Raw genomic sequence first — 53,038 nt, forward strand, 5'->3', positions numbered from 1 at the left:
GCCACGTCCTCGTCGCAGATGGCCGCGGCCTCCTGCCAGGCCGCCTCGCGCCGCGCCGCCGGCGGCAGCGGGGCCAGTTTCTGCTGCATGCGCTCCAGCGCCCAGCGCAGATTCACCGCCGTGGGCCGGGTGGCGAGCAGGCGGGCGCAGGCGATTTCCAAATGGGTTTCCGAGGCATCCTCCCCCAGGGCGAGCGCCACGCCGTAAGCCGCGGTGGCCCCGATCAGGGGCGCGCCCCGCACGCGCATGACCGAGATCGCCTCCGCGGCATCATCCAGCGTGCGCAGGATGCGAAATTCCAGACGGTGGGGAAGCACAGTCTGGTCGATGATGCGCACCCCGCTGCCATCCCCGAGGGGCGCGATGGTGCGGGTCGGTTGGCCGTCGATCTTCATGGCCGGGATTATCGCAGAACTGCCCGCCGCCCGCAGTTCTGCGGCCGGTTCCCTTCTGGTAGAATCCGCGTTTTTCCTGCGCTTCTGCGCGTGGGCACGCGCCAAAGCGCCGGGGCGCGCAGTGGAAGACACCGCAGCGGTGCACATACCACGAACGGTTCCAACAGGAGAGATGGCTGAGTGGTCGACAACGGGCGCAGCCCGTTGGGTGGAGGCTAACCCGGCGCAAGCCGGGTTAAGCGCGCAGCGCGGGCCGGAGCCAAAGCGCCGGGGAGAGGCGCGGGGTTAAAGACATCCCGGCGGTTCAGACATAACGAACGGTTCAAACAGGAGAGATGGCTGAGTGGTCGACAACGGGCGCAGCCCGTTGGGTGGAGGCTAACCCGGCGCAAGCCGGGTTAAGCGCGCAGCGCGGGCCGGAGCCAAAGCGCCGGGGAGAGGCGCGGGGTTAAAGACATCCCGGCGGTTCAGACATGAGGAACGGTTCAAACAGGAGAGATGGCTGAGTGGTCGACAACGGGCGCAGCCCGTTGGGTGGAGGCTAACCCGGCGCAAGCCGGGTTAAGCGCGCAGCGCGGGCCGGAGCCAAAGCGCCGGGGAGAGGCGCGGGGTTAAAGACATCCCGGCGGTTCAGACATAACGAACGGTTCAAACAGGAGAGATGGCTGAGTGGTCGACAACGGGGGCAGCCCGTTGGGTGGAGGCTAACCCGGCGCAAGCCGGGTTAAGCGCGCAGCGCGGGCCGGAGCCAAAGCGCCGGGGAGAGGCGCGGGGTTAAAGACATCCCGGCGGTTCAGACATAACGAACGGTTCAAACAGGAGAGATGGCTGAGTGGTCGACAACGGGGGCAGCCCGTTGGGTGGAGGCTAACCCGGCGCAAGCCGGGTTAAGCGCGCAGCGCGGGCCGGAGCCAAAGCGCCGGGGAGAGGCGCGGGGTTAAAGACATCCCGGCGGTTCAGACATGACGAACGGTTCAAACAGGAGAGATGGCTGAGTGGTCGAAAGCGCCGGACTCGAAATCCGGTATGGGCCTCGTGCTCATCGTGGGTTCGAATCCCACTCTCTCCGCCATGCTTCATTCCCAGCAGCCCTGAAAGAGCGGGCGTCCTGATCGAGGTCATCCAACGGCCCTGACGGGGATCTGACCTCACGGGCGCGGTCTGCGCCGCTTTTCCCGACCAGCAGCATAGGGTGCGCTTTCTCGGCCGGGCGCCAAAAAAACCGGCTCTCTCGACCCTGGCCATCTCGCTGACCAGAATGCGGGAGGTGTCGCCCGCACCATCCAGGCAGGGCCGGACGGGCTGCTGTCAGAGAGGCCGTTTCCACCCGCACTCCCATGGGGCCGATCGCTTCCTGTCAATGTAGCGGCGTCATATGCCACCAGCGGGGCCAAAACAAATTTGGCGAACGAGGAGATTCAACGGGGTTGCTCCGGGAGCGGCGTGGGCGGAGACTGACAGCTTGACTATAAAGTAAAGACCTGACCCCAGCCCATGTGCAGCTCCACCCCTGCGGGAAGTGCTTTGGCCCTGTGGGAGGCGCTTTAGCGGCGACCCCTGGATTTTCACCCCCTCCCCCTCGACGGGGGAGGGCCGGGCCGGGGGTGAGCATGGGGTAACTGCCGCGACCGGTGGCTTGACTATAAAGTAAAGACCTGACCCCAGCACCGTGACAGTGGCTTGACTATAAAGTAAAGACCTGACCCCAGCACCGTGACACAGGGGACGTGTCATGGTGTCAATCTAGCCGCGAGGCGCTATAAAGTAAAGACCTGACCCCAATACTTTACATGACCCCAATACTTTACAATACTTTACGCGGGTCATGCCCCTATTTGTCCCTGCACCATCTGCTCGTACGCGTGTTCGAGATTGCGGCAAAATTGCTCCACAAGACAAAGCGGTGAGGTACGCATCCGCTCTCGCAAGCTGAAACGAAGCTCCTGCAGACGCTTAACGTCGCCAGCAAGTTCTGCCGCAGTCCGCACATATGCGGAGCAGTCCTGCGCGATCCACTCATCCAAGCCCAAAGCGTGCAAGAACCCGGCGCTTTGCCTACCGATCATGCTGTCACCTTTCATGGTTACCACCGGCACGCCCATCCACAGCGCTTCGAGCGTCGTCAGGCCGCCGGTAAATGGAAAGGTATCGAGGGCCACATCGACGCAGCCATACTCAGCCAGCATTGCCGGGTGATCCGAATGGCCGAGAAGAATGAGTCGGTCCCCTGTCACGCCATGTCTGGCAAACTGTTCACGCCAGTAGGACTGGGCGCTGGCGTCGTCGAATACCTTTGCCTTGAGCAGCAGGCGGCTCTTGGGCACCGTGCCAAGAATCCCTGCCCACACCTCGATAACCCCCGCGTTGACCTTCTCCATTCGATTGAAACTACCAAAGGTGATCTGGCCAGCATCCGCGGCCGGGGGCCCTTTAGGCGCAGGCGCATAGTCTGGCGGTAGATAGCAGAAGCGAACATCCGGCAGGCGCCACAGCTTCTCTACGAAAAACACATCATCCTCCGGAGGCGTGCAATAAGGATCGCCAATCACGTAATCCACTGTGGCAAGTCCGGTGGTATCGAAATAACCCAACCACGAAACTTGAATAGGCGCCGCTCTCCGGGCAAAAATTCCCAGGCGATTGCCAGCGGTATGGCCCGACAGATCGACCAGGATATCAATCCCGTCGCTCTGAATGAGCCGACACGCCTCAGAGTCGTCCAGTCCCACGATGTCACGCCACACGCATCGCCTATGGATGCGGCGGGTGACCTCATCCGTTTCTTCGCCATTCGAATAGCAAAACACGTCGAAGCGTTGCCGGTCGTGGCTGGCCAACACTGGCTCAAACAGAAAGGCAACTGCATGCTGGCGGAAATCTGCGGAGACATAGCCCACCCGCAGCGGTCGGTGAGGAAAAACCGGATGGCCTGGCACAGCGGGCGCCGGGCCGAGCACGCGCAGACCCCAACTACGATGCGCTTCGAACAGGTCGGCAGGAGTCATTGCTGGATCGTAGTGCAAGGCATGCAGCAGGTTGGATTGCGCCACGGCATTGGCGGGGTCGAGTTCAGTGGCCGTTCGATAGGCGGCGATAGCCTCCGTCGGACGACCCAGGCGCATCAACGCGTTACCAAGATTCGAGGCGGCAGCTGCGCCACCCACGCCCAGCTGTAACGTCTCGGCGAACAGTTTAGCGGCCTCGGTATAGGCATGGCGCTGCATCAGGGTGTTGCCAAGACCAAGCCGCGCCAGCGGATTCGTTGGGCTGAGCGCGTAGGCCCGACGGTAAACAGCCTCCGCAGCCTCGAACTCTCCCTGCAGCCGCAACACCAGCCCAAGGTTGCAAAGCGCCCGCGTGTCGTCGGGACGGATCGCCAGCGCCTCTTCATACTCAGCTCTCGCCGCGGCATGGGCGCGCCGGGAAAGATACAGGTTGCCCAGATTGATTCGGGCGTCGGTAAAGCCGGGGGCTAATTCCAGCGCCTGCCGATAGGCGCGCTCAGCCTCCTCCGGCTGGCGGGCGGCCACCAGCGTGTCCGCCAGGTTGTACCAAGCTCCCGCAAAGGCCGGACTCGCGGCCACCGCCTTACGCAGCCAATTGAGCGCCTCGGGCAGGTTACCCTCCTCCCGCCACGCGAGGCCGAGCAAGTGCATGGCATCGGCGTTTAGCGGATCGGCGGCAAGCACGGCATAACAGGCAGCCTTGCACTTTCGGGTATCCCCCTTGGTCAGGGCGCGAAGCGCGCGTTCCAGCTGGCGTTCGATTGGATTTGTCATGAATTGCGAGCGAGTACCCGTGGGTTAACAGGCCGTTGAAAAAATCCCTACCGAAGCGGCCACCTGCCCGTTGGCGTTGTCCCGAAGCCGGCGCAAGGCAGTTTTCTCGGCCCCGACAACCGCTTCGGCCCCTCTTTTGGGGGCTGCCCGCCCATTTTGGGCGCAATGACCCCCTGATTTACACATGATGCGCATCCCACCAGCCACTGAGGGAGCCCATGCGCACGAGGTTGTACGCAGCAAAGCACAGCAGCGCCTGGCCCGTGAGCTTCGCATGCCCGATGAGCTTGGTCTTGGCCAGACCCCCCACGGTCTTGATCCAGCCAAACGCTTCCTCGATGCGTTTGCGCACCTTGAGGCTCACCCTGTAGCCTTCGTGCCGCCGGGTGCGGGCATCAATGGCCGAGTGCCTGGCTTTGGCCGCCACGTGCGGGGTCATGCCCAGCTGGCGGCAGCCCTGGACAAAGGCGCGGCAGTCATAGCCCTTGTCCGCCCCGACGGTGATCCGGCGGGCTTTGCGCTTTTGGCGCGCAAGCATCCTGAGTGCGGCCTCGCGCTCTGCCGTGCCGCTGGCATGGGTGATCTCGACATCCACGATCAGGCCGTGGCGGTTGTCCATGAGGATGTGCCCCATGTGACACAGGCGGGACTTGTCGCCCGGGGCTTTCTTGTACAGCCGCGCATCGGCATCGGTCGTGCTGGCGTGGGTGTCGTTGCTGCGGCGCTCACCTTTGAAGTCGACCTCGGCGTTGCGCCCCCCAGTCGGTGTGTGGTCGTCGTCTTTGCGCCTGAAGCTCGTGTGCGAGGCCCAGGCCTCGATGAGTGTGCCGTCGACGCTGAAGTGCTCATCACCGATCAGCTTCGCCCACTGCGCACTGCCTTTGACCCGCTCGAAGAACACGCGGGCGAGCTCTTCGTTGAACAGGCGCTCGCGGTTGGCGCTGAAGGTGGAGTGATCCCACACCTTGTCGTCGATGTTCAGACCCACGAACCAGCGGTAGAGCAGGTTGTAGTCGATGGCCTCCACCAGCAGCCGCTCGCTGCGGATGGAAAAGAGAATCTGCAGCAGCAGTGCCTTGAGCAGCATTTCGGGTGGCACCGAAGGGCGGCCGCGGCGGGCATAGACCGCCTCGAACTCTGCGCTCACGCTGGCCAGCAAGCCACCGACCAGCACGCGCAGCTTGCGCAGCGGATGCTTGGCCGGAACCCGCTCTTCAAGGCTGATGTAGCTGAACATCGCTCCCTGGAAGTTCTGAGTGTCCCTCATCTTCGCTATGTCCTGTCTCGTCGTCGCCGTGGCTCACATGCTACCGTCAGCACGGGCGGTCTCGGGAGGTTTTTTCAACGGCCTGTTAGGACACGGCCTGGCGCGCCTCATGGTAGGGGAGGTAGTGGATGGCACGCTGGCAGACAAGGACATCAATGGCGCCAATGAGGGTGGCGGCAGGTGGGCGCGCAGGCTGCGCATGTCGGCCCGGTGGAACACGACGCGCTCGCGTACGCCCCGCCGTTGGGCCAGGGCCAGGGTCTCCCGTTCGTAGTCGGCGATATCCGCGTTCACGGCGAGTTGCGCCCCTGCCTCGGCCATTCTGACAGCCTGACCACCCTGTCCCCCTGCCACGTCCAGCGCGCGCACCGGGCTGCCGCGTCCCACCAGCAGGCCGATGCGTTCCAGCGCGCGCCGGTCCAGATCGTCGGCACGCTGGACGGCGATGTCCACACCGAAGCCGCCTTTGGCAGCAAGGCGCCGGTCTCCGTAGGGATTGAAGGGGGGGGCGCATCCGCGGTTGCACCTGGAACGGCCGTCTCACCCGTGCGAAGCGCCGGCAAGGGTGAGGGCCAGTGCCCGGCGCAGGTCCAGCAGGGCATGTCGGTCGATGACAGCGATGCGCATTTGTTGCGCACGCGCCTTCACCGGGCCGGAAACCGTTTCCGTGCTGACGAAGATGCCCCGGCCGCGGAGGCCGCCCAACCGGTCCACGAGCTGGGCGAGCTTGTAGATGGCGTCCGCTGCCGCGCGCCCGCGGCCTGCCTGGCCTGTTTTGCATTCGACGATGTGCAGGGTGTTGTCCCGCAGGATGGCGACATCGATTTCGTTCCTTATACAGTCGTCATCGTGGGCGGCGTTGTGGATCACGATCTGGCGGGCGACGTCCTGCAGTTTGCCATCCTGGGCGCCCAGCGCCAGGACTTCGGCAAATACCAGTTCCTCGAGCCATTGGCCTCCCTCGCTGATGTGCCGCGCCCTCGCGCGGGCCAGGGTGTGCGCCGTCCGGCGCGCTGCCGCCACACGATCGGGTTGGGGTGGCGCCCGGCCGGCGGGCTGCTGGGGGTCAATGCGCAGGCCATGGGCGATGACATAGGTTTCCAGCCTGATGCGGTCGGCAACGGGCTGCCCAGGGCCCTCCGGCCGCAGCCATCGGATGCTGTCATGCCGGATATCGACATAGTAGAGGCGGTCACCCGGGCGGTCGAAGACCTCCCACGCGGCCAGGGCCATTGGCTTGGTGCCGCCGGTGATGTTGGCAATCACCCCCTGCGGGTGACGGTCCGCCAGCGCCTGCATTTCCCTGCGCAGGCTGGACAAATCGTAGCCGTCGCTCAAGCGCGTGTATTTCACCGACAGGCCCTCCGTGCGGAGGGCTGCGGCCAGCCAGCCGGCGTGGGCCGTGCGCTCGGGCGCGTGCACCAGCATCACCTCGCGCACGGCAAGCGCCGGATCCAGCAAAGGTGTAAGGCTGGGCACAGGCTGGTCGGAGACAAAACAGATATGGCGCTGCATGGTCCTTTATCCACTTGACTGGCGGTTGGGTTCATCAATCCGCCAAGGTTATCCCGAGGGAGGCCACGGGCCGCACAGCGGGCAGCATCGGCCACGGGCAACGCCGGAGCGCCACCGACCTCCGGATGGCGGCTTGCCCTGCAAGCCCGCGTGGGGCTCGCACGACCGGCCGGTTCACAACCTGCCTGTCAGCATGTCCAGGATCGATTCGACCAGACCCTTGCGGATGCTGATCAAGGCAGCCTCGACCCCGAAGACCCCGTCGGCGGTGGCCGCCTCCATGCGGGCATCCAGTGTCCTGCGCGCTTCGTGGGTCCACTTGACCCACGCCTCCCGAGAGTCGCTGCCCGGAAGCAGCAAGTCTTCCCCGAGGAGATCCTGGAGCCAGAACCGTTCCTCAGGGGCCATGAAAACCCTGCCTTCGTAAACCATCAGCATTTTCTGTTCTCTGTCAATCGACCCGCCGGGACGGCAGCACGTCTTTGCTGGCAGACGGGAACGTCCGGCGCGGTCAGAACACGTCACGGAACCTGGGGGCGGTGTTCCAGGCCACGCCTCCCGGCGCGATGTAAACCACCGCCTTGCCCCTGAAGAGGCCGTTGCGGCGCCGGCCCTCCTGGGAGAGATATTCCTTCCAGGCCACCACGCGGCTGCGCGCATCGAGCACGGGCAGCCATTCGTTGCCGAATGCATCCTGCCAGCCGCCGTTGGGGCCCACCGGCGGGGCGGCGTCGGAAGGCTGCCCGTCGGGCCAGGCGAAGCGGTACAGCCCGCGCGCGGGAAGCTGGCGGTAGTACTCGCCGGCCGCGGATACGGCGGCGGGTGGAGATTCGCCGGCGGGTTTCTTCCCGGTCTTCCTGCGCGCCGGCATCGTGGTTTCGAAGGGTTGCCGGGGTTCGGCCGGCTGCAGCACCTGTTTGGGCAGGGGACGGCGCGCAATGTCGCGCACGAGCTCCGTGGACAGGGGGATCAGCAGGGCCATCAAAAACAGACTGAACAGGCCACGGACCAGGTTCACAGCGCCATTTCCTTTCTGGCTTTGAGGACGTCATCGAGGCTCAGGGACATGGGCGTGTCCCGCAGCACGCTGCGCGCAGCCTCGGAGTTGAGGGCCGTCTCGAGGATGTTTTCCACGACGCTCTGCGCCAGCCCCTGGAGCGCATCGGCCACGCGGGCGGCCCATTCCTCCGGCGGTGCGTCGAGCTTGCGCGCGTGGCGCTCGGCCCAGGCCTGGATGAAGCGGCGCAGGGTCTCGCCGCTCGGCAGATCGAGGCGGATCTTGACCGGAAAACGCCGGAACACCGCCGGATCGAGGGCGTCCAGATGGTTGGTCGCGAGTATCCAGCACACGTCGGGCAGGGGCTCGCCGGCACCGTCGATGATGCGCAGGAGGTCGTTGGTGTGCAGCTTCAGCCCGGAGTAGCTGCGGTCACCCAGGATGTCGTCGGCTTCGTCGATGAAGACGATGGCGGGCCTCAGATCGGAGGCGCGGCGCCGGATGTCCCGGAGCCGCTCCCAGTCGCTGGCGATCTCCTTGCCACTGGTGGAGATGAAAGTCCAGCCGGCCGCCTTGGCCAGCGCCATGGCCATGCTGGTCTTGCCCGTGCCCGGGGGGCCGTAGAAGATGATGCCCTTGGGCACCGTGCCGCCGCGCAGTTCCACTTCGTCCACATGGGCGAAGGTGGCGGCGAGTTCTTCCAGACGCTCCTTCACTTCGTCGTCGAAGTAGAGGTCCCGGAAATCGGGCGCGCTCTCCGGTGGCCCGGCGCGGTTGCCCTGGACATCCCGCAGCGCGCGCATGAACTCCCGCATGCGCACACGCTCGTTGGCCGCGATGCGTGCCGCCCGCCCGGTGGCTTCGAGGATGCGCGGCACGTTGAATCCCGCCCAGCGTCGGGCCAGCCTCTCCAGCACCGCCGGATCCACACTGCGGCCGGCCTTGTTCAGCGCGGCGAGAATGAGTCCCTTGCGGGCCTCCTGGTCGGGCAGGGGCACCTCGATGTGAAAGTCGAAGCGGCCCTCGCGGATGGCAGCGGGATCGACGCGGTCCCTGTAGTTCGTCGCCGCAATGAGCAGCACGCGCCCGCGCCGGATTTTCTCCACGGCGGAGAGAAAAGTGCCGATGATCTTGCCTTCCTCGGAATTGCTGGTGTTCATCTTGGTGCGGTCCGGGAAGACGGAATCGATCTCGTCCAGAAAGAGCACGCAGGGCGCCTGATGCAGGGCCGATTCCAGCAGGTCGTTGAGTTGCTCGGTGGTCTGGTTGACCCAGCGGGAGGCGATGGAACCCACGTTCGCCTTGATGATGCGCAGCTTCAGCTCCCCGGCCAGGGCCTCCGCAAAGGCCGTTTTGCCGGTGCCCGGCTCGCCGTAGAGGAAGATGCCGTTCTTGCCGTTTTTCTGTCCGCCGTTGTCCCACTCGCGGGCTGCGGCGAGAAGCTTGTCCTTGAGCGCCTGGTTGCCCCACAGGGAGGCAAAGGTGAGCTGGGGCCGTAGCGCCACGGTATCGCGGGTGGCCAGCGGCGGTTCCTGCCCGCTGCCGGACGCGGGGGGCGACCAGGCAGCCGCAGACCGCTGGCGGATACCGAACAGGCGCTGCCAGAAGCGCAGCAGAAGAGCCGGCTCGGTCTCTGCGGCCAGGGCAGCGGTGGCGCCGCGCAGGGCGTCCTGCCGCCAGTAGCGCAGGCAGTTGACCACCAGGAATGCCGCGGGCAGCCAGATCAAGGCCGCGAGCAGGTAGTAGCCCGCCATGCCGATGGGCCACCAGGCGGCGGGGTGTGCCGGATCGTAGCGGGCGAGCAGGCCGCCGTTGTGCTTCATGCCCATGTCATGGGGCAGCGCCTCGCGGAAGTAGGGATAGAGGTCCACGGTCAGCCAGACGCCGCACCCGGCCATGACGATCCACACCAGCCGGAGGAAGAAACCCGAGCCGCGGCCGATGTAGATCTGGGTGCCCACCAGTCCCAGCAAAATGGCCGCCGGCACCGCCAGGGCCCCCACCACGCCGCGCACGGTGAAGAGCAGGAATTCCGGCAGACGCACAAGGTGGATGAGCAGGAGCAAGGCCAGGATCCATACCGGCAGGTGGGCGCGGATGCGGCGCGCGAGTTCCGGGTCCTGCATGGTTGGTCACCAGGTGGCGGCGCAGACGAGCAGGGCCAGGATGGGCAGGAGCAACCCTCCTCCCAGCAGCACGGCCCACTCCTCACTCTGCTGCGGACCGAGGATGAACAGGGAAAGGATTTCGGTCAGGGCGATGGCGAACACCACCACCGCCGCAACGACCTTGATCCACGCGCCCAGCGTGCCGGGCTGGGTGAACAGGGCGGCCGGCGCGCCCAGAAAGGCACCCTCGCGGTCCACCGGATCCGAATCCTTTGAAGCGTTCTCCATGTCTGGCCTCCCGCAACCCTCGCGCTCACAGCACCTCGTTCACCGCGAGCTGGAAGAACAGGACCAGATAGCTCACGGGCCAGAAGAAAAACATCTTGAGCTTGCCGCCCACCACGTTGTCCAGCGTGGCGTACATGGGATGCCACTCGATGAGGCGGCGCAGCACCACCCGGTTGAGATAGACGCCGGCGGCAAAATAGCCCAGGATTGCCAGACTGATGAATCCCTCCGAATCGATCACGCCGCCCAGCCAGCCGACCCCGAACACCCCCCCAAGCCAGGCCAGATAGTGCATGACCGCCTCGCCGAGCGGCATCACCTGCTGGCGCGACTGCTGTTCACCGTCCATGTTTGCCTCCCTCGACCCTTTTTTGCATTGACAGAAACCCCCGCGCGCAATGCAAGCAGCGTGCCACTGCGCCTCATTGCGCGCGCCGGGATTCTAGCAGTGCCGCGGCGCCGGAACAGCCATGCAAGCTTGCGGGTGCCCGCCGTCAGACTTCCGACGCTTCTGCCGGATCGCCGACACCGGCGCCCCGCGCACCAGCGGTTCGCCTGCGGCGGCAGGCGCCGTCCGGACGCGGCCGCTGGCCTGGCACACGCCTTGCTGGGCCGGCGCCCGTTGACGGCTCAGGGATCCGGCGTCAGCAGTGACGATGCGGGGAGTGTTACAGGCCAGAACCGGGTCGCGGTTTGCGCAAGTCCTGCGCCCGTCGTATAAATGGCCGCCATCCCGGGCGGCGCGGGCCGCCCGGTCCTGGCACCGGCCCCTGGCCCGGTGGACCCCACAGAAGAAAAACGCTACGGGGAGGAAACATGCCTTGTCTGTCTCTGATAGAGACTTCTGGCAACCAGGCCTATATCTTCGGCACCAACAAGCTGCGCGAGCAGATCGGCGCCTCGGAACTCACCTACCGCGTCGGCACGCGCTGGCTGGGCGCGGCGCTGGGGCTGCGCGCAGCCCATGACAACCCTGTCGAGTGGCGCCGGACCCTGAGGGAAGGCAACGGCCGCCTCGCCGACGGGGTGGAAATCGTGGTAGCCACCTCGGGCAAGGCCATACTCCTGTGCGACGCGCGGGAGCAGGCCGAGAAGCTGATCAGCGACATCACCCGGCGCGCGCTCACCGAAGCGCCGGGGCTTTCGGTCTGTGGCGCCATCGTCGATGTCGCCTCGCGCACGCGGCACGCGGCGAGCGAGGCGATGAAGGCGCTCCATGCCCGCTTCAATGAGCACCGGCAGGCGCTGGGGGTGCAGCTCACTCGCCTGCCCATGCTGCCCCTCGCCGCCACCTGCGCCACGAGCGGGCTGCCGGCCAGCGATTTTGCCAGGGACGAGCTGCTGTCGGCGGCAAGCCTCGCCAAGGTCAAGGCGGGCCCGGACTGGTCCGCGCGGGTCAGGGAGCTGCTGCGTGCGCACGGCGTCCAAACACGCCTGTCCTACAGTCCGGACGACCTCGAAAAACGCTTCGACGAAAGCTATCTGGCGGTGATCCAGGCCGACGGCAACGGCCTGGGGCAGATCGTCCTCGCCTTCGACCAGTGGCTCGACGCGGGCGAGGACTATTTCGCCACGCTGCGCGCCTTCTCCCTGGAGCTGGAAGAGGCGACGGAAAAGGCCTTCGTCGCCGGCATCGGGGCCGCCGCAAAGGCTGCGGCCGAAGAAAGGCATGGGATCACGCCCATCGTGCCGCTCCTATTAGGGGGCGATGATTTGACCGTCGTTGCCGGCGCAAGCGCCGCCCTGCCTTTTCTCACCGCGTTTCTTGCCGCCTTCGAACAGGAGACGGCTGCGCGCCCCACGCTCGCGCGCATCGCCGGCAAGGCGCTGGGTGCCCCGCGTCTGGGCATCTCGGCCGGGGTGGCCTTCGTCAGGAGCCACTTCCCCTTCGCCCTGGCGCACCGGCTTGCGGAAGCGCTCATGCAGTCGGCCAAGAGCGTCAAGGGCAAGCTCAAGAATCCCGCCAACGGCCACCCCTACCCCTGTTCGTCCTTCGATTTCCACGTCCTGATGGATGCCAGCGGCGGCGAGCTCGAGGCGATCCGCCGCCGACGCGTGGGCAACGACGGCTGCCGGCTCTGGGGCGGGCCCTATGTCAGGACAGACCGCGAGCAGCTCGCCGTGTTGGACGAGGGGGCGCGTGACTGGGCGGATCGCCATCATTGGGACCGTCTTCGGTACGCCATCGACGCCATCACCGGCGGGCAGCACAGTGAAGAAGGGGTTCCCCGCAGCCAGCTGCACTGGCTGCGGGAGACGCTGAGCGAGGGTGTCCAGCGGGCCGAGGAGGTGTTCGCCCTCATCGCCAGCCGCTACCGCCCGGCGCGGGAACTTGCCTTCGATGGGAAGGCCCTCTTCGATTGCCGCGACACGCCCCGCACCCTGCTGCTCGACGCCATGTCCCTGGCCGGCCTCAGTCTCGCCATGCCCGAAGAGAGCGCAACATGACGACCTACACCCTCACCGTCACCTTTCTGAGCGACTGGCATGTGGGCGAGGGGGCCGGCAGCCAGGGCTACATCGACCGCATCATCCGGCGCGACCCGCAGGATGGTCTGCCCTACGTGCCCGCGAAGACCCTCACGGGCATGCTGCGCGACGGCTGCGAACGGCTGGCCCAGGCGCTGGACGGCGGGCCATCGGGCCCCTGGGGCCGCTTCGTGCAGGAACTCTTCGGTGGCGAAAGCCGGGGCACGGCAACCGTCGGCCAGACCACACCGGCGCGGCTGTGGCTCACCCCGGCCCGGCTGCCGGCGGCGCTGCGCAGCGCGCTTGCCCGGAAAGAAAACGCCCCGCTCGCCCGGGCCCTGGTAAGCCTGCGCCCCGGCGTGCGCATCGACGACAACGGCACTGCCGCACATGACATGCTGCGCATCGAGGAAGTCGCCTGCGCCGGGGCGGTGCTTGGCGCCGAGCTCACGCTGGATGACAGCCTCGATGGCGACGCCCGCTGCGCCGCGGAGGCGCTGCTCGCCGGCGGCGCGCGCCTCACCGAGCGGCTGGGCGGCAAGCGCCGGCGCGGTCACGGGCGCTGCCGCATCACCCTCGACCACGTCGCGCTGGACAGGGAGCGCCTGCTTACGCCGCCGCCGGCACTGCGGCCACCGGCACCCGGGGCCCTGCGGCTTGCCGGCGCGCACGCCGCGGGTGGGGCGCGGTGGCTGCGGCACCGCCTGCGCCTTGAGCTGCTCGAGCCGCTGCAGATTCCCCTGCGGACGCTGGGCAACTTCGTCCCCACCCGGGACCATGTGCCGGGCAGCCTGCTGCTGGCTGCGCTCGATCCCCTGTTGCGCGCCGCGCTCGGCGCCCATGCCGCGAATCTCACCGCCTGGCTGGCTCAGGGCGCGCTGCGCGTCTCTTTCGCCTATCCCGAGGTGAATGGCGCGCGGGGGTTGCCGGTCCCCCTGTGCCTGGAGCAGGGCAAGCTCGACAAGAAAGACGTGCGCAACCTGCTCGCAGGCCCCGCCCATGACCAGGTGCAGCGCAAGCCCCTGCGCGCCGGCTATACCAGCCCCGGGGCCCTGCCGGAACTGGCTGGCGAGCCGCAGCTTGTGCAGGCCGGGCGGGTGAGCCTCACCCACGCCACCATTGACGATGCCTGCCAGCGGCCCAGCGAAACCGTGGGCGGCGTGTTCACCTACGAGGCCATCGCACCGGGGCAGACGCTGCAGGCGGAAATCCTGCTCGATGCCGCACGCGTGCCGCTGGAGAATCTGGCCTTCCTGAACGGGCGCGAGGTGCGCCTGGGCCGCTCGAAGAAGGACGACTACGGCCGGGTGCGCATCGTCTGTCTGGGGGCCGAGCCCGTGACGGTGCCGGCCGTGGCCGGCGAGCAGGTCACCCTGTGGTTGACTGCGCCTGCCATCCTTCGCGACACGCTGCTCGAGCCCGTGACCGATGCCGAGGGACTGGCGCGCCATGTGGCCCGCCTCTGCGGTGTCGAGGTCAGCCTCAAGGCGGCCTACTACCGCCTGCAGCGCGAGGAGGGCTGGCGCAGCCGCTGGCGCGAACCCTTCCCGACCCAGACGGCGTTTGCCCCCGGCGGCGTCTTCGTGCTGGGCGGTGCATGGACGCCGGAGGCCGTGGCGCGATTGACCGAAGGCCTGGGCGAGCGGCGCGGCGAGGGCTATGGCGAGGTGCTGATCGAACCCGCGCTGCTCAGGCAGGAAAAGCCTCCCACGCAACCCCTTGGCGACGCCGAGGCCGGGAAGCGCACGGACGATGCGTCCTGCCCCGTCTCCGGATGGACGCAGGCGCTCCACCGCCGCGCCTGGCTGGATGCGGTGCGCCAGGCCGCCCTGCGAGACTTCGACATTTGGCGCGAGACGCTTGGCTGGAGCGATGGCTCGCCCGGCAACGCCCAGCTCGGGGCGCTGCGGGAACAGATGCTGCACTACGACCCCGGGCGGTTTGGCCAGTGGCTCGATCACCTGGAAGAAACCGACAGCCGGCGCGACAGGTGGCCGAAGAAAAGTCGTGAGGAACTCGCCCGCTGGAAAACACCGGCGCGGGTCTGGCAGGCCGGAGCAAAGACCAATGCCCTGCCGCTTTTGCCCGGTCACGACCGGGCTGCGCTGCAGAAGAAATTCGAACGGGAAGCGACGCGGCTTTTCTGGCTCACCCTCATTGGGCTGGAGCTCGACCGCCGCGAGCAGGCCGAGGGCGTGCGCGCCGACCTTACAGCCACGGAGACCTCGTCATGAGCCGGAACCTGACCCATCTGCTGCGCCTCACCGGAGAACTGGTCTGCGACAGCCCCATCTGCGTTGGCGGCCTGGATGCCCTTGCGGTCACGGACATGCCGGTGGCGCGCGACGGCCTGGGCCGGCTGGTGCTGCCCGGCACCTCGCTGGCGGGCGCGCTGTTAGAGGCGCTGCGGGTGGAAAAGTCCTGCGACCTGCGCGGTGCGGTGGATGAGCGGCGCGGGCCCAGCAAAGCCTCCCGCGTGCTGATCGAGGACGCCCCAGCGCTCGACGACGGGATCGACACCGAATACTGGGACGGCGTCGGCATCGACCGTGTCACCGGCGCGGCGGCCCGCCGCGTGAAATTCGACCGCGAGGTCATTCCCCAGGGCGCCCGTTTCGAGTTCTGCATGACCTGCGAGGTGGACGACGACCTGGACGAGGCGCGCCGCCTCATGTACCGGGCCCGCCGGCGGCTCGAGCGCGGCCTGAGCCTGGGCGCGGGGGTGACGCGCGGACTGGGCCGCGTGCGGCTCGCCAGGGCGCAGGCCATCGAGATCGACTGGAGAAATGCGGAGGGCGTGCTGACCTGGCTCGAAAAGGGCGCTGCCGGGTTTGCCGACGCTACCGGGCGGTGGCGCAAGAGCGCAGCCGGCGACGAAGACGAGGACGGGCTCATCCTGCGCATCCACTGGCGGCCGCAGCAGCCGCTCATGGTCAAGGCCGGGCGCGAGGGCCTGGCCACCGACATGCTGCCCTTCGTCTCGCGGCTTGCCGACGGCCGTTATGCCCTGACCCTGCCCGGCGCGGGGCTCAAGGGCGCGCTGCGCGAACAGGCCGAGCGCGTAGTGCGCACCGTGCTGGGCCTCGACGCCCAGCCCGGCCGCCCGCTCCACGAAATGGTGGCGGTGGACGTGGTGCAGGAACTCTTTGGCCTGGCGCGGGCCTCCACCCAGTCACCCGAGGGAGACAGCGGCCCGGGACGGGGGCAGCTCCATGTGGCCACCACCTATGCCGCCGAGGGCCAAGCCCGCGAGCGGTGGGACGCCTTCGCCGACGACCCTGCGACCGCCTGCACGGGCATCGCCCGCGCCATGCACGTGGCCATCGACCGCTGGACGGGCGGCGCGGCAGAAAACTTCCTCTACTCTGCCGGCGAGCCTATGGATACCCCCTGGCAGCCCATCGTGCTGACCTACCGTCCCCGCAGCACCGGCAGCGAGGCCCTGCATCTCGCGCTGCTGTGGCTGGTGCTGGAAGACCTGCGCGCCGGCCGCATCGCGCTCGGCTTTGGCAAGACGCGCGGCTACGGCGAGATCGCCATCGAGCGCATCGAATGCGAAGGGGCGCTCGTCACGCGCCTTGGGCTGCCCGCCACGATGGACGGCGCCCGCTCACTGCTCGATTCCCCGCCCGCCGCACTTAAGCAGGCCTGGCAGGCGTGGCTGGCGAACAAGACCCGGGAGCATGCTGCATGAGCACAGTCACCCTATACCGCGCTGGCGGACACGGCCTTACGCTGCCCGACATCCTGGCGCTTGCGCCCGGCGCCGTGGGTTACCTTTTTGCGCCGCAGTCCTTTGCCATCGCGCGCGTGCTGTCCGGAAGCGCGCCGCTGGAGTGGGCCGGGTTCGATCTCGAACTGGACCAGGTCTACGAGGCGCGGCTTGCCACCGAGACGCTGGAACTGCGCTGGCTGCGGGATCCCGCCTGCCAGGCGGGCACGGGCCGGGCGGCGCTGGTGAGCGAAACGCCCCTGCCGGACCTGCCCCTTGGCTGGCGGCAGGAGGCGGACCTTGCGGGACTTGTCCGCCACGATACTCAGCTCCTCCTCGGCGTCCGCACCGGAGAACGGGTGGAAGGGGGATGGGTCGTGGTGGACACCCCCCGCCACGGCCGGCTTGCCCTGCCGTGGGACGGCACGCCGCCCGCGGCAGGGGGACGGATCGCCTGGCGCTGGCGGGAATACATCGGCCCGGCGGCCGCAGCGGCGGGGCAGGACGGCAACCAGACCGTCGTGGCCGCGCGGCTTGCCGGCATGATCAGCATCCAGACGGAGGCGGCATGAGCGACAACACCTTCGAAAACCCGTACAACTTCGTTCCCGCCCCGCCGCGCAGGACCGACCACGCCGAACTGGGCGACCACGCGCCCGCCGGCCACCACCGCTACCATCCGGATCTCGTGAGCGGCACCATCGACATCGAAATCGAAACCGTCACCCCCCTGCTCATCCCGGACGAAGGGCGGGAACAAAACGGGCACAAGACCTTTGGCATCCGCCTCGACGCCCGCGGCGCGCCGATCCTGCCGCCCACCTCCCTCAAGGGCATGCTGCGCGCGGCGTTCGAAGCCGTGACCAACAGCCGGTTGGGGGTGTTTCAGGGCCATGACGAGCGACTCGGTTACCGCCCCGCGGCCTCGAGCAGCTTGAAGTTGATTCCCGCCCGGGTCAGCAACGACGGCCAGCAGCTCGAACTCTACGAAGGCATGAACGACGGGAGCCAGGCGGCGGCCTGGGTGCCGATGGGCTATGGCGGGCGTGGCTGGACACCGCCCGGATACGGAGCGCCATCGCCGAACGATCATGGCAAGCAGGTGTGGGCCTGGATCGAAAAGTGGCGGCATTCGCGTGAATTGCAGCAAAAGTACGTTGAGTTCGACTTCTGGCGGGTGCTCGCATGGGGAGACGACGAGCATCTCGCTTGCCCTGCTGCAACACAGGGACGACCTTATAAAAAAGGTTGCACCGGGGCGCTGGGAGAGCCTCTCGAAAAAGTCCAAGGCTGGCTCTGCATCAACCAGCACAACATGAACAACAAGCACGACGAGCGGCTATTCTTCGTCGCACCCGGAACCGCGCCGCTCAACGAAGCGCTCAGGAAACAGTGGAAAACCCTCATCCGGGATTACCGCGAAGCCAACCGCCGCGAACTCGACAAAGGTGCGCCAAGGCCGTCGGCGCTCAAAGCGCCGTGCGTCTGGTCGCGGCATATCAAGCCCAATGGGCTGCCCTACAGCAGCGAGACGCTCGAGCCGGGCACCCTCTGTTATGCCGAGCAGGACCAGAATGGCCGCATCGTGAGACTCTATCCCGTCATGATCTCGCGCCGGTTGTATTCCCATGCGCCTGCCGAGCTGCTGGACCAAAGCCTCAAACCCGCGCAACGCCTCTGCGAACTCTCCCCCGCCGACCGGGTGTTCGGCTGGGTGAACCAGACGGGCGAGGGGGCGTTCCGCGGACAACTGCGCATCGGGCGCATCCGCTGCGAGCAGGGAACGGCGGCGGTGGAACGCCTTGTGGAAGATGGCGTGCCGCTTGCCATCCTTGCCGCGCCCAAGCCGCAACAGGCCCGTTTCTACGGTGCACGGGACAAAAACGGCACGCCTTTCGCGAACGGGACGCCAAAGGACCAACTCTGGTCCAGCGCCGGCCACGGCCTGCGCGGCCGCAAGGTCTATCCCCACCATGCCGTGCTCGATAGGCTGAACGCGGACCAACGCCAGCGCTATTGGCAAGACAGTGACGGAAAGGTTCAGGAAGTCGCCAGAATCGATAACACGGCCATCTATCGAGAATGGATGCGGCTCGAGAACGAAGGGTCTCGACGCGACGACCAAAACCGTTCCGTCACCGCCTGGGTCAAGCCCGGAACGGTCTTCACTACACGGATCCACGTCACCAACCTTTCTGCGGTGGAGGCGGGGGCGCTTCTCTGGCTGCTCCAACTGCCAGAAAAACACTACCACCGGCTGGGTGGCGGCAAGCCTCTCGGTTTCGGTTCGGTGCGTATCGCAGTTCAGCGGGCGCAGCTTGCCAAGGGGGCAAGCTGGCGGGAGTACTACCGCTCCTTCGGCGGTGAGTCGCTCGGGCAGGTGGATCCCCAAGCGCTGATCGAGGCGTTCAAGAAGGCGGTCATTCAGGCCTATGGAAATTGCCGCATCCAGGAAAAGCGGGCAGGAAGTGATGCGCCGGGCGAATCACCCCTCGCCGCAAAGCTGCGGCAAGCCGGTCTCGGGCGCGAGGATTCAAAGCAGGAAGCGGGTGTCGCGTTCGAAGAGATCACATTCATCCGCGCCTTCCTCAACGCCTGCCGGGGCGGCAGGCTGCCGGTGCACTATCCGCGAACCTGCCCCGCCCCCGATCCCGGCGGCAGGCAATACGAGTGGTTCGTCGAGAACGAGAGACCGAGGGGAGAAAACGGCCACGCCCTGCCGGCTGGGTGGCAAGACCCGCGTGGCCTGCCCTATCGCGGTGGCCAGCAGAGCCGAAGCCGGGGCGGGGAGCGCAACGGGACGCAGACACCCCAGCGCCCTTCCGGCAGGGGTGCTCCCCGTAAACGACGGTGAAAAGGGCAACTACCATGTCTGACTTTGGGAAAACCGGCAAACGCCGCCGACGCGCGGCGCGCGCGCTGCGCGACTGGCTGCGCCTTGCCTGGAAACCCATCCTCGGTTTTGCGGTGCTGCCGGTGGCCACGAGCTGGGTTGCCGATTACCTCAGGGAATGGACGGTGACGGGCTTTGACCGGCTGTCACGCCAGGACCTTTTCCTGTTCGCATTCGCCGTGGTGGTGCTGCTGCTGGCCGTCACGCTGCTGGTCTACACCGCTCCCGCGCTGATGCTGCGCACGAAGCAGATCCGGCGCGCGAACGAGGTGCGGCCGCGGGCGATCTTCGTGGGGGTGGTCTCGACCCCAAAGTGGAGCTGGCAGGACGACACCTTGCGTCCAAAGAAGGGCGCAGGAGCCGAGCACCGCTTCCAGCCGGGCCGTCTGCAGGAAGCGCTCGAGGTGATGAAAAAACTCGACCCGTTTTTTCCCTGGGAGCAACTGCTGCGCGGGATCGTGCCCCATGTGCCGCGGCTGCGCAAAATCGTGCTGCTCGTCTCGCCGCAAACCAAGGGCGACGGCGAGGCTTGCGAGCAGATGCTGCGCTTCTTTCTCGGGCTGGAGGGGGTCGAGGTCATTGCCCGGGAGGTCGAGTTTGACAAGCTCGACGACCTTTTGCATGTGTTCGAGGAAATCATCGAAGACTCCGACGACCCCGGCGAGGTGGTGCTCGACATCACCGGCGGCACGAAGGTGATCAGCGTCGCCGCCGCGATGGCCACCCTGCGCTACCCCGATGTCGAATTCCAGTATGTGGACACTGAGGGGAACAAGGAAGTGATCAGCTTCAACGTGGTCACGGTGTCTGCAGCTGCCTGAAGGCGGGGGGCACACAACGGCTGGCGAATGCCCGATGGCATCGGGCCTTTGCTTTTCTCATCGCGGCCGAAGCCGCTCCCACACCCCCTTCCCCCGTTGGGTGCGGGCGGGGCGGAATGCCGGTCATCGCGGCTGAAGCCCCTCCCACAGCCCCCTCCCCCTCGACGGGGGAGGGCCGGGGTGGGGGTGGCGGCGCTCAGGCCCTGGCGTCCTGGCCAGCCGTGCGCCGGGCCGCCAGAGCCTTCTCGATTTTCCGTTCGGCGTAATGCCGGTTTACGGCCAGCCCCGCCCAGATGGCCGCCGGCAGCCAGCCCAGCAGCGTGATCTGAAGCACCAGACAAATGACGCCGGCGACCGGCCGGCCGATGGTAAAGAACGCGAGCCACGGCAGCAGGACCGCAAGCAGCAGGCGCATGACTTTCCTCCATTAGGGTGAACGAAGACGCGCGCCGCGGCAGCGGGTGACTGCCTGCGGCGCGGCTGAAATGGTGCCCGCGGGCGCTCGCGCATCCCGCTGCCACAAGCTTGCGGCACCGCGCCGGCCGTGGGCCGGGACGTCCGCCGTCGGGGCTTCTGGAAGCCGGCGCATGGCCACTCCTTTGGGATCAGGGCATGGCTCCACAGGCAATACCACGAACATCCGTGGGCGGCCGGGCGCCAGCAACGGTCCCAGGAGCGGCAGGCGGATTGGGGGCGTGAACCCACCGCGAACTGTCGGCGATACCGTTGAGGATGTCCGGGCGGATCGGGCCCGGTGATCTGGGTTGTCGATACATCTGCCGTCGTGCGCCTCTTCGTCCCGGACGGGCCGCTTCATCCCGGGATCGAGGCGGCCCTGAACCGGGCCATGCACGGCTCGGACGTTGTCCTCGCCCCGGGATCTGATGTTGGCCGAGGCCGCCAACGTGCTGTCGCGTAAGAGACGGCGCGGCGAGCTGTCTTCCGGGGAGGCCAGGGAGATCATCGGGGCAATCGCCTCCCTGCCGGTGCGCATCGAGCCGCATGCTCCCTTGCTTGTCTCCGCCTGTGCGCTGGCGGAAGCCTGCGGGCTGACGGTGTGCGATGCGCTGTATCTCGCCTTGGCGCAGCGGCATGGCGCGCGCCTGATGACCTGCGACGACCGGCTGGATCGCGTTGCGAAAACGATGGGGCTCGGCAGCGCATGAAGCGGTTGATTTTCCTCCAACAATGGTATATCTTTTTGATAGCTATCAGTGGAGGTCAATCATGGAGAAAGCCAAGGTATTTTGGTCTGGCCGATCCCAGGCGGTACGCCTGCCCAAGGAGTTTCGATTCGAGGGTAATGAAGTACGGATTCGCCGGCACGGGGCCGCAGTCATTCTCGAACCCATCCCGACCGACTGGGCTTGGCTCGATGCGCTTACCGGTCCGGTCGATGCCGACTTCAGGCAGTCGGCTACGGAGCAATCCGCACCGCAGGAACGGCCGGAACTGGATAGGCTCTTCCGCTGATGCGCTTCCTGCTCGATTCCAACGCGGTGATCGCCGTCCTGAACGACTCGGCCAGCCATGTTGCGCGGCGCCTGCGACAGTATCATCCAAGCGACATTGGTCTGTCCGCCGTCGTGTTGCATGAACTCTACTTTGGCGCCTACAAGAGCCTGCGGCGCGACCGTAATTTGGCCATCGTTGATGCGCTCCTCTTTGAGGTCGTCCCTTTTGATCAGGAAGACGCGCGGCATGCTGGAGAGATACGGGCAGCGCTTGCTGCGCAGGGTACGCCAATTGGCGGCTACGACGTGCTGATCGCGGGGCAAGCCCGTTCCCGCTCGCTCACGCTCGTTACGCGGAATATACGCGAGTTTCAGCGTGTGGACGGCCTGCGCGTCGAAAACTGGGAGGACGAACAGCCCTAAGGGGCATTATCTATAAAGGAGCCTAAAAAATGGACAAAGCACTCACCGGTTATATCGTGGCGGCAGCGATGCTCGCCCTCTTCCTCCTGGGCTGGAAGCCGCTGCACAGGCGGTTCCGCGGTTGGGCCATTGTCGCGGCGTACATGATGTTCCTGTTCGCCGTGGCGAGCATGGGGTCCGTAAAACCCCATGCACAATGGGTGCCTGTGTTTTTCGCTGTCATCGGCATCCTGGTATTGTTCGCCAACCGTCAGAAGCCGATCGAGGAGCGCCGCCCCACCGTGGAGTGGGCAGTCATCCACGGGCTATGGGACCAGCTTGAGAAACAGGGTCTGCCGCGCAACGAAATCGAGCGGCTGAAGCGGCTGACGCCGGAGGAAAGGGCGGCGTTGATGGCGGAGATTCGGGTTCCGCTCAAGCGGGAAAAGCCACGGTGGGAGCCGAGCGAACATTTTGATATTTACAACGGCGATGCAGATGAGTATCGCTGTCTTTGATCACTTACCTCCCTCTCGGCGGCGGCGCGTCGCTCTTCTGTTGGCTGACTTCCCCACCTGTTGGTTGGGGCTGAGCCGGGACGGGCTGCCGCCCGCCACCGAGCGCTTTCCCTAGATTGGATTTTCCGGGTGTCCCGCTGAACGGCCCCTCAGAGGGCTGCCCCTGCGGCTGATGCGTCACCGGCGGCTTGCCAAAACCCATCCCCTGGGTCTGGGTGACACCCGTAGGCCGACCGACCGGCTGAGTCTGAACGGTAGCGCCATGATCCGCCGTCGGCGCAGCTTGCTTCTGTTGGCTGACTTCCCCACCTGTTGGTTTGGGCTGAGCCGGGACAGGCCGCCGCCCACCGCCGAGCGCTTTTCCTGGATTGGATTTGCCGGGCGATCCCTTCAACGGTCCTTCAGGCCCCCGGCATGCCTGCCAAGCCCCTGGCGGCCTGCCAAAAGTTCCTCCCGCCGTCTCTTCCTTGTGTTTTCCGAACGTGGCTCAGAACCTCGGAAGACCGCGTCTGGATTCCTTTGAGATCAGGGCATTGTTCAGAGTGCTTTGTGCACGCATTCCATGCGACACGCATCGTCTTAATCCCTTTGAGATCAGGGCATGTGTTCAGAGGTGCGCGTTGCGCACGAAGAGGCGCAGTGCCCGGTCTTAATCCCTTTGAGATCAGGGCATGTGTTCAGAGCAACGCGCCCCATCATGGATTTCCTGGAGGAGCTGTCTTAATCCCTTTGAGATCAGGGCATGTGTTCAGAGGGGGTATCGGCTCGAAGTCGGTTTAGCTGAGTTGTCTTAATCCCTTTGAGATCAGGGCATGTGTTCAGAGGCGGGCTGGAAGATGACACCCCGGTCACCGTGTGTCTTAATCCCTTTGAGATCAGGGCATGTGTTCAGAGTCAAAGGGAAGTTCTTGGTAGCTAGTGTTTTTCTGTCTTAATCCCTTTGAGATCAGGGCATGTGTTCAGAGCTGGGGTGAAATCGTTGCCCAGCGCCGCGCGAGGTCTTAATCCCTTTGAGATCAGGGCATGTGTTCAGAGCGGGGTCTGCATCAAACTCCCTGGAGCTTCCTGTCTTAATCCCTTTGAGATCAGGGCATGTGTTCAGAGGCATGTGCGGGCGGCCCGCGCCTCGGGGCTTGTCTTAATCCCTTTGAGATCAGGGCATGTGTTCAGAGGTACGTGGGCCTACGGGCCCATCTTCACCACCGCGTCTTAATCCCTTTGAGATCAGGGCATGTGTTCAGAGGCACCGGCGCGGGCGGCACGGTCACCCAGTCCAGTCTTAATCCCTTTGAGATCAGGGCATGTGTTCAGAGCGGATGAAACCGCCACCCCGATCGGCGATTCCGGTCTTAATCCCTTTGAGATCAGGGCATGTGTTCAGAGCTCAGGCTTCCAAGGCCCATGCGGAGGGCTTACGTCTTAATCCCTTTGAGATCAGGGCATGTGTTCAGAGGACGGTCTGCTATGCCTTCTCGGCCAACAATCGTCTTAATCCCTTTGAGATCAGGGCATGTGTTCAGAGAAGAGTGCGGCGGGGTCTGCGTCGACCTGCGATGTCTTAATCCCTTTGAGATCAGGGCATGTGTTCAGAGACCGTGACCGGCCTTGTCGCAGGTGACCGGGTGTGTCTTAATCCCTTTGAGATCAGGGCATGTGTTCAGAGGGCAAGCTCCGAATTTCCTTTTTCCATCAACACCTTGCAAAGGGGGTTGACGAAAATTCCGGTCATCCGAAAAACGCCTCCGAAAGGACCCGGGCGGCAGGGCCCGCAAACCGAACTTTACTCCGTCTGCCGCCGCCCGTGAAGGGGGTCATGGCCCCCTGCCGCCGGCGGTGTCCACAAGGTCCCCGCGCCCAGCAGCAGGGCCTGCTCAGGCAAAAGCGGCCGTCCCAGGGTGACGAGGCGCGGCGCGCGCGGCAGCAGGTAGATGCGCACGTCGTCAGCCTTTGGGTCGATGAGGGCGGCCAGTTCGTCGCGCACGCTTTCCATCTGCCGCGCGCTGGCGGTGACGCCGAAGAGGGAATATTGCACCGGCACGCCGGTCTGGGTGAGGTAGCGGTGCACACGCGCCAGCCGCCGCGGCTGGGCGATGTCGTAGGCCACCAGCCAGTTGCGCACTTCGTTCAGCGCCATGGCTCGAGCGCCCCCAGCGCGCGCCGGTGCAGCCTTGCCAGCGCACCCGAGGCACGGATGGCGAATTTCAGTTCCCGCTGGTGGAACAGGGTGAGCTGCAGTTGCACGTCCTCCCCGAGGCGCTGTCCCAGGCTGCCCAGCTCCAGCCCACAGGCCAGTTCAAGCCAGCCCGCCAGGTCGCGGGCGAGTTCGACGGCGTGGCCTTCGGCATCCCAGTAGCGGAGGCTGGCGCCGCGGCCGGCGAGCCAGGCCGCCACGCAACCGGCGACGGCCTCGCGCAGACAGGGCGGGAGGGCGATGAGCGGCTCGTGGCGATAGACGGTGCGGTGCATGTGGGCGTCCACGAGGCCCCTGTTGGGGGTCTCGCCCCGCTTCTTCGCCGCGCGCATCCATTCGCGCCAGAGGCGGTTTTTCTCGGCGCGCAGCCAGGTGTCGTAGATGGCGCGCCCGTCCGTGCGGTCGAACAGGCTTTCCAGGGCCGCGTCAAGGTCGCGCTCCCGCCCCCGCGCCGGCAGGAGGTAGCCCAGCACCTGGCCGCGCCCGTCGGTGAAGGTGACGGGTATGCGCCGCGCCATGCAGTCGATGAGGGCGGCGCTTTCCCAGCGAACCTCGCGCTGGCTGACGATGTGGCTCACGCGCGCGAGCGGCAGCCGCCGCTCGGACCGGCCGGGTGCGCGCATGCGCAGGGCGATGCCGTCACTGGTCACGACTTCGCAGCCGGCGTCCGTGAGGTAGAGCGGCAGGGGGAAGGCGGGAAGGCCGCTCACGGCGTGTCCTCCTCTGCGGCGTCGGCGAGCCACGGCTCACCCGCGCGGCGGAAGGCGGCGGCGAGCAGGCGGCATTCGCGGCGCAGGGCGCGGCGCAGGGGGGCGACGGCCTCCTCCCAGGCGCGGTAGAAATGCTCACGCCCGGCCCTGGTGAGCAGGCAGGCGGCGCCATCCCGCCCGAAATGGTCCGTGCGCAGCACACGGCGGGCGAAGAGGCCGAGCACGAAGGCGTCCGCCCGGGGCCGCAGGGGTTCGATGAGGTCTGAGGCCAGGGATTCGCGCCCGAAGGCGGGGCGATGGTAGAAGCCCAGCATCGGGTCGAGGCCGGCCGTGTGGGCGGCATGCACGGCCTCGAAGTGCAGCAGGGTGTAGGCCAGGGAAAGGCAGGCATTGGCCGGATCGCGCGGCGGCCGGCGGTTGCGTCCCGCAAAGCCCAGGGCCGGCGGCAGGAGGGCGGCGAGCCCCGCGAAGTAGGCGCGCGCCGCCGCCCCCTCGATGCCGCGCAGGGTGTCGGTGTCCGCCTGTGCCGGCAGGCCGGCGAGGGCGGCGGCCAGTGCCTGGCGCGCGTCGGTGAGGGGTTTGCGCGCGTCGGGGCGCGCCGCCTCGCCATCGGCGAGCACGCGGGCCTGGGCACGCAGCTTGGCGCGCACCTGACGCCGGGCGAAGGCGTTGCAGAAGGGCCTGTCCGTCACGCGCGCCGTCTGGCCCAGGCGGATGGCGGCGTCGTTGTGCCGCGGCCCGAGCACGAGGGCAAGCCGCCGGCTGTGCCGCGCCGACAGGCACAGCACGCTCGCGCCCGCCTCGCCCAGGCGGCGCAGGGTGTCCACGTCCAGGCGGACATTGCCCTGGAGGATGAGCCGCTCAACCATCTTCAGGGGCACGCTGCTCAGGCGCTCGCCCTCCTGCCGAAGGACGAGCGTGTCGTTCTGGATCTCCAGGGCAAAGCCGCCGTGGTCGAGGATGACGGTGGCCATGGGTCAGACGTAGTAGAAGTAGTCCGGGTCGGCGGGCGGCTCGGCGATGCCCAGGGTGTGCACCCGCGCGCGCGGGTCCAGGGCGATGAGCAGGAAGCGGTCCTCGCCCGGCTCGATGAGCTGGGCCATGTCCAGCAGCAGCGCGCTGCGTTCCGCCGGGGTGAGGAAGCACTCGTAGACCGAGCGCTGCCCGCCCGTGGCGTGCCCGCGGGCGAGCTCCAGGGCGGTGCGCAGCCGGCGCGCGTCGGCCACGTCGTAGGCGGCCAGGTGCAGGGTGCGCTCGCCCATGGCTCAGCCTGCGGTCGGGTTGGCGGGGGCGGGCGGCACCGCGCCCGGGCAGTTCTTCTGGATGGCGACCTGCTGCAGGGCATCGTACTCGCCCTTGAGACGGGCATACTCCGCTTCCTGCTGCTTGGTGCCGCCCAGGGCGAACAGCGCCGGCCAGAACAGCACGATGCCGACGCCGGCAATGGCCTTGTCGTTGGCCGCGGCCTCGTCCAGCCGTCCGGCGAGCTGGGCGGCGCGGCTGCTCACCCGCTGCATTTCGGCGCTGATCTGGCTGCAATCCAGGGACTGGTACTGCAGCGGCGAGACGGACTGGGCGGCGATGTCTTTCGAGGCCGTGGCGCAGCCGCTGGTCTGGACCGCGGCGAAGAGGCCGGCAAGAAGGCGGATGGCGGTTTTCTGCATGTCGGTTCTCCTTTCGCACTGACGCGGCGCAGGGGTTGCGCCGTCTGCCGCCAGTTTAGGAGGGGAGGCCGACGCGAGAGGGAGACGACAAGCTTGCGGGATCAGGCCGGCTGCAGGAGCCGGTAGCCGCCCAGGCCGAAGGTGGCCTCCTTGCCCACATGCAGCCACTGGCCCAGGTGGAGGAAGGGCGCAAAGGGGGCAAGCCCGCCCTCGAGGCGCCATTCCCCCACATAGCCGCCCAGGGCCATGCCCTGCCGCTGGCGGTTGGACCAGCGGGCCCAGTCCTGCCAGCGCAGGGCGGTGTCGCTGGCGATGGTCTCGGCCTGGCGGGCAAGCGCGGCGAAATCGAGCGCCAGCGGCCCGCTGCCGTGGAATTCGGCCAAGAGCGCCACGCGGCGCACCAGGGCCATGAGCAGCTTGCGGGCGGTGAGCTCCCCCGCCGTGGCCCGCCGGCCGTTGGTCTGCAGCCGCAGGGGGCTGTGGAAGCGCAGCACCACCGCCGGCCCCAGGTCCGGCACCGGGGGCAGGCTGGGAACGTGGGGGGCGATGGCGCCGCCCGCGCCTTCCTGCACCACCTGCTCGGGAGGACCCTCGTGCACCACCCGGCGCAGCTCCGCCGTGCCATCGCCTTTGCCCACGCCGCGCCGGAAGGCGCGCACGTGGGCCTCGATGATGAGTCTGAGGTGCTCCAGCGCGCGCCCCGCCAGGACGATGTGAAAGGCAAGCCGCTCGCCACGGGCGTAGAGCCGCTCGCCCAAGGTGGGAGGCTCGATGACGTAGGGCCGGGGCACCTGGGAGAAATCCTGCAGAGTCGGCGCCCGGTCCCGGGGCGGCCGGGTTTCGAAGATGGCGGCGTAGGGGCAGGTGTAAAGCAGGGCGCAGCCGTCGCAGACGGGCTGCCGCGTGAGGCAGGCGGAAGTGCGCAGGGCCATGCCCCAGGCGCCGCGCAGGGTGGAGCCGGCATAGGCCGGCAGGCTCAGCGGCGAGGTGACCTCGAACTCCAGCCGGTAGCGGGCCACCGGCAGGGGGATGGCGCTGTCGTTCATGGGGTGTTGAGCCGGTCGAGCGTGGCCTTGAGCGCCTGCCGCAGGCGCTCCGGGTTTTGCATCAGGTCCGCATGCGCGGGCCATGTGGGTGGCGTGCCGTGGGCGCAGGCGTTGCGCACGTTCTTGAGCAGCCAGTAGGCGTCGCGCTTCCAGTCCGGATGTTCGTCATTCTTGAGCGCGGCCTGCAAGGCTTTGTCAGCGGCTTCGCGTTGTTCGTAGCGCAGGGGGTCGCCGCGGCGAGCTTCCACCTCGCGGGCCAGCACGCTTTCCAGGCCAAAGACGGTGGCGCGCAGGATGTCACCCCGGTCCAGGCTTTGCAGCGCAAGCAGGCGCAGCTTCTCGGACAGCCGCTCCGCCTGGCACCAGCGCAGGGCCTTTTGCAGGCGTGCACGGAAGAGCTCGGAGGCGCCGGTCAGTGGCGCTTGCAGGGCGCGCCATGCCGGCTGCAGGGCGCGCGCGGCGTCGCTGACGTTGGTCAGTTGCAGGAACTGCCAGGCCCGCTCCAGCGCCTGGGCCGCCTCGGCCGTGAAGCCGTCGCGTTCGAGCAGGGCCGCAAAGCGCGAGAAGTCGCCGCTGGCTTCAAAAGCCTCGAAGACCTCGGACCATTCCTGCAGATGGGCGAGTCCATCGAGCATCACCACCGGCGTGAACCCATCGGCAGTCATCTCCAACGCGCCGTAGTAGAGCCCGGTCACGGTTACCTGCCGGGTGTGGGCCAGGTAACGGGCAGCCGCCAACCCCAGCATGGCCAGATGCCGGTAGCCGTGGGTGATGTCGAAGGCTACGCGCTCCCCCTGCGCGAGACATTCAGCGAGCTGCGCGAGCACCTGCTGCTGCTCGGCAAAGGCGCTGCTGGGCGGGATGAGCAGGCAGTCCACGGGCCGGCCCAGTTTGCGGGCAATGGCGGGTGTCAGCGACTGCAGCAGGGATGGCTCCAGCGTGCCCGCGCGCACGGCTTCGAACAGTTCGATGCGCGCCTCTTCATTGGCATCGTCGCCAGCGACGTGCTCCACGAGCAGATCCCACATGCTGGTGGGGGTGCCCAGGAGCAGCACGCGCTCAACCGCGAGATGTTGCGCCAGCGCCAGCCCAAAGTAGGCGGTTTCGTATTCGCTGCCGTCCGGCATGCGGTAGCGGGCGGTGCGATAGCCGGTCCGGCTGTCGAGCTGGCTTTTGCCGAGCAGGGAGATGAGCGTTCGCGGCGGTTTTGTCATGGCACGGTCCCTCGTGGCGGTGCAGTGGGGTCAGGCCTCGCGGGTGAGCAGGCCCAGTTCCCAGCGCACGGTGGCCAGCGCCGCTTCGTCGAGCACGGCGCCCTCGGGCAGGCGGTCGAGCAGGCGCAGGACAAGGGCGGCATCACCCGGCTGCATGGCGATGGCCACGCGGTTGACGGGCACTTCCCGCCCCAGAATGCGGGAAAACAGCGCCGCCGCGCCCGCATGGCCGATGGCCGAGGTGAAACCGTCTTGCGCGAGGCGGCGGGCTGCCGCCTCATCCACCGGCCCCTCGAAGCGGTAGCGCCCGTAGGCGGTGAGGACAGGTGAGTTGAGGAGGTAAAGCATCTGGTTCAGGCGTATCGGAGACGAATGGCCGGTCCAGTCACGTTTCGATGTTCACCAGGTTGCCATCCGACACATGGGCGGTGACCCGGACGAACTGGTTGGTTTTGATCTTTTGGCGCACATCGTCCGGCAGGCTGGCCAGCAGGGTTTCGGATACCGGCGCGAGGGCAATGGCGCTTTTGCCATCCTTTTCCACGGTGAGGGCGCCGTTGGCGCGGTTCCACTTGATGCGCGCGCCCTGCCACACCGTGACCGCCGGGGCCGGCTCCGCAGCGGCCGGCTGGGCAGCCATTTCCCCTTGCCGTCTGTCGCGCATGGCTTGGGTTGCGAAGCTGCCGTAGCCCACCGCGGTCTTGGCGCCAAAGCCGAGCCATTCGAAGGCGTGCTCGAAGGCGGCATCGAGAAGCTTTTGCCAAAGCGGCTTGCCATCGGCCACGGCAAGCAGATCCGGCGCGCCGTCGAGTTTGTGGGCCGTCAGACGCGCAAGGTGCGCCGTGTCGCAGGCCACGTGGAAGGTGAAGTGCGAGCCGGGGGGAACGGTGAGAAAGCAGATGGGGTTGGGCTGGCCGCTGTCGTGGGGCGACTGAAAATGCGGCGGCTGCGGATTTTTCTTCTTGTCGATCTGGTAGTAGTGCGACTGGTGCGGCGTCATGACCTCGACCATGAGGCTATCCCCCGCAATGAGCGGGATCACGTCCCAGAACGAGAGCGCCCCGCGCACGGCGTTGGAGTCGCCCGGCGGCGGTTCGCGGCCGAAGAGCACGTCGAGCACGGAGAGGGGGATGCGGGTTTTGTCCTTCCCGCTTTGGGCCTCGATCTCATAGGCCGGCTCCCTGCTCCAGCCGCGGGTATCACCCCACAGGCCATCGGCCAGCTCCTGCGCTGCCCAGCGCAGCACGCCCTTGACGCCGCTGCCCGGCAGGTAGGGCAGTCCATAGGGCCAGAGGAAGGCAAAGCCGTTTTCCAGCGGGTGTTCGTTGCCCAGGCCGGTGCTGAAGGGGGCGGTGGCTTCTGCCTCCAGCGTGAAGACCTGTGCCTTGCCTCCCAAGGCCCCCTGACGCCTGGCGAGGGCCTGCATGAGCGACTTGTCAGCCGGCGAGAGTTTCCTGAGGTGGTCCCACGCCTTGCGGGCGGCGTGATCATTTTTTTCCCACAGGCCGGGAAGACGGTTCCGCTCCCGCTGACGCAACGCGGCGATGGTGGCGTCCATCCCTTCCCTGCGCAGCATCTCGTCCACCTCCTGGCCTTCTTTGCTTTTGGCTTCGGCGCGCTTTCTGACTTGTGCCTCCTGGTCGAGACGATCAGTCCAGATGGCGAGATACATGCCAAAACGCATGCCCGGCGAGGCGTCCCTGAAGTCCTGGCCCAGATAGGCGGGTACTGCGGCGATGGGCATAAGAAATCTCCCGTGTTACGATGTCTTACAATTGTCCTGTGAGTGATGAACCATGTCCACGACGCTGACCATCCGTCTCGACGAAAAGCTCGATCGTGAACTGACGCGCCTGGCCCGCGCGCTCAACCGCCCGAAGAGCGATCTGGCGCGTGAGTTCATCCGGCGGCAGCTCGCCTTGCAGGAGCTGCGCCGTTCGCAGGCCTTGCTACGTCCGTATGCCGAGCGCGCGGGATATCTGGACGATGAAGACTTTTTCCGTGAGTTTTCGTGAGGGTCTTTGTCGATACCAATGTGTGGCTCGCGGGCCTGTTCGGGCACGGTTTGTGCGCTGCGCTCCTGGAGACCTCGATCGAAGCGGAATGCGTGCTGCTCGCCAACGAGCAGGTCATGACGGAATTTCGGCGCATCGCCAAAACGAAGTTCCAGGTCGATGAGGCCGCGCTTGCCCAGGCCGAGCTTTTCTTTACCGAATTCGTCGCCATCGTGGATGCCGCGGCCCAACCTGCAGCCGGTGTCCCCGATCCGGATGACGCCTGGATCATCGCCTCGGCCCTTGCCGCACAGTCTGACCTGTTCGTCACCGGCGACAAGGCGCTGCTTGCGCTTGGTGCGGTCGGGGGCCTGCCCATCCTCGACCCCCGCGCGGCCTGCCTGCGCCTGCGCGGGCTCGCCTGAAATCCGTCCCATCGCGGGGCTCATTGGCTTCCCTTGCGGGCGCTGGCCATCTGCCGCAGCCACTTGAGCCAGGCAAGCGCTTCAGTGGTGATCATCTGGTACTCGCGCGGCCCGGCCCGAAGCAGCATCTGCATGAAGGGCTCGAAGCCCGGATCGTTGTCGGCGCCGTTGAAGCGCCGGTTGAGCCAGCGCCGCAGGTCGCGGGCGATTTCCTCGTGCTCGCCCTCTTTCTCGTGACAGAAGGCGAGCACCTGCATAAGCCCCGAGTTCATGATCAGCGCAGGCATGCCCTTGGCGAAGTTGCGGTGCTTGTCGGTGTAGCGCGCGGATTTGTCCCAGGCATCCTGCGCGCGCATCTGTTCGAGTGTGGCCATCGCTTCAGCCCTCCACGACCTTGCCCACCACCAGGCCCCGGCCCGTGGTGGCGTCGCCGCCGATCTGCAGCAGCTTGCCGTCGATCACCCCCCTGATGTGGCCCATCACCGCTTCCGGTGCGATGTCGTCCCTGCCCGAGCGGGTGCGGCTGACCAGAAGCGGCGCAATGAGCAGCGACTCCGGCGGCAGGTTTTCCGTGTAGAAGAGGCCGCCGTCATCGGCGGTGCCGGTGGCGTCGTCGATGCGCACGTGGGGTTCCACGAGCGTTGCGTGTTCGCTGAAATAGGCGAAATCGGTGTCGGAGAGCACCACGAGGTCGGTTTTGAGCTTCTCGCGGAAGTAGCCGTAGGCCTCGCCATCGGGCAGCGCCCGCTGCGCGAGGTCAGAAGCGATCGCGGCCACCACATGCTTCTCATCGGCCTTTGCCGTGTATTCGAACACCTCGAGATGCAGTCGGTCACCCGTGAGCAGCGCCCGGTTGGTCAGCAGACATTCCCCCTCCTTCACCTCGGGCAGCGGCGGCCAGGTGATCTGCACGCCGATCAGGCTGAGCAGCCGCCGGGCGCGCTCGATCGCGGTCGGGCAGGTGGCATAGACATAGCCGCCCTTGAGGGAGCGCACGGGAAAGGCGATGAGCTGGGCATCGCCGAAGCTCACCGCGCCGGCGTGCAGATCGCTTCTGCCCGCCTCGGGCCCGAACAGCCGGTCGAGCAGCGACTTGTCGTTGGCGAGCGCCGCGAATGCGTGCCGCAGCGCCCCCTTGATGCCGGAGCCGGCAAAGCAGGGGTGGTGGGTGTGGCGCTCGCGCTGGATGGGGTTGTCGATGACGCCGATGGCCTGCCCGGCGCCCATGTGCACGGGGCTCACAGCGTAAAGAAAAAGGGCGGCGTGCTGAGTGAACATGGTTTACAATCTCCAGAACTTGGTCATATTTGAGCTGAGAAAGTCATGAAGGTGGTCAACGTACACGAGGCCAAGGCGCATCTTTCCGAATACCTGGCCGAGGTCGAGGCCGGCGAGACCGTGGTCATCGCGCGGCGCAACAAGCCTGTGGCCAAGCTTGTGGCGGTCGAGGGCGACATGAGCCAGCGAAGGCCTCGCCCCATCGGCCTCGCAAAGGGCATGGGGCATGTGGGCCCCGAGTTCTTCGAGCCGATGAGTGAGGAAGCGCTGGGGGATTGGTACGACGTCAAGCCGTCGGACCCGCTGCATCCGGACTGGAAACCGGCTCGGTAGCAGAATCCGTGTCGCTGCTCCTCGACACCTGCGTTTTCCTGTGGCTGATCTGGGACCATCCCGAACTCACGCCTGCCATGCGGGACCTGCTCGCCGATCCCCGGCATGAGGTCTTTCTGAGCGCCGTGTCGGTCTGGGAGGCGACGCATAAACATGCGCTGGGCAAGTTGACCGTTTATGCGCCCGAAGGCGCCTGGGCGCATTTCGTCCGCCAGCGCGACGCACATCAAATCCGGCCGCTGCCGTTCGGCGAAGCGGATGCCCGGCACCTGGCGGCGCTGCCCCCGATTCACCGGGATCCCTTCGACCGGATGCTCATCTGCCAGGCGATCGAACAAAGCATGACCCTGGTCACGCCGGATCCGGCGATCCGGCGCTACCCGATCAGAACCGTGTGGGAATGAGCGCATCGTTCATCCAGATGGCCAACATCACGCGATTGAATCCTTCCGCACGGCGCGTATCGCGATCATACGCGCCGTCCGTCCACAAGCCGCGCGCCACAAGTTTGCGGAGCGCCTCGGGCGTGGCCTGGAGCTCCTCGATCCAGTAAACGCTGCCGGCCGGCGCGGCGCGAAGCGCGGTCTTGGGCTGCCAGCGCGCCAGATCGAAGCCCGAGACCACCTGCGCTCTCGGCACCGCCGCGCAGACGATGCGCCCGCGCACGCCGTTTAGTTCGAAGGGCGCGCCGTGGCTGGGGTCTGCCTCGCCCGCGCCGGTGGGCAGCCAGCCGCGTTCGAAGAGGCCGGGGCTGGTGAGCACAAGCCGCGCGCGGCCAGCCCGGGCAATCGCCTCGTAGTCGGGCTCAGGCCAGTCCACGCGGGCAGGTGTCAGGCGCGCGCCGCGGCCGTCCCCGCCGAAGCGCAGCATGCCCGCCGGCAGCTCCGCCCCGAGCACACGCACGGCGAATCCCACGCCGGGCCCGGGGTGGATGGCCTGCAGGGAAAAGAGCTTGCCGTCTTCGGCGCGCCGCTTGTGCGCGTCGAGCCCCACGCCCACGCGGGCTTCGAGTTTCCACAGGGCACCGCTTTCTACGAGGTGCGCATCGGGGTCGATGGCGCGGCCGGCCATCCAGGCGCGCAGGCCCTCGGCGGTGAGCCACAGTCCGCCCACCGGCTTGCTGCGCTCCGCTCCCTCGGCCAGCACCGGCCACAGCGGCAGCGGCGCGCTGCCCCTGAGGGCCGCGTTCACCCGGATCGGTTGCAGTTGGGCAATTGTCCGCTCGCCCGCTTTTTCCTGCACCACCAGGTCGGCCGGAAGCGGGTAGAGCGGTTCGATGCCTCCGTCGGCCTTGCGGCGCGCAAGCTGGAAGGCGGCCAGGGTGAAGGGCCCGGGCTTGTCTGGGGAGCCGACCTGCGGGTCACTTATGGCGCCTTGGGCAAAGGCAGCGAGCTCGACGCCGCGCTGGGCGAGCAGGTGCGAGCGCAACGCGCCGGCCGCGACCGACGGCGCAGGCGGCATCCACGCCTCGCCCCAGCTGCCCGGGTCGCCAAAGAGCTTGTTGCCGCGCAGGCTCAGCACGTCCAGCGCTTCGATGAAGGCATCGGTGGCAGTCATGCGTCCTCCGTCTTGCGATCGTGCCGCGCTTCACGCGCCAGGAACTCGGCAGCGAGCATGAAATTGGCCAGCCATTCCAGCGCCTCGACTGTGGGCGGGCGCTGGTTGGCGTCGAAGGCCAGGTCCACCAGCGGTGGCACGAGTGCCGCCACCTGCTGCCGCGCCGCGGGCGAATCGCACTGCCGCTGCATCTGGTAGGCAAGCAGGGCCTTGACCATCCCGGGCTGGTCCGGCGGCACATCGTCGAGCCAGTCCACCAGGTGGTAGGCGGCGCGGCGGGAGACGTCCTCGCGCGCAAGCAGCCCGCGCAGTGCGTTGAAGAGGCGCAGCGGCTCGCCCCAGCGGGCGGTAACAAAGAGCGCGCCGCCGCCGCGCTTGAGGATGGCGAGGCTCCAGGCATCCTTGCCGGGCAGTTTCTTGGCCCGCTTTTCCGCGTCCCGGAGTTCGCGCAGCACCGCGCCCAGCGGCGCCTGGTGGTGGGCGATGACGAGCCCGGCGCTGGCGGTGGCCCGCTCGCCCATCAGCCGCAGCACCCTGCCCCCAAACTGTGCCCAGCCGTTGTCCAAGCGCTGCAACCGAACGGTGTCGGCCTCCGTGCCGCCCGCTGCGGTCAGATCCTGGCCGGAATAGGCCGCGCGCAGGGCCGCCGCCGCGGGCAGCAGGTCAGAGGCAGCAAGCATCGCCAGCACGTCGTCGCCGCCGGCGTAGAGGAGGCGGCCAAGATGGGCGCGCTCGACGATCTCCGGCACGAGGTGCAGTGCGAACTGGTTGAGCGCCTCGGAAATCGCCATGTGCCAGGCGGGATTGGGCGCGCGGGGTTCGTTGGCGTAGCCGACGAACTTCGAATCGCTGTCAAAGCGCGTGTCCAGCCGCTGCTTCAGGGTGGGGTGAAAGCCCGTCTTCAGCGGCAGGGTTTTGCCGGCGCCGGCGGACAGCCACGCCCCCATCTCGTCGCCGTCCATGAGCAGCAGCCCGTAGTAGGTGTCGGGCTTCGCGCCCAGAATGCGGGCCAGGCGCTGGCGCGCCGCTTCGCCCGCGCCCTCCTCGTCACGCTCCATCTGCGCCTCCAGCCAGCCGGGTACGCGGCGCCAGGATTCGCCCGACGGTGATGCGCGCAGCTTGAGGGCAAGACGCCGCGGCAGGGCCAACGGCGTGCCCTCTGTCATCTCCGGCTCCGGTTCTTTGCCTGCTTCAACCGCGCGCTCGATTGCGGAGGCCACCGCGAGGGTGTGGGTGGAGACGACGAAGCGGTCGACATCCCCGGCCTGGATCAGCTCGCGCACTTCCTCGATGTAGAGCGTGGGCCACAGGCGCTTGAGCATGGGCAGCGCCGAGAGGTGCTCGCCGGGCCTGACCCAACTGCGCCGCTTCTCACTCACTTGGGCCCAGAGGGTGTCGGTCTGCTGGCGGTAGGAGGTCTGAAGCTGGTCGCGATCGGTGGTGATCCACTCGGCTTCGCCGGTCATGGCGCAGCGCCAGCCTTTTTCCTCGGTCTGGGCAAAGCAGCGTGTGGCCTTGGCCGAAGCCAGCGCCCGCTCCAGCAGTTCATGTAGCGCGGGATAGAGCACGCCGGGGTTGGGGCGGTAGAACCAGCCCTCTTCGAGTTCGAGCTTGCCTGAGAGGAGCGCCCAGGCCCGGCTGCCCAGCCAGCCCGGTTTGCCGTCGCCTGTGAAAAACGGCTGCATCGCCTCGGCGAGCTTGGCATCCGAGGCGAGCAGGCGGCCATTTGCGTCCTTTTCGCCACAGGCAAGGGACCAGGGCACGGCGGCCCAGTGCACCTCGGGGAAGCCTCTGAGCTGCCGCTCGATCTGGGTGTAGCCGTCAAGGTTTGGCTGATCTGGGATTCCTGCGACGTCAAGCAAGCGCCGAAAAGCCGACTTGGCCTTCTCCAGCGCGTAGGCGCGCACGGCTTTCTCAATCTTTTCCGCGATCTCGGCCACATGGGACGCGGGCACCAGCGCGGTGAAGCGGTTGGGAAGCGCGGCGGCAAAGAGGGGGTTGGCGTCGCTGCCGCGCGTGCGCCATTCGCAGGCATCGAAGCGCTCCACTGGCAGCCCGCAGTCGCGCACCAGCCACACGTCCACCTGGGGCACGCCGCGCAGGCGCGGGAAGAGGATCGCCTCGGGGCCCAGCGCCTCGCAGATCACGCGCATCGCTTCCCAGGACAGGCGCGCAAGCAAATGGGAGCCGGCCCAGAGGTCGGAGGTGGAGCGCGCAGCGGCGATGAAGTCCTGCACCGGGCCGAGGGAGACGGCGAGAAGCGCCGGCTCTTCCCTGGGGTCGGCCGCAAACGCGCCGGCAAAGGCCGAGGCAAGGTCCAGGTGGTCGTGGATGGTGTGGTCCGGCACCCGGCTGTCGGCGGGCAGCAGCTTCCATACCTCGGCAAGGTCCCCTGTCAGTCCAGGGCCGAAGCGCCACAGGGCCAGCGCGCTCAAGCGGTAGTCAAGTCCGCCTTGCGCATCGCGTTGCAGGAGCTCGCGCTGATGGTCCGTGCCCAGGGCCTGGGCCTCGGCGGCGCTCACGTCGTCGGCAAACGGCTGCAGCCGGTGCGCCTGGCCGGTGAGGGGGTGGATCAGCACCGGGTTTTCGGCAAAGACCACCTGCTGCCAGGCCGGGTGGCGCCCGTCGGCTTCCCGCTTCGGGAAGGCCGCGCGGTCGGCGGCGGCGGCCCAGTGGTCGGCCTGCTGGACGATGCGCGCGATGTCGCCGGGCACCCCCTGCGGGAAGACTTCCCCGAGCAGGGCCGCCACCGTGCCGCCCTCGTGCCCCTCGCGGGTGCGCAGCAGCACCAGCGCCTTCTCCGGTGGATCATGAAGGCGCGCGGCGAGTTTGGCTTGCCAGATCTGTTCGTCGTGCATCGCGCTACTCCGATACTCTTTTCAGGATCACGCCATCGAGCTGCTGTTTTTGTTTCGCGAGCGCTGGACCATCTGCCATGGAACAATAGCGCCGCTGCGCTGGCGGCAGGGTGGTCGCATCCAAGAACTCATGCACACAGCGCCAGACGTTTTCGATCGCTGGGCGATGTGGTTTGAACGCTGGCGGCGGCAGGTGCGGCATGTGGAAGATTATCCCCACGAGCTTGCCGTCCGCGGTTTGGCGCGCCTTGAAGCGGAGCTGGTTGGGAAGGCGTAATGCGCTCCAGGCTCTCACGTCATGGTTGGTCACGGGGTAGGCGAGCCAGTGGCGATCTTCCGGGCGCAGAGCACCGCGACCAGTTGTGAACAGAAACTGGGTTCTGAGGCCGATCTTGACGATGGCCAGCGTGCGCATGAGCGACTTCCAGTCTTCATGGGCTTCGGTCTGCCAGATGAGGGGGCCTTTTTCGTCTTTGCCGATGGCGTGCGGCCAATCCAGATTCAGGCATTCCTGCCAGTCACGCAGCGGCAGGCCCCCGGCCCCTTCTGCTGCGGGAAAGGGGAGAAGGTGATACGAGCCCCAGCCGTTACGGGCACGGCCGCCCAGAGTGCCGTAGCGATCGGCCAACCAGAGTGCGCAGCGAAGGCGGGCGTCGATTCTTTCTGGCCAGATATCGGGCGCGCCGGTCTCCTTTAGCGCGGTCTGCAGATCGCGGGGAAACGACTCGGGCCAGGCAAGTGACAGGAGGTCCTCTTCGCCCGCTTGGATGGCCGCGTTGGCCTTCAGCGTGGTACCGCCGCTAAATAAAAGCGGCCCGTAGCCCAGATACAGGGCGCTGCCCACCGGTGAGCGCACCTCAGGATGGATCACGCTGTGATCCCTTGGCCACTGCGTTTTCTTGAGGCGGCCATCGTCCCACCTGTCCAAGCGCAAGCGCACCAAACTCTTGGTAAATGTGTTCTGATCGCGGCGGCCTACGCGATGCGACAGCCACGCATTGCCAAACAAAAGCCCCTCCTCGCGCCGCATGTCGGCCACACTCACGCGAAAGCCATGGTCGGCGGCATAGGCCACCCGCCACCAGTGCCGCAGTTCGTGTTTGATGGGCGGCGTGCGCCAGCGGCCGTTCTGCTGGGCATCGCCCAGGAAGGCCGGGGTCACAAAGCGAAGGGTGTGTTGCACAGTTTTCACGGCAGGGCTCCGTTGCGTCCGTGGTGAGTTGCATTTTGCAGAAGGGCTGTTCCTGCGCCGGCCGGCGACAAGCTTGTGGCCGCCGCAGCGGGCGCCGGCGCGAGGATGATCTGTTCCGCACCCAGGGCCAGGAAGTAATGACTGCTGCCCGTGCGGCCGCCCCGCTGGATGAGGTAGCGCTGCGCGGCGGATGGGCCCAGCGCAGCTTCGATCCCGGCGTTGATGCGCGACTTGTGGGGTTCGAAATAGTCCCTGAGCAGTTTCGGGTCATCCAGCCGCTCGGTGACGGCTTTCTCGCAGCGCTCGTATTCCGCGCTCATGGGCTGCATGACCTCGGCTGCCACGGCCAGGAATTCCCGGGCCGCCGCCGCCTCATGCCAGCAGACCTCCGGCGCGCCGCCCAGCGCACGCCGGGCGAGCCAGAGGACCAGGGCAAACTCCGTGGCGGAAAGGTCAATGGGCAGGTCGTCGGCCCAGGCCCGCCGGTTCTCGGCATCCAGCACGAGCCGCGGCGGGAGCAGCGCGCGCTGGGCAGCGCGCACCACCTCGCTCAGGCTCGCCTCGCCTGCAAGCAGGCGCGGCGGCAGCCCCTCGCGCAGGCGCACAAAGGGGATTTCCGCCAGGGTCACCATTGCCTGGCGGCAGTCGGCCAGCTTGCCGTCGCGCGCCGGGATGATGCGCTCGTAGGGTGTCGGATAGAAGAATTCCCAGCTCGACTCGAAGGGCTCGGAGACGAGCACATGGGAAAGCCGGTCCTGGGGACGCCCGAACAGCGAAAGCGCATAGCCGAGGTAATACCCCATCGTCTTGCGTCCGCCGGCCAGGGAGACGTGCAGCGCCGCCTCGGGGTCGGCAGTGAGGCTGCGCACCCACTGGCTGATCTGGTCGGCCGCCTGCTGGTTGTCCTGGGGCGTGCGGATGTCATCCAGCATCTGGCCGGCGGCATCCCTCAGAACATGGATGCGGCTTTCGTCGAAGGCAATGGCGGGCAGCTCGTAATCGCGGCACAGCCGCGCAAACCAACCGGGCTCCCCGGACAGCAGGGCAAGGCGCAGGCGGGTGGCGCCTTCGGCGGTGGTGATGACGTGCACCTCCGTGGGCACGAAGGGCGGCTGCTGCCGGGTGAGGGCATAGAGCGTTTCGGTCACCACCTGCGGGGTGAGGCCGCTGACCGCGAGCAGGATGCGCCGCGGATAGGCATGGGGTTGCTCGGGTGTCATGGTCCGGGTCTCGTGAAGCGGGCCTCGACTGTGCCACAACACCCCGTCCCCGGAACACGCCGCAAGCTTGCGGCGCCCCGCTGTCACAGGGCCAACGTCCCGGCCGGGTGACGGGCGGTTATGGCGCTGCGGCAGCGGGGGGCGGCACACAGGTGGGCCGGTGGGGCGGTGACCTCCCTTTTTTGCGGCAATTTAGCGAAGTCGCCACGGCATGGCAACGGCGGAGGCAAACCCGCCCCGTTTACCGGCGGCGCCGGCGCCTTTGCGTGATGAATGGGGCGGGCCGAAGAAGCGGAACCGCCGGCGGGCGGCGGGAAGGAAAAGGCAATCCCGCTGAACCGGCCTGAATGGGCGGTGCCCGGCGCAGCGGGATTCACCGTCACCTTCCACCGGGTCGCCCCGCACTGGGGACGTCGCGCCCGATGACGGGGCCGCCGGCGTTTGGCGGGCCGGTGCGGGCGCTGTCCGGAGCCAACCTTTCTGCCGGGCAGGGTGTGATTCGTTTTGCCCCCTTGGGATTGGGGCATGTGTTCAGAGGTGGCTTTTTCGCCGAGGCGCAGCGCCTCGGCGGGTCTTAATCCCTTTGAGATCAGGGCATGTGTTCAGAGGTTTTCCGGTTTGGGCGTTGCTGGCATTAGCAGGTCTTAATCCCTTTGAGATCAGGGCATGTGTTCAGAGTTAATCTCAAAGATGAACAGGATGGCGGCCGTTGGGGTCTTAATCCCTTTGAGATCAGGGCATGTGTTCAGAGCTTTAGTTGGCCTAAAGTTTACCGCAGCACCAGTCTTAATCCCTTTGAGATCAGGGCATGTGTTCAGAGGGCAAGCCCAGAATTTCCTTTTTCCATCAACACCTTGCAAAGGGGGTTGACGAAAATTCCGGTCATCCGAAAAACGCCTCCAAAAGGACCCGGGCGGCAGGGCCCGCAAACCGAACTTTACTCCGTCTGCCGCCGCCCGTGAAGGGGGTCATGGCCCCCTTCCGCCGGCGGCGTCCACAAGGTCCCCGCGCCCAGCAGCAGGGCCTGCTCCGGCAAAAGCGGCCGTCCCGGGGTGACGATGCGCGGCGCGCACGCAGCCGTCTGCCCCGTGCCCGCAGTGGCAGCGGCCCCCGCAGCCGTGGCGCGGCAGGCTTTTGCTTCCGGGGCGCCGGGCCGTCGCGGGCGGCGGGGCGCACACCCACCCTGCCCCAAAGGGCGGGCAGTGGGAGCGGCTTCAGCCGCGATTAGCGGCTTGGCTATAAAGTAAAGACCTGACCCCGGGTGTGCTCGGGTGTGCAAAGATCTGACCCCGGGTGTGCAGGGACGGGCGGTGCGGTACCAGAGGGCGAGGGCGGCGCGTTCCTCCGCGCTGAACGGGTTGCGAAAACCGTTGTCGGCCTGCCCTTTCACGCCCAGGTAGAGGCGGGCGGCGAAGGCTTCCGGTGTTTCCCGGCAGGCCAGGCGAAAGAGATCCTGCGCGGGCAGCAGCACGTCGGTGCGGGGATGGTCGTGGCAGCCGGCGCAGGCTTCCCGGTGGATGGCGGCCGCGATCCGCAGGGCACGGCCAGGGTCCGCCGGGGGTGGCGGTGGCCGGAAGGGATGGGCGGCGCCAAGCCGGGCGAGGGTGGTGCGCACGGCCCTGTCATCGCCCCGCTTCAGGGCCGGGTGGAGCCGGCGCGCCTGCTGCACCTCTTCCGCGGGGGCTTGGGCCTCACGCAGCATGAGGGGCAGCAGGGAGGCCGATTCCATTAGCCGCGCCCGCACGCCCGGCGTGGGGGCCTGGGCCAGATCGGCCTGCATCACCGCGAGGAGCGCCGCCAGGCGCGTCCCGGCTTCTTCGGAAGCAAGCGCCGCCTGCCCCGCGAGGAGCCAGGCGGCGATCAGCAGGAAGATGGTCGTCCGCCGGCTCAGGGCAGCTTCACCTTCTGTTCCACCGGCCCCGCCTTGAGGAGGGTCCATTCCACCATGGAGCCGTCGTAGAGCTTGGCCTCCTTGTTGCCCAGCAGCTCATGCATGACGAACCAGCCATTGGCGGCGAAGTGGCCGGTGTTGCAGAACTCGATCTGCGGTCCCTTGGTGGGTACGCCAGCGATCTTGGCCAGTTCCTTGAGCTGCTCCAGGTTGCGGAAAGTGCCGCCTGCGTTTTCCGTGAGCCAGGGCGAGGGCAGGTTCTTCGCACCGGGCAGGGTGCCGTTCATGGCAGCCTTGGGATTGCGGTTGATGCCCACGTACTGGTCCTCGGGACGAAGGTCCACCAGCACGACCTTTTTGCTGGCCAGGGCTTCCTTCACGTCATCCACCGTGGCCAGGTATTCGCGGCGGAACTGGACCGCAAAGGTCTTGGGCTCGGGCGTGACCGGGCCGGCCTGGAGGGGATTCTTCTTGTCGGCGGTGTAGGCCTTCATGCCGCCGTTGAGGATGGACACTTCATCATGCCCCAGCACCTTGAAGGTCCAGTAGATGCGCGTGGCCCAGCCCATGTCGATGTTGGTCTGGCCGGGGGGCACGATCACCACGTGGGTCTTGTTGTCGATGCCAAGCCTGCCGATGTATGCGGCGAGCTTGTCCAGGTTTTCCGGCAGCATGTCCGGCACCTTGTCGCGGGCGCGCTCCTCGCGCCAGCCGTCCTTGTCGAAATTGGTGTTGACTGCCCCCGGAATGTGGCCGCGCAGGTAGTCCGCCGCGGGCTGCAAGTCCAGGAAGACGATGCCGGGCTTGCCGATGTTGGCCTTGACCCATTCCACGTCCACCAGCGGTGTGGCCGCGAGGGCGGTCACGGACCAGAAAAAAAGCAGCGCGCAGGCCCCCAGCAGGGTGGCGCGCAAAGAGGCGAGGGTTTTCATGGTCTGCTCCTTTGCTTGGGTTACAGGGTGATGATGCGTTCGGCGGCGAGCAGCGCATCGACGATGCGCTGCCAGTCTGCCTCCTCCAGTCCCGGCCGCGTCAGATCGAGAACGGTGACCCCGCCGGGAACGGTGGCGAGGGCGCCTTCCACGGTCGCTGCGTCCGGGAAGAGATCGGTTTTCAGGGCGACGGTCTTCATAGGCTGAGCACGACGTCCGCGCCGGCAATGGCGGCCCCCAGGGCCGCGGCATCCAGGCGGGGCAGGTCCGATTGATCCGACACCGTGGTCTCCGGCGCGATGTCGGACAGGTCCAGCAGTTCGGCCATGGCCGAGTTTTCTTCGGTTTCCGCGACCACCCGGTCCATGAACACCAGCCGTACCTGGTGACCAAAGATGGTCAGCCCTGCCGCCACGCGCATGGCTTCGGCATGGTCGCGGCGGGCAAGCACGAGGAGTCTGCGCTTTTCGCTCACAGGCTCACCACCCGGGTTGCCTGCGCCATCAGGGCGCTGTTCACCGTCTGGCTGCCGGCTTCCACGGGGCAGGGCTCGCCCGGCCGAAAGCGGTGCCAGGATTCCTCGCACACCACGGCCCGGGCATCGCCCAGCACTTCCCTCAAGCGTGGGTCGGCCGCCACCAGGACGCCGTCGTAGGTTAAGAAACAGGCCACGGTGGCCCCCCGGCGGCGCGCCGCGGCGATGAGGGGGAAGAGGTAGCGTCCCGCGCCCCGGTGGCTGACATGGAACAGGATGTCGATGCTCATGTCTGTCCTCCCAGCAGGATTCGGCGCGCTTTTCCCGCAAGGCGCAGGTCCACCCAGCGTGCCAGGGCGTGACGCGGGTCGGCATCGGTCACGGCCGTGGCGGGCCGCGGCTCGTGGGGTAGCACGATCTCGCCTTCGCGCATGGCCGCCGTGTAGGCCACCTGGCGCGCGAAATTCCGTTCCCGGCCCCGGCCCGCAGGCCAGCCCGCCGTCCACAGCGCGGCCAGCGGCCGCTTTGTCAGCTCCACGCGGCGCTGACCGGCCAGTTCCAGCAGGCCGGCGACGAAGCGGCGGTCGGTGGCATCGTCACCGAGGACGATGACGGTTTCCGCGCCCGTAAGACCCACCGTGCTGAACAGCCACACCACTTCCCGCCAGGGGGCGAGCCGTCCCCGGGCATCCAGGAAATCGCCGGCAGGCAGGCAGCGGGCCCCTGCGACGGACCGGGCCTTACAGGCAGCCAGCGGCCGCACGTCGAGCAGCACGGCCTCACTGCCGGGCGGCGGGGACTGCGGGTAAAGGCCCAGCTCGGCCCGGGCGGACAGGGCAAGGCAGGCGAGCAGAACGAACAGGACGCGCATGGTTCAGCAGCCTCCGAAACGTTTCACCGAGGCCGGCGCGGCGTCGCTTCCCGAAGTTGCCGGCGGGTGTTCCATCCAGTAGGCCACGAGGTCGATGCCGGAGACTCGGCCAAAGCTGCCGAGGTCGAACTCCGGCAGCTGGTCCGGCGTGACCGGGGTCCTGGCGCGGGCGACGGCTTCCGGCGGCAGCGCGGCGTAACGAAAGCCGATGGCCGACACGGCCAGCGCCGCGACCAGGGCGAGGATCAGGAAGATCAGGCTTTCCCGGTTCATGTCGGCCTCACAGCGTGTCGTGAAGCAGGGCGAGATACATCACCCCGAAGGCCACGCAGAACATCACGATCTGCAGCGTGGTTTCCAGATCGACGATCATGGTTTCGCCCCCTTGTAGTGACGCACCAGGACCTCCACCGGCACCGGCTTGCCGGTGGCCGGATCGATCACCGGCGGTGTGAAATAGGGCACGCCGTCGCGGGTGACCCTCATGCTGGCGGGCGGATGGACATAGACCTTCCACAGGCCCCAGGCGCAGACGGCCAGCGCGAGCGCCAGATAGGCACGCATCAGCAGGCGCGCCATGTCACAGCTTCCTCAGATAGACATGCCAGGCCCGGCCGGTGTTGACCGTGCCCAGATGCTCGCAGTGCAGTTCCGCGCACATGGGCGGCAGGGCCTCCATGGAGGTGGGGTTGTCCACCAGCACTTCCAGCACCTGGCCGGGGCTCAGCTCGCCCATGGCCTTCTTGGTCATGAGCTGGGGGCGCGGACAGGAGTCGCCGATGGCGTCCACCTGGCGCGCCACGGTCACCGTCTGCCCGTCCGGCAGGGTCGCCGTGCTGCCGCTGCGCGGGTTTTCCGTTTTTTTGCTGCCGAAAAGTCCCATGTCTGTCTCCTCCTGTCATTCACTGGCGGCGTCCTGCTCCCGCGCCTTTTCCTTGCGCCGGATCGCCCGGTAGATGCCGAGCAGCACGGCGAACTGGATCAGGCCGAACAGGATGGCCGGGATGCCGGTCTTGTCCTGCAGGGTGCGGGCATTGGCAAAGCCCGCCTGCAGCGCTTCCGGATTGGGATCGCCGGTCATGGAGGCCGGCGCGGGCGGCCACTGGTTGTAGGACCAGAGCAGGGAGAACAGGAACATGCCGATGAAGGTGAACAGCAGCGCCCACATGGCGCCCACATTGCCCTCGGCCGCCTTCACCCAGGTGGAAACGGTGCAGGCACCGGCGAGCACCATGCCCACGCCGAACAGGAACAGGCCGAGGAAAGTGTTGAGCCCCACGTCGAAATCCAGCGGGTGGCCCGCCCCCACGGTCATGAAGGCGGTGAAGCCCAGGGTCAGGATCATCATGGCCACCAGCAATGCCTTGGTGTTGCGGTAGGTCTGGAACATGATGGCGTCGCGCAGGGCGGCCGTGTTGCAGAAGCGGGACCGCTGCACCAGCAGCCCCACGACACTGCCGAAAATGAACGCGACCATGCATTCGGCGATCGTGGACATGCTCAACCCTCCAGCATTTTCTTGTACACGAGGGAACCCACCCAGGCGCCGGCGACGATGCCGGAGACGGCGAGATAGCCGCCCAGGTTCATCTCGGGAGTGAGACCGAAGAAGGTGGAGACGTTGCACACGAAGGCAAGGCGGATGCCAACGCCCATGAGCAGACCGCCCAGGGTGATCATCACCCACTCGGACAGGCGGCGGGGGACGCGCAGGTAGAACTCCCCGCTCAGCACCGCGCCCACAAAGGCGCCGAAGAACATGCCGAAGCTGATGTACATCTTCCAGTAGTCCCAGTGGGGCTGGAACACCAGGTTCCAGAAAGGCAGGCGCAGCAGATCCTCGCCCAGGATGGCCTGGGCGATGAGGCCGGTCATCATGGTTTCGCCGCCGCCCACGGTCCAGGCGCCGATGGTGAGGAAGAGAAAGATGTCCAGCACGGCGATCACCGCCAGGGCGAACACCGGATCGAGGGTTTTCCTGAAAAGCTCCACGTTGCCTCCTTGTCGTTGTGGCTTAACGATAGGCGAGCCCGCGCCGGCCGTGGTAGTAATCTTTGCCAACGCCGGGCCGGCCGCGGGCGGCGCCTTGCCAAGGGCCCGGGCCTGCGCTGTAATGGGAAAAAACAGGAGGCGGAGATGAAGATCTTCATCGAGGAGCACGACGCCCTCGATCACATGTTCAATGCCTGCACCACGGCGCAGATCACCGAGTTCATACCGGAGAAACGGGGCTTCCGCATTCACGGACACAGCACCACCATCGCCCTCGAGCGCGCCTTCTGGAACGTGCTGGAAGACATGGCGCGGGAGCTGAGGCTGACCCTGCCCAAGCTGATCCAGCGTGTCCACGACGGTTGCCTCGTGGCCAACGACAAGAACATCGCCTCCTGCCTGCGCGTCATTTGCGTCAAGTGGCTGATGATCTACAGCCAGGGCGCGGCCGTGGACACCACCGCCCTTTTGGGCTGACCAGGCCCTTCAGCCCCGTACCCGGAAGTGGGGCTCCAGTTCCGCCAGCTTCTCCACGATGCCGGTGTATTCCAGTTCCGCCATGGGCAGCATGGCGGCGCCGAAGAAGCCCTGCCGGCGCATGTCGATGGCCTTGGCACTCACCCTGTCGCGCACCGTGTCCCAGAAGGGATGGGTGAAGGCATCCAGGGCCTCGGTGAGTTTGCCCCCGTGCATGGCGTAGGCGGCGCAGCTCACGATGGGTGGGCCGTCGAAATAGCTGGTGCCCGTGTTGAGGGGCACCGGCATGAGGGGCATCTGGTGGGAGCCGCGCATGCAGCCGGCGACGAAGTGCCCCACCGCATAGGGCGCCAGGACTTCGCCCGTGGCGGGGAAATTCATCTGCACCCGCACCAGCATGACCGGATCGTCCTTGCCGGTGTACTTGCCCGCGATGTTGTGCAGGCGCGAGGTGGCCACCGCGCAGGCCTGCATGCCGGCAGGATCTCACAAAGGCTCGGCCGGCCATGGTCTGCGCAATTGTCCGTGGGAGCGCCGGCCGGCTGAATGGACAATCCGGGTTCAAATCTTGATGATGGTGTCGCTGTAGCGGGCCACGACCGGGTCATGGGTGATGAGCCGCATCGGCTCAAGGATGGCCTGCGCCACCAGGATGCGGTCGAACGGATCGGCATGGTGCGGCGCCAGTTCTTCGATCGCCGACGCGTGCTCGGGCTCCACCGGCAGGAATCGGTAGCCGGACTCGCGGAAGTAGCGCAGCGCGTCTTGGCTGGACACCGGCATGTCGCCACGTCCGAGGCTGTGCTTGATGGCGATCTCCCAAACCGTTGCGGCGCTGATCCAGACGGCCGACTTGGGCGATTCGATCAACTCCCGCGCCTTCTTCGGCAGCCTTGGGCTATCGGTGATCGCCCACAGGGCGACGTGGGTGTCGAGCAGGATGTTCAACCTAGCAACCTCGGTTGAACACACCCGAGGGCCGGACCAAACGGGTGGCTGGCGCGAAGCGACGACGCCGCAGGGCCGCCCCCTGCAAGGAGGCGCGACAAAGCCAGGCGCCCGTTTGGGCCGGCAAGCGGGCGTGTGGCGGGCCGACCTTCCTGATGATCTTGCACGAAGGCAAAATCCTCAATGCGAGTATGACGTTACAAAGCCAATGGAGCGGTCAACTGAGGTTTCTAGTTCAAGGTTATTGCCCGCCCAGGAACAGGCGGGCCACCTCCTCGTTGTGCGCGTCGATGTCGTCCGGCACCTCGAACTTGCCCTTGGCGACGCCGATGCGCTTGCCGGCCGGCACCGTATCTATGGGCACCAACTTGGCAGCCGGACGGCCGTTGCGGGCGATGATGATCTCGCGTTCCTCGCCCTGCTCGATGGCTTCCACCAGTCGGGACAGGGAAGATTTGGCCTGCAGCATATTGACGGATCGCATGATGTTCTCCGAATAACCACAGTCTAGTCTGGTCTGGCCAAGTTGGCGTGTCAAGCCCCAATTCTGCTGTGGCCGTCAGGCGGGCTGGGATCCCGTCCTCCAGCAGCTGCCCGCCGCCGGGGAGGGACAGAAAGGGGGTCAGGCCATCCAGCCCGGAAACAGATGGGCCAGTCCGCGGGCGATCATTTCCACCGACAGGGCGGCGATGAGCAGCCCCATGAGACGGGTGACGATATGGATGCCGGTGCGGCCCAGGCGGTGGGCGATGGCCGGGGCGGCGCGGAAGGCGAGCCACACCGACAGGCTCACCAGGGTGATGGGTATCAGGAGCGCCACCGGCTGCGGGGTGTCGCCGGCGGCGACGATCACCTGGGTGATGGCGCCGGGTCCCGCCAGCAGGGGTACGCCCAGGGGCACCGCACCGATGGCTTCCTTCTCCTCGGCTTCCACGGCTTCCTCGGGCGTCTGGCGCAGGGGGCTCACGTGGGCCTGGAGCATGGACAGGGACAGCATCAACAGCAGCAGGCCCCCCGCCACGGCGAAGGACTCCAGACGGATGTCGAAGAAGCGCAGGGCGTATTCTCCCAGCAGCGCGGCGGCCGCCAGCACCGCCCACACCGTGACCGCCGCAATGCCTGCGGCGCGACGGGCCTCGGGCGTGGACAGGGTGCGGGTGGCGGCCAGGAAGAAGGGAATGGTGCCGACCGGGTCCACCACGGCAAACAGCGTTACCGTGGCCTTTGCCAGCACGCCCCAGTCCATGGTCAGAATTCGGAAAAGAGATAGGCGAGCAGGGCCGCACCCAGCCCCACCACCGTCAGATTGGCGGCGATGCCGCCCCAGGTGGCGTAGCGTTCCGGAATTTCCACCGGCCGCAGCGTTTTGAGCACGCGCCGGTACTGGATCACGGAATGGACTTCCACGGCCAGGGCCAGGGCGATGAAGGCCACGCCGATCCAGAAGGAAAAATCCCGGCCCAGTCCGCGGGGGGTGGCCTTCAGCATGTGCAAAAACAGGCCGAAGCGCTCCATCACGAAACCGAAGGCCATGAGGGTGAGGCCGGTGCGGTTCCACGCCATGAGGGTGCGCTCGGCCGCAAAGAAGACGCGGGGATCGTTGAGGTCGGACATGGCCGGATTCTACTACTCCGCCCCGCCCCCCAGGGCCTTGTACAGCGCCACCCGCGCCGTGGCCAGCTGGCGCCGGGTGGCGGCCAGGCTCTGCTGCGCGGCGAACACGCTGCGCTCCGCATCGAGCACTTCCAGATAATTGGCCACGCCCGCGGCCTCCCGTGCCCGCACGCGGGCAAGGCGCGCGTCCTGGGCGCGCAGCAGCGCTTCCTGGGCGGCGAGCTGATCGCGCAGGGCGTTTTCCGCGGCCAGTGCGTCGGCCACCTCGCGGAACGCCTGCTGGACCGTCTTCTCGTAATTGGCCAGGGCAGCGGCCCGGCGCGCCTCGGCGGCCTCGGTGTTGGCTTCGGCACGGCCGAAATCGATAAGGGTGCCGCGGCTGCCGGCGCCCACGTTCCAGGTATCCGAACCGGCGGAGAACAGGCCGGAGAGGGCGGCGCTGGCGGTGCCGAACACCGCGGTGAGGGTGATGCGGGGGAATATCGCCGCGCGCGCGGCCCCTACGTTGAAATTGGCGGCGAGAAGCTGCTGCTCGGCGGCGCGCACGTCCGGCCGGTGGACCAGCACCTCCCCCGGCAGGCCGGGCGCCAGGGGCTCCGGCAGCGGGGCTTCTTGCGGGACGTCCACTGCGACGGTCATGCCCGTCAGCAGCTGCAGGGCGTGGAGGGCCTGGGCTTCCTGCCGGGCAAGATCGGCCTGGTCGCTGCGCGCCGTGGCCACCAGACTCTCCGCCGCTGCCACGTCCAGCTCCGAGGCGAGCCCAGCCTGCTGCCGCCGGCGGGTGAGTTCCAGGGAACGCGTGCGGCTTTCCAGGCTTTGCCGGGCAAGGCGCTGGCGCGCCTTCAGGTCATGCAGCAGATACCAGGTGGAGGCCACCTCGCCGATGAGACTCACGCGGAAGCTGCGCGCCGCTTCCTCGCTGGCGAGATACTGGGCGCGGGCCGACTCCGACAGGGCGGCCAGCCGCCCCCACACGTCCAGCTCGAAGCTGGTCATGCCCAGGTTGACGTCGAAACGGCTGGCGGTGCGGTCCCGGTTCATGCCGGTGACGTCGCCGGACGTGCGGCTGCGGCTGCCGGAGACGTTGCCTTCGATGGCCGGCAGGCGATCGGCGCGGGCCATGGCGGCGTTGGCGCGCGCTTCCGCCACCCGCGCGTAGGCCGCGGCGAGATCGCGGTTGTGGGCGAGGGCCGCCTCGATGAGGCGCGTAAGGCGCGGGTCGCTGTAGTAGGCGCGCCAGTCGGCCGGCGCCGGTGTTGCCGCCGGCGTGGCGGGAAAGGTCTGGGGCAGGGGCGGGGCCGGGCGCTGGTAGGGTGGCACGAAGGAACAGCCGGCCAGCGTCACGGCCAGGGCCCATGCCATGAGCAAACGGCGTTCAGTCATGGTCGCCTCCCGGGCGCGGGCGGGGTGGGAACAGTTTGCGCACCACCAGGAAGAACACGGGCACGAGGAAGATGGCGAGCAGCGTCGCCGCGATCATGCCGCCGATCACGCCGGTGCCCACGGCATGGCGGCTGGCGGCGCCGGCACCGGTGGAGATGGCCAGGGGCAGCACGCCCAGGATGAAGGCGAAGCTGGTCATGAGGATGGGGCGCAGACGCAGCCGGCAGGCTTCCAGAATCGCACTCGTGAGCGCCATGCCTTCCTCCTGCAGCTTGCGCGCGAACTCGATGATGAGGATGGCGTTCTTGGCCGACAGGCCGATGATGGCGATCAGCCCCACCTTGAAGAAGACGTCGTTGGGCAGGCCGCGCAACTGCACCGCGAGCACCGCGCCGAGAATGCCCAGGGGCACCACCAGGATCACCGCCAGGGGGATCACCCAGCTTTCGTAGAGGGCGGCCAGCGCCAGGAACACCACCAGCACCGAGAGGGCGAACAGGATGGGCGCCTGGGCCCCGGCGAGGCGTTCCTCGTAGGAGGTGCCGGACCACTCGAAGGCAAAGCCCGGTGGCAGTTTCGCCGCGATCTCCTCCATGGCACGCATGGCCTCGCCGGTGGAGTGGCCGGGGGCGGGCATGCCGGCGATCTTCATGGACGGATTGCCGTTGTAACGGTCCAGCTTGGGCAGCCCCGTGACCCATCTGGGCTGGGCGATTTCCCCCAAAAGCACGATGCCGCCGTTGCGGTTGCGCACGGGCAGGCGCAGCAGATCCTCCGGCGTGGCGCGCAGATCGGCGTCGGCCTGCATCTGCACGCGCAGGATACGTCCCTGGCGCACGAAGTCGTTGACGTAGGCCACCCCCACGGCAGAGGTGAGCGTGTCGTTGAGTTCGGCCATGTCCACCTGCAGGGCCTGGGCCTTGTCCCGGTCGATGTCCAGATACACCTGCGGCGCGGGCTCCTGGCCCTCCGGGCGGACACCCGCCAGGCGCGGATCCCGACTGGCCATGCCCAGCACCTGGTTGCGCACGTCCATCAGCATCTCGCGCCCCTGTCCCGTCCGGTCCAGGAGACGGAAATCGAAGCCGCCCACCGCGCCCAGTTCGGGAATGGGCGGGGGATTCACCGCAAAGATCATGGCCTCCCTGATGCGCATGAAGGTCATCATGGCGCGCCCGATCAGCCCCTGGGCGGAATGTTCCGGCCCCTTGCGCAGATCCCAGTCCTTGAGCCGCGTGAACAGCAGGGCTGCGTTCTGGCCCCGGCCGAAGAAGGAAAAGCCCACCACGCCGATCACCCGTTCCACCTCGGGCTGCTTCATGTAGAACTGTTCCGCCTGGGACAGCACTTCCACGGTGCGTGCCTGGGTGGCACCGCCGGGCAGCTGCACCAACGTGATGAAGTAGCCCTGGTCCTCGTCCGGCAGGAAACTGCCGGGCAGGCGGGTGAACAGCCAGCCCGTGGCGACCACGATGGCGAGATAGATCACCACCCAGCGCCCGGCGCGGGCGAGGATGCGCGCCACCAGACCCTGGTAGCCGTTCGTGACACGCTTAAAGAAGCGGTTGAACCAGCGCTTCTCGTCCTTTTCCGCGTCCCCGGGCTTGAGCAGGGTGGCACACATGGCGGGCGTGAGCGAAAGCGCCATCAGCACCGAGAAGGCCATGGTGAGGATCAGGGTGGCGGCGAACTGGCGGTAGATCGCCCCCACCGAGCCGCCGAAGAACAACATGGGCATGAACACGGCGGAGAGCACCACGGAGATGCCCAGAATCGCGCCCAGGATCTGGTCCATGGCCTTGAGCGTGGCCTGGAAGGGCGGCAGGCGCTCCTCGCGCATGATGCGCTCCACGTTCTCCACCACCACGATGGCATCGTCCACCAGGATGCCGATGGCGAGCACCATGGCGAACAGGGTGAGCACGTTGATGGAGAATCCGAACGCGTAAAGCCCCGCGGTGGCACCGGCCAGCGCCACCGGCACCACCACCGCGGGAATCAGGGTGGTGCGCCAGTGGCCCAGGAACACATACATCACGATGAACACCAGGATCATCGCCTCGCCCAGGGTTTTCACCACCTCGAAGATGGAGATCTCGACGAAGCGCGAGGTGTCGTAGGGCACGGCCCAGTCCACGCCCTCCGGGAAGAAGCG

Annotated in this window: 59 protein-coding genes, 1 tRNA gene and 1 CRISPR repeat array (2 of these 61 running past the window's edge); of the genes, 16 read left to right on the forward strand and 44 right to left on the reverse strand. The window is 67.1% G+C overall.

What is annotated here, in order from left to right; genetic code table 11:
* Positions 1-395, reverse strand: partial view of an S-methyl-5-thioribose-1-phosphate isomerase gene (gene mtnA / locus ACZ42P_RS13095; RefSeq protein WP_464897975.1) — the 5' end (the start) only. The gene continues 697 nt to the left of window position 1, outside the view; 395 of the gene's 1,092 nt are visible here — the first part of the coding sequence; its start codon is at positions 393-395; the stop codon falls past the left edge of the window.
* A gap of 981 nt (positions 396-1,376) precedes the next feature.
* Between mtnA and ACZ42P_RS13100 the strand changes: the two genes are divergently transcribed.
* Positions 1,377-1,467 (forward strand) — tRNA-Ser (locus ACZ42P_RS13100).
* A gap of 751 nt (positions 1,468-2,218) precedes the next feature.
* Here the strand turns inward: ACZ42P_RS13100 and ACZ42P_RS13105 are convergent.
* The 9 genes from ACZ42P_RS13105 to ACZ42P_RS13145 form a co-directional block, all read right to left on the reverse strand.
* On the reverse strand, positions 2,219-4,174 hold the full coding sequence (locus ACZ42P_RS13105; RefSeq protein ID WP_464897976.1) for an O-linked N-acetylglucosamine transferase, SPINDLY family protein: 1,956 nt from the start codon (positions 4,172-4,174) through the stop codon (positions 2,219-2,221).
* A gap of 178 nt (positions 4,175-4,352) precedes the next feature.
* Complete coding sequence (locus ACZ42P_RS13110; RefSeq protein ID WP_464897977.1) at positions 4,353-5,441, reverse strand: IS5 family transposase; 1,089 nt, start codon at positions 5,439-5,441, stop codon at positions 4,353-4,355.
* 33 nt (positions 5,442-5,474) lie between these two features.
* Positions 5,475-5,894: a methyltransferase domain-containing protein gene (locus ACZ42P_RS13115; RefSeq protein ID WP_464897978.1), complete on the reverse strand. Its 420-nt coding sequence runs from the start codon at positions 5,892-5,894 to the stop codon at positions 5,475-5,477.
* A gap of 87 nt (positions 5,895-5,981) precedes the next feature.
* Positions 5,982-6,956, reverse strand: a complete 975-nt coding sequence (locus ACZ42P_RS13120) for a Card1-like endonuclease domain-containing protein (RefSeq protein WP_464897979.1) — start codon at positions 6,954-6,956, stop codon at positions 5,982-5,984.
* Positions 6,957-7,130: 174 nt separating this feature from the next.
* A complete protein-coding gene (locus tag ACZ42P_RS13125) occupies positions 7,131-7,394 on the reverse strand; it encodes a hypothetical protein (RefSeq protein WP_464897980.1) in 264 nt (87 codons plus the stop codon).
* 73 nt (positions 7,395-7,467) lie between these two features.
* Positions 7,468-7,974 carry a polymorphic toxin type 17 domain-containing protein gene (locus tag ACZ42P_RS13130; protein ID WP_464897981.1) on the reverse strand — a complete coding sequence of 169 codons (507 nt, stop codon included), beginning with the start codon at positions 7,972-7,974 and terminating at the stop codon, positions 7,468-7,470.
* Entirely contained in the window at positions 7,971-10,079 is a 2,109-nt protein-coding gene (locus ACZ42P_RS13135) for an AAA family ATPase (RefSeq protein WP_464897982.1), read from the reverse strand. Before ACZ42P_RS13135 ends, ACZ42P_RS13130 begins: the two co-directional genes overlap by 4 nt.
* Positions 10,080-10,085: 6 nt before the next feature.
* On the reverse strand, positions 10,086-10,349 hold the full coding sequence (locus ACZ42P_RS13140; RefSeq protein ID WP_464897983.1) for a hypothetical protein: 264 nt from the start codon (positions 10,347-10,349) through the stop codon (positions 10,086-10,088).
* A gap of 25 nt (positions 10,350-10,374) precedes the next feature.
* Complete coding sequence (locus ACZ42P_RS13145; protein WP_464897984.1) at positions 10,375-10,698, reverse strand: hypothetical protein; 324 nt, start codon at positions 10,696-10,698, stop codon at positions 10,375-10,377.
* Positions 10,699-11,165: 467 nt separating this feature from the next.
* Here ACZ42P_RS13145 and ACZ42P_RS13150 point away from each other — a divergent pair, with 467 nt between their 5' ends.
* Genes ACZ42P_RS13150 through ACZ42P_RS13175 form a run of 6 tightly spaced genes read left to right on the forward strand, consistent with a single transcriptional unit; the run spans position 11,166 to position 20,244 of the window.
* Positions 11,166-12,797 (forward strand): Cas10/Cmr2 second palm domain-containing protein, encoded by a 1,632-nt coding sequence (locus ACZ42P_RS13150; protein WP_464897985.1) that lies wholly within the window; start codon positions 11,166-11,168, stop codon positions 12,795-12,797.
* Positions 12,794-15,052 carry an RAMP superfamily CRISPR-associated protein gene (locus ACZ42P_RS13155; RefSeq protein ID WP_464897986.1) on the forward strand — a complete coding sequence of 753 codons (2,259 nt, stop codon included), beginning with the start codon at positions 12,794-12,796 and terminating at the stop codon, positions 15,050-15,052. Before ACZ42P_RS13150 ends, ACZ42P_RS13155 begins: the two co-directional genes overlap by 4 nt.
* Positions 15,049-16,512: an RAMP superfamily CRISPR-associated protein gene (locus ACZ42P_RS13160; protein ID WP_464897987.1), complete on the forward strand. Its 1,464-nt coding sequence runs from the start codon at positions 15,049-15,051 to the stop codon at positions 16,510-16,512. Before ACZ42P_RS13155 ends, ACZ42P_RS13160 begins: the two co-directional genes overlap by 4 nt.
* Positions 16,509-17,102 carry a type III-D CRISPR-associated protein Csx19 gene (csx19, locus tag ACZ42P_RS13165; RefSeq protein WP_464897988.1) on the forward strand — a complete coding sequence of 198 codons (594 nt, stop codon included), beginning with the start codon at positions 16,509-16,511 and terminating at the stop codon, positions 17,100-17,102. The genes ACZ42P_RS13160 and csx19 overlap by 4 nt, the downstream gene beginning before the upstream one ends.
* On the forward strand, positions 17,099-19,384 hold the full coding sequence (locus ACZ42P_RS13170; RefSeq protein WP_464897989.1) for a TIGR03986 family type III CRISPR-associated RAMP protein: 2,286 nt from the start codon (positions 17,099-17,101) through the stop codon (positions 19,382-19,384). The genes csx19 and ACZ42P_RS13170 overlap by 4 nt, the downstream gene beginning before the upstream one ends.
* A 14-nt stretch (positions 19,385-19,398) precedes the next feature.
* Positions 19,399-20,244: a hypothetical protein gene (locus ACZ42P_RS13175; protein ID WP_464897990.1), complete on the forward strand. Its 846-nt coding sequence runs from the start codon at positions 19,399-19,401 to the stop codon at positions 20,242-20,244.
* Between the two features lie 196 nt (positions 20,245-20,440).
* Here the strand turns inward: ACZ42P_RS13175 and ACZ42P_RS13180 are convergent, their stop codons facing one another.
* Complete coding sequence (locus ACZ42P_RS13180) at positions 20,441-20,659, reverse strand: YqaE/Pmp3 family membrane protein (protein ID WP_464897991.1); 219 nt, start codon at positions 20,657-20,659, stop codon at positions 20,441-20,443.
* Between the two features lie 469 nt (positions 20,660-21,128).
* Between ACZ42P_RS13180 and ACZ42P_RS13185 the strand changes: the two genes are divergently transcribed.
* The 4 genes from ACZ42P_RS13185 to ACZ42P_RS13200 all read left to right on the forward strand — a co-directional run bounded on the left by ACZ42P_RS13185 (position 21,129) and on the right by ACZ42P_RS13200 (position 22,618).
* Entirely contained in the window at positions 21,129-21,410 is a 282-nt protein-coding gene (locus ACZ42P_RS13185; protein WP_464897992.1) for a type II toxin-antitoxin system VapC family toxin, read from the forward strand.
* A 61-nt stretch (positions 21,411-21,471) separates the two neighbouring features.
* Positions 21,472-21,717, forward strand: a complete 246-nt coding sequence (locus tag ACZ42P_RS13190) for an antitoxin (protein WP_464897993.1) — start codon at positions 21,472-21,474, stop codon at positions 21,715-21,717.
* A complete protein-coding gene (locus ACZ42P_RS13195; RefSeq protein ID WP_464897994.1) occupies positions 21,717-22,121 on the forward strand; it encodes a PIN domain-containing protein in 405 nt (134 codons plus the stop codon). Before ACZ42P_RS13190 ends, ACZ42P_RS13195 begins: the two co-directional genes overlap by 1 nt.
* A 29-nt stretch (positions 22,122-22,150) precedes the next feature.
* Positions 22,151-22,618, forward strand: coding sequence for a hypothetical protein (locus tag ACZ42P_RS13200; RefSeq protein WP_464897995.1), 468 nt, complete (start codon positions 22,151-22,153; stop codon positions 22,616-22,618).
* A 576-nt stretch (positions 22,619-23,194) separates the two neighbouring features.
* Positions 23,195-24,281: direct repeats of the CRISPR family, unit length 37 nt; unit sequence GTCTTAATCCCTTTGAGATCAGGGCATGTGTTCAGAG.
* Between the two features lie 117 nt (positions 24,282-24,398).
* Here ACZ42P_RS13200 and cas2 read toward each other — a convergent pair.
* The 9 genes from cas2 to cmr6 form a co-directional block, all read right to left on the reverse strand.
* Entirely contained in the window at positions 24,399-24,752 is a 354-nt protein-coding gene (gene cas2, locus ACZ42P_RS13205) for a CRISPR-associated endonuclease Cas2 (protein ID WP_464897996.1), read from the reverse strand.
* A complete protein-coding gene (locus ACZ42P_RS13210) occupies positions 24,743-25,519 on the reverse strand; it encodes a CRISPR-associated endonuclease Cas1 (protein ID WP_464897997.1) in 777 nt (258 codons plus the stop codon). The genes cas2 and ACZ42P_RS13210 overlap by 10 nt, the downstream gene beginning before the upstream one ends.
* Positions 25,516-26,493: a CRISPR-associated endonuclease Cas1 gene (gene cas1, locus ACZ42P_RS13215; protein ID WP_464897998.1), complete on the reverse strand. Its 978-nt coding sequence runs from the start codon at positions 26,491-26,493 to the stop codon at positions 25,516-25,518. Before cas1 ends, ACZ42P_RS13210 begins: the two co-directional genes overlap by 4 nt.
* Positions 26,494-26,496: 3 nt before the next feature.
* Positions 26,497-26,781, reverse strand: a complete 285-nt coding sequence (locus tag ACZ42P_RS13220) for a CRISPR-associated endonuclease Cas2 (RefSeq protein WP_464897999.1) — start codon at positions 26,779-26,781, stop codon at positions 26,497-26,499.
* 3 nt (positions 26,782-26,784) lie between these two features.
* Positions 26,785-27,183, reverse strand: coding sequence for a hypothetical protein (locus tag ACZ42P_RS13225; protein WP_464898000.1), 399 nt, complete (start codon positions 27,181-27,183; stop codon positions 26,785-26,787).
* A gap of 101 nt (positions 27,184-27,284) precedes the next feature.
* Positions 27,285-28,229: a CRISPR system precrRNA processing endoribonuclease RAMP protein Cas6 gene (gene cas6, locus ACZ42P_RS13230; protein ID WP_464898001.1), complete on the reverse strand. Its 945-nt coding sequence runs from the start codon at positions 28,227-28,229 to the stop codon at positions 27,285-27,287.
* On the reverse strand, positions 28,226-29,443 hold the full coding sequence (csx2, locus tag ACZ42P_RS13235) for a TIGR02221 family CRISPR-associated protein (RefSeq protein WP_464898002.1): 1,218 nt from the start codon (positions 29,441-29,443) through the stop codon (positions 28,226-28,228). Before csx2 ends, cas6 begins: the two co-directional genes overlap by 4 nt.
* 30 nt (positions 29,444-29,473) lie before the next feature.
* Positions 29,474-29,791 (reverse strand): STIV orfB116 family protein, encoded by a 318-nt coding sequence (locus ACZ42P_RS13240; RefSeq protein WP_464898003.1) that lies wholly within the window; start codon positions 29,789-29,791, stop codon positions 29,474-29,476.
* 37 nt (positions 29,792-29,828) lie between these two features.
* Positions 29,829-31,187, reverse strand: coding sequence for a type III-B CRISPR module RAMP protein Cmr6 (gene cmr6, locus ACZ42P_RS13245; protein WP_464898004.1), 1,359 nt, complete (start codon positions 31,185-31,187; stop codon positions 29,829-29,831).
* 52 nt (positions 31,188-31,239) lie between these two features.
* Here cmr6 and ACZ42P_RS13250 point away from each other — a divergent pair, with 52 nt between their 5' ends.
* Both ACZ42P_RS13250 and ACZ42P_RS13255 read left to right on the forward strand, forming a co-directional pair.
* The gene (locus tag ACZ42P_RS13250; protein ID WP_464898005.1) at positions 31,240-31,458 is read left to right on the forward strand and encodes a CopG family ribbon-helix-helix protein; all 219 of its coding nucleotides are present in this window, start codon (positions 31,240-31,242) and stop codon (positions 31,456-31,458) included.
* Entirely contained in the window at positions 31,455-31,862 is a 408-nt protein-coding gene (locus ACZ42P_RS13255) for a putative toxin-antitoxin system toxin component, PIN family (protein ID WP_464898006.1), read from the forward strand. Before ACZ42P_RS13250 ends, ACZ42P_RS13255 begins: the two co-directional genes overlap by 4 nt.
* A 20-nt stretch (positions 31,863-31,882) precedes the next feature.
* Here ACZ42P_RS13255 and cmr5 read toward each other — a convergent pair whose 3' ends face one another.
* Complete coding sequence (cmr5, locus tag ACZ42P_RS13260; RefSeq protein WP_464898007.1) at positions 31,883-32,236, reverse strand: type III-B CRISPR module-associated protein Cmr5; 354 nt, start codon at positions 32,234-32,236, stop codon at positions 31,883-31,885.
* Positions 32,237-32,240: 4 nt separating this feature from the next.
* Entirely contained in the window at positions 32,241-33,140 is a 900-nt protein-coding gene (cmr4, locus tag ACZ42P_RS13265) for a type III-B CRISPR module RAMP protein Cmr4 (protein ID WP_464898008.1), read from the reverse strand.
* 45 nt (positions 33,141-33,185) lie between these two features.
* Between cmr4 and ACZ42P_RS13270 the strand changes: the two genes are divergently transcribed.
* Both ACZ42P_RS13270 and ACZ42P_RS13275 read left to right on the forward strand, forming a co-directional pair.
* A complete protein-coding gene (locus ACZ42P_RS13270; protein WP_464898009.1) occupies positions 33,186-33,473 on the forward strand; it encodes a type II toxin-antitoxin system Phd/YefM family antitoxin in 288 nt (95 codons plus the stop codon).
* An 8-nt stretch (positions 33,474-33,481) separates the two neighbouring features.
* Positions 33,482-33,877 (forward strand): type II toxin-antitoxin system VapC family toxin, encoded by a 396-nt coding sequence (locus ACZ42P_RS13275; RefSeq protein ID WP_464898010.1) that lies wholly within the window; start codon positions 33,482-33,484, stop codon positions 33,875-33,877.
* Here ACZ42P_RS13275 and ACZ42P_RS13280 read toward each other — a convergent pair.
* From ACZ42P_RS13280 to ACZ42P_RS13350, 15 genes are all read right to left on the reverse strand, one after another.
* Entirely contained in the window at positions 33,858-35,030 is a 1,173-nt protein-coding gene (locus ACZ42P_RS13280; RefSeq protein ID WP_464898011.1) for a type III-B CRISPR module-associated Cmr3 family protein, read from the reverse strand. The genes ACZ42P_RS13275 and ACZ42P_RS13280 overlap by 20 nt on opposite strands.
* A complete protein-coding gene (cas10, locus tag ACZ42P_RS13285; RefSeq protein WP_464898012.1) occupies positions 35,027-37,888 on the reverse strand; it encodes a type III-B CRISPR-associated protein Cas10/Cmr2 in 2,862 nt (953 codons plus the stop codon). Before cas10 ends, ACZ42P_RS13280 begins: the two co-directional genes overlap by 4 nt.
* 4 nt (positions 37,889-37,892) lie before the next feature.
* Complete coding sequence (locus tag ACZ42P_RS13290; RefSeq protein ID WP_464898013.1) at positions 37,893-39,080, reverse strand: hypothetical protein; 1,188 nt, start codon at positions 39,078-39,080, stop codon at positions 37,893-37,895.
* Positions 39,077-40,300, reverse strand: a complete 1,224-nt coding sequence (gene csm6, locus ACZ42P_RS13295; RefSeq protein WP_464898014.1) for a CRISPR-associated ring nuclease Csm6 — start codon at positions 40,298-40,300, stop codon at positions 39,077-39,079. The genes ACZ42P_RS13290 and csm6 overlap by 4 nt, the downstream gene beginning before the upstream one ends.
* A 937-nt stretch (positions 40,301-41,237) precedes the next feature.
* The gene (locus ACZ42P_RS13300; RefSeq protein ID WP_464898015.1) at positions 41,238-42,239 is read right to left on the reverse strand and encodes a hypothetical protein; all 1,002 of its coding nucleotides are present in this window, start codon (positions 42,237-42,239) and stop codon (positions 41,238-41,240) included.
* Entirely contained in the window at positions 42,188-43,123 is a 936-nt protein-coding gene (locus ACZ42P_RS13305) for a sulfurtransferase (protein ID WP_464898016.1), read from the reverse strand. Before ACZ42P_RS13305 ends, ACZ42P_RS13300 begins: the two co-directional genes overlap by 52 nt.
* A gap of 20 nt (positions 43,124-43,143) precedes the next feature.
* On the reverse strand, positions 43,144-43,323 hold the full coding sequence (locus ACZ42P_RS13310) for a hypothetical protein (RefSeq protein ID WP_464898017.1): 180 nt from the start codon (positions 43,321-43,323) through the stop codon (positions 43,144-43,146).
* Positions 43,320-43,598, reverse strand: a complete 279-nt coding sequence (locus ACZ42P_RS13315; protein WP_464898018.1) for a hypothetical protein — start codon at positions 43,596-43,598, stop codon at positions 43,320-43,322. Before ACZ42P_RS13315 ends, ACZ42P_RS13310 begins: the two co-directional genes overlap by 4 nt.
* Positions 43,595-43,888 carry a hypothetical protein gene (locus ACZ42P_RS13320; RefSeq protein WP_464898019.1) on the reverse strand — a complete coding sequence of 98 codons (294 nt, stop codon included), beginning with the start codon at positions 43,886-43,888 and terminating at the stop codon, positions 43,595-43,597. The genes ACZ42P_RS13315 and ACZ42P_RS13320 overlap by 4 nt, the downstream gene beginning before the upstream one ends.
* Positions 43,885-44,469: a rhodanese-like domain-containing protein gene (locus ACZ42P_RS13325; RefSeq protein WP_464898020.1), complete on the reverse strand. Its 585-nt coding sequence runs from the start codon at positions 44,467-44,469 to the stop codon at positions 43,885-43,887. Before ACZ42P_RS13325 ends, ACZ42P_RS13320 begins: the two co-directional genes overlap by 4 nt.
* Positions 44,470-44,472: 3 nt before the next feature.
* Positions 44,473-44,742 (reverse strand): hypothetical protein, encoded by a 270-nt coding sequence (locus tag ACZ42P_RS13330; protein ID WP_464898021.1) that lies wholly within the window; start codon positions 44,740-44,742, stop codon positions 44,473-44,475.
* A 96-nt stretch (positions 44,743-44,838) separates the two neighbouring features.
* Positions 44,839-45,048 carry a hypothetical protein gene (locus ACZ42P_RS13335; RefSeq protein ID WP_464898022.1) on the reverse strand — a complete coding sequence of 70 codons (210 nt, stop codon included), beginning with the start codon at positions 45,046-45,048 and terminating at the stop codon, positions 44,839-44,841.
* 1 nt (position 45,049) lies between these two features.
* Complete coding sequence (locus ACZ42P_RS13340; protein WP_464898023.1) at positions 45,050-45,352, reverse strand: sulfurtransferase TusA family protein; 303 nt, start codon at positions 45,350-45,352, stop codon at positions 45,050-45,052.
* A gap of 15 nt (positions 45,353-45,367) precedes the next feature.
* Positions 45,368-45,967, reverse strand: coding sequence for a YeeE/YedE thiosulfate transporter family protein (locus tag ACZ42P_RS13345; protein ID WP_464898024.1), 600 nt, complete (start codon positions 45,965-45,967; stop codon positions 45,368-45,370).
* 2 nt (positions 45,968-45,969) lie between these two features.
* The gene (locus ACZ42P_RS13350) at positions 45,970-46,719 is read right to left on the reverse strand and encodes a YeeE/YedE thiosulfate transporter family protein (protein ID WP_464898025.1); all 750 of its coding nucleotides are present in this window, start codon (positions 46,717-46,719) and stop codon (positions 45,970-45,972) included.
* On the opposite strand from ACZ42P_RS13350, the gene ACZ42P_RS13355 reads away from it, so the two are divergent.
* Complete coding sequence (locus ACZ42P_RS13355) at positions 46,606-46,938, forward strand: ribbon-helix-helix domain-containing protein (RefSeq protein WP_464898026.1); 333 nt, start codon at positions 46,606-46,608, stop codon at positions 46,936-46,938. The genes ACZ42P_RS13350 and ACZ42P_RS13355 overlap by 114 nt on opposite strands.
* Before the next feature lie 9 nt (positions 46,939-46,947).
* On the opposite strand, the gene ACZ42P_RS13360 is transcribed toward ACZ42P_RS13355, so the two are convergent.
* The 7 genes from ACZ42P_RS13360 to ACZ42P_RS13390 all read right to left on the reverse strand — a co-directional run.
* Positions 46,948-47,412 (reverse strand): fructose 1,6-bisphosphatase, encoded by a 465-nt coding sequence (locus ACZ42P_RS13360; RefSeq protein ID WP_464898027.1) that lies wholly within the window; start codon positions 47,410-47,412, stop codon positions 46,948-46,950.
* Between the two features lie 87 nt (positions 47,413-47,499).
* Positions 47,500-47,886, reverse strand: coding sequence for a type II toxin-antitoxin system VapC family toxin (locus tag ACZ42P_RS13365; protein WP_464898028.1), 387 nt, complete (start codon positions 47,884-47,886; stop codon positions 47,500-47,502).
* 241 nt (positions 47,887-48,127) lie between these two features.
* The gene (locus ACZ42P_RS13370; RefSeq protein WP_464898029.1) at positions 48,128-48,370 is read right to left on the reverse strand and encodes a type II toxin-antitoxin system Phd/YefM family antitoxin; all 243 of its coding nucleotides are present in this window, start codon (positions 48,368-48,370) and stop codon (positions 48,128-48,130) included.
* Positions 48,371-48,508: 138 nt separating this feature from the next.
* On the reverse strand, positions 48,509-49,132 hold the full coding sequence (locus ACZ42P_RS13375) for a MarC family protein (protein WP_464898030.1): 624 nt from the start codon (positions 49,130-49,132) through the stop codon (positions 48,509-48,511).
* 2 nt (positions 49,133-49,134) lie between these two features.
* Entirely contained in the window at positions 49,135-49,500 is a 366-nt protein-coding gene (locus ACZ42P_RS13380; protein ID WP_464898031.1) for a YidH family protein, read from the reverse strand.
* 12 nt (positions 49,501-49,512) lie between these two features.
* A complete protein-coding gene (locus ACZ42P_RS13385) occupies positions 49,513-50,883 on the reverse strand; it encodes an efflux transporter outer membrane subunit (protein WP_464898032.1) in 1,371 nt (456 codons plus the stop codon).
* Positions 50,876-53,038 carry the 3' portion of an efflux RND transporter permease subunit gene (locus tag ACZ42P_RS13390; protein WP_464898033.1) on the reverse strand. Its footprint extends 939 nt past the window's final position, so 2,163 of the gene's 3,102 nt are visible here — the last part of the coding sequence; its start codon lies off the right edge, out of view; its stop codon occupies positions 50,876-50,878. The genes ACZ42P_RS13385 and ACZ42P_RS13390 overlap by 8 nt, the downstream gene beginning before the upstream one ends.

It is taken from the genome of Thiobacter subterraneus, from assembly GCF_055379455.1.

What these genes read in the sequence shown, in the direction of transcription:
- ACZ42P_RS13105 (WP_464897976.1), bottom strand. Translation starts at nt 4,174, where the DNA reads ATGACAAATCCAATCGAACGCCAGCTGGAACGCGCGCTTCGCGCCCTG.
- ACZ42P_RS13110 (WP_464897977.1), bottom strand. Translation starts at nt 5,441, where the DNA reads ATGAGGGACACTCAGAACTTCCAGGGAGCGATGTTCAGCTACATCAGC.
- ACZ42P_RS13120 (WP_464897979.1), bottom strand. Translation starts at nt 6,956, where the DNA reads ATGCAGCGCCATATCTGTTTTGTCTCCGACCAGCCTGTGCCCAGCCTT.
- ACZ42P_RS13125 (WP_464897980.1), bottom strand. Translation starts at nt 7,394, where the DNA reads ATGCTGATGGTTTACGAAGGCAGGGTTTTCATGGCCCCTGAGGAACGG.
- ACZ42P_RS13135 (WP_464897982.1), bottom strand. Translation starts at nt 10,079, where the DNA reads ATGCAGGACCCGGAACTCGCGCGCCGCATCCGCGCCCACCTGCCGGTA.
- ACZ42P_RS13140 (WP_464897983.1), bottom strand. Translation starts at nt 10,349, where the DNA reads ATGGAGAACGCTTCAAAGGATTCGGATCCGGTGGACCGCGAGGGTGCC.
- ACZ42P_RS13145 (WP_464897984.1), bottom strand. Translation starts at nt 10,698, where the DNA reads ATGGACGGTGAACAGCAGTCGCGCCAGCAGGTGATGCCGCTCGGCGAG.
- ACZ42P_RS13150 (WP_464897985.1), top strand. Translation starts at nt 11,166, where the DNA reads ATGCCTTGTCTGTCTCTGATAGAGACTTCTGGCAACCAGGCCTATATC.
- ACZ42P_RS13155 (WP_464897986.1), top strand. Translation starts at nt 12,794, where the DNA reads ATGACGACCTACACCCTCACCGTCACCTTTCTGAGCGACTGGCATGTG.
- ACZ42P_RS13160 (WP_464897987.1), top strand. Translation starts at nt 15,049, where the DNA reads ATGAGCCGGAACCTGACCCATCTGCTGCGCCTCACCGGAGAACTGGTC.
- csx19 (WP_464897988.1), top strand. Translation starts at nt 16,509, where the DNA reads ATGAGCACAGTCACCCTATACCGCGCTGGCGGACACGGCCTTACGCTG.
- ACZ42P_RS13170 (WP_464897989.1), top strand. Translation starts at nt 17,099, where the DNA reads ATGAGCGACAACACCTTCGAAAACCCGTACAACTTCGTTCCCGCCCCG.
- ACZ42P_RS13175 (WP_464897990.1), top strand. Translation starts at nt 19,399, where the DNA reads ATGTCTGACTTTGGGAAAACCGGCAAACGCCGCCGACGCGCGGCGCGC.
- ACZ42P_RS13180 (WP_464897991.1), bottom strand. Translation starts at nt 20,659, where the DNA reads ATGCGCCTGCTGCTTGCGGTCCTGCTGCCGTGGCTCGCGTTCTTTACC.
- ACZ42P_RS13185 (WP_464897992.1), top strand. Translation starts at nt 21,129, where the DNA reads ATGTTGGCCGAGGCCGCCAACGTGCTGTCGCGTAAGAGACGGCGCGGC.
- ACZ42P_RS13190 (WP_464897993.1), top strand. Translation starts at nt 21,472, where the DNA reads ATGGAGAAAGCCAAGGTATTTTGGTCTGGCCGATCCCAGGCGGTACGC.
- ACZ42P_RS13195 (WP_464897994.1), top strand. Translation starts at nt 21,717, where the DNA reads ATGCGCTTCCTGCTCGATTCCAACGCGGTGATCGCCGTCCTGAACGAC.
- ACZ42P_RS13200 (WP_464897995.1), top strand. Translation starts at nt 22,151, where the DNA reads ATGGACAAAGCACTCACCGGTTATATCGTGGCGGCAGCGATGCTCGCC.
- cas2 (WP_464897996.1), bottom strand. Translation starts at nt 24,752, where the DNA reads ATGGCGCTGAACGAAGTGCGCAACTGGCTGGTGGCCTACGACATCGCC.
- cas1 (WP_464897998.1), bottom strand. Translation starts at nt 26,493, where the DNA reads ATGGCCACCGTCATCCTCGACCACGGCGGCTTTGCCCTGGAGATCCAG.
- ACZ42P_RS13220 (WP_464897999.1), bottom strand. Translation starts at nt 26,781, where the DNA reads ATGGGCGAGCGCACCCTGCACCTGGCCGCCTACGACGTGGCCGACGCG.
- ACZ42P_RS13225 (WP_464898000.1), bottom strand. Translation starts at nt 27,183, where the DNA reads ATGCAGAAAACCGCCATCCGCCTTCTTGCCGGCCTCTTCGCCGCGGTC.
- cas6 (WP_464898001.1), bottom strand. Translation starts at nt 28,229, where the DNA reads ATGAACGACAGCGCCATCCCCCTGCCGGTGGCCCGCTACCGGCTGGAG.
- csx2 (WP_464898002.1), bottom strand. Translation starts at nt 29,443, where the DNA reads ATGACAAAACCGCCGCGAACGCTCATCTCCCTGCTCGGCAAAAGCCAG.
- ACZ42P_RS13240 (WP_464898003.1), bottom strand. Translation starts at nt 29,791, where the DNA reads ATGCTTTACCTCCTCAACTCACCTGTCCTCACCGCCTACGGGCGCTAC.
- cmr6 (WP_464898004.1), bottom strand. Translation starts at nt 31,187, where the DNA reads ATGCCCATCGCCGCAGTACCCGCCTATCTGGGCCAGGACTTCAGGGAC.
- ACZ42P_RS13250 (WP_464898005.1), top strand. Translation starts at nt 31,240, where the DNA reads ATGTCCACGACGCTGACCATCCGTCTCGACGAAAAGCTCGATCGTGAA.
- cmr5 (WP_464898007.1), bottom strand. Translation starts at nt 32,236, where the DNA reads ATGGCCACACTCGAACAGATGCGCGCGCAGGATGCCTGGGACAAATCC.
- cmr4 (WP_464898008.1), bottom strand. Translation starts at nt 33,140, where the DNA reads ATGTTCACTCAGCACGCCGCCCTTTTTCTTTACGCTGTGAGCCCCGTG.
- ACZ42P_RS13270 (WP_464898009.1), top strand. Translation starts at nt 33,186, where the DNA reads ATGAAGGTGGTCAACGTACACGAGGCCAAGGCGCATCTTTCCGAATAC.
- ACZ42P_RS13280 (WP_464898011.1), bottom strand. Translation starts at nt 35,030, where the DNA reads ATGACTGCCACCGATGCCTTCATCGAAGCGCTGGACGTGCTGAGCCTG.
- cas10 (WP_464898012.1), bottom strand. Translation starts at nt 37,888, where the DNA reads ATGCACGACGAACAGATCTGGCAAGCCAAACTCGCCGCGCGCCTTCAT.
- csm6 (WP_464898014.1), bottom strand. Translation starts at nt 40,300, where the DNA reads ATGACACCCGAGCAACCCCATGCCTATCCGCGGCGCATCCTGCTCGCG.
- ACZ42P_RS13300 (WP_464898015.1), bottom strand. Translation starts at nt 42,239, where the DNA reads ATGGACCCTCCTCAAGGCGGGGCCGGTGGAACAGAAGGTGAAGCTGCC.
- ACZ42P_RS13305 (WP_464898016.1), bottom strand. Translation starts at nt 43,123, where the DNA reads ATGAAAACCCTCGCCTCTTTGCGCGCCACCCTGCTGGGGGCCTGCGCG.
- ACZ42P_RS13310 (WP_464898017.1), bottom strand. Translation starts at nt 43,323, where the DNA reads ATGAAGACCGTCGCCCTGAAAACCGATCTCTTCCCGGACGCAGCGACC.
- ACZ42P_RS13320 (WP_464898019.1), bottom strand. Translation starts at nt 43,888, where the DNA reads ATGAGCATCGACATCCTGTTCCATGTCAGCCACCGGGGCGCGGGACGC.
- ACZ42P_RS13325 (WP_464898020.1), bottom strand. Translation starts at nt 44,469, where the DNA reads ATGCGCGTCCTGTTCGTTCTGCTCGCCTGCCTTGCCCTGTCCGCCCGG.
- ACZ42P_RS13330 (WP_464898021.1), bottom strand. Translation starts at nt 44,742, where the DNA reads ATGAACCGGGAAAGCCTGATCTTCCTGATCCTCGCCCTGGTCGCGGCG.
- ACZ42P_RS13335 (WP_464898022.1), bottom strand. Translation starts at nt 45,048, where the DNA reads ATGGCGCGCCTGCTGATGCGTGCCTATCTGGCGCTCGCGCTGGCCGTC.
- ACZ42P_RS13340 (WP_464898023.1), bottom strand. Translation starts at nt 45,352, where the DNA reads ATGGGACTTTTCGGCAGCAAAAAAACGGAAAACCCGCGCAGCGGCAGC.
- ACZ42P_RS13345 (WP_464898024.1), bottom strand. Translation starts at nt 45,967, where the DNA reads ATGTCCACGATCGCCGAATGCATGGTCGCGTTCATTTTCGGCAGTGTC.
- ACZ42P_RS13355 (WP_464898026.1), top strand. Translation starts at nt 46,606, where the DNA reads ATGAAGATCTTCATCGAGGAGCACGACGCCCTCGATCACATGTTCAAT.
- ACZ42P_RS13360 (WP_464898027.1), bottom strand. Translation starts at nt 47,412, where the DNA reads ATGCAGGCCTGCGCGGTGGCCACCTCGCGCCTGCACAACATCGCGGGC.
- ACZ42P_RS13370 (WP_464898029.1), bottom strand. Translation starts at nt 48,370, where the DNA reads ATGCGATCCGTCAATATGCTGCAGGCCAAATCTTCCCTGTCCCGACTG.
- ACZ42P_RS13375 (WP_464898030.1), bottom strand. Translation starts at nt 49,132, where the DNA reads ATGGACTGGGGCGTGCTGGCAAAGGCCACGGTAACGCTGTTTGCCGTG.
- ACZ42P_RS13380 (WP_464898031.1), bottom strand. Translation starts at nt 49,500, where the DNA reads ATGTCCGACCTCAACGATCCCCGCGTCTTCTTTGCGGCCGAGCGCACC.
- ACZ42P_RS13385 (WP_464898032.1), bottom strand. Translation starts at nt 50,883, where the DNA reads ATGACTGAACGCCGTTTGCTCATGGCATGGGCCCTGGCCGTGACGCTG.